This window comes from Bradyrhizobium sp. CCBAU 51627, from assembly GCF_028128765.1.
Taxonomy (GTDB): Bacteria; Pseudomonadota; Alphaproteobacteria; order Rhizobiales; family Xanthobacteraceae; genus Bradyrhizobium.
The window spans coordinates 449905-507575 of record NZ_LBJG01000023.1 but is presented as its reverse complement, the minus strand read 5'-3'; the positions used below and the strand labels follow the sequence as shown (position 1 = coordinate 507575).

The 57671-nt window shown below is 64.6% G+C and carries 50 protein-coding genes and 1 pseudogene (2 of these 51 only partly in view); 19 read left to right on the top strand and 32 right to left on the bottom strand.

All coding sequences use genetic code 11. From position 1 onward, the window contains the following. Both XH88_RS14245 and XH88_RS14240 read right to left on the bottom strand, forming a co-directional pair. Window positions 1-1687 carry the 5' portion of an ABC transporter permease gene (locus XH88_RS14245; protein WP_271668919.1) on the bottom strand. Its footprint begins 776 nt before the window's first position, so only the first 1687 of its 2463 coding nucleotides appear in the window; its start codon is at window positions 1685-1687; its stop codon lies off the left edge, out of view. Next, entirely contained in the window at window positions 1684-2337 is a 654-nt protein-coding gene (locus XH88_RS14240) for an ABC transporter ATP-binding protein (protein ID WP_271668918.1), read from the bottom strand. The genes XH88_RS14245 and XH88_RS14240 overlap by 4 nt, the downstream gene beginning before the upstream one ends. Before the next feature lie 144 nt (window positions 2338-2481). Here XH88_RS14240 and XH88_RS14235 point away from each other — a divergent pair, with 144 nt between their 5' ends. After that, complete coding sequence (locus XH88_RS14235) at window positions 2482-3828, top strand: MFS transporter (protein WP_271668917.1); 1347 nt, start codon at window positions 2482-2484, stop codon at window positions 3826-3828. A 192-nt stretch (window positions 3829-4020) separates the two neighbouring features. Here the strand turns inward: XH88_RS14235 and XH88_RS14230 are convergent, their stop codons facing one another. From XH88_RS14230 to soxX, 11 genes are all read right to left on the bottom strand, one after another. After that, complete coding sequence (locus tag XH88_RS14230) at window positions 4021-5736, bottom strand: N-acyl-D-amino-acid deacylase family protein (protein WP_271668916.1); 1716 nt, start codon at window positions 5734-5736, stop codon at window positions 4021-4023. A 72-nt stretch (window positions 5737-5808) separates the two neighbouring features. Then, complete coding sequence (locus XH88_RS14225; protein ID WP_271668915.1) at window positions 5809-7017, bottom strand: MFS transporter; 1209 nt, start codon at window positions 7015-7017, stop codon at window positions 5809-5811. 157 nt (window positions 7018-7174) lie between these two features. Beyond that, window positions 7175-7342, bottom strand: coding sequence for a hypothetical protein (locus tag XH88_RS14220; protein WP_271668914.1), 168 nt, complete (start codon window positions 7340-7342; stop codon window positions 7175-7177). Window positions 7343-7429: 87 nt separating this feature from the next. Further along, complete coding sequence (locus XH88_RS14215; protein ID WP_271668913.1) at window positions 7430-8470, bottom strand: MBL fold metallo-hydrolase; 1041 nt, start codon at window positions 8468-8470, stop codon at window positions 7430-7432. 273 nt (window positions 8471-8743) lie between these two features. Next, complete coding sequence (locus XH88_RS14210) at window positions 8744-9202, bottom strand: DsrE family protein (protein ID WP_271668912.1); 459 nt, start codon at window positions 9200-9202, stop codon at window positions 8744-8746. Window positions 9203-9204: 2 nt separating this feature from the next. Continuing rightward, a complete protein-coding gene (gene soxB / locus XH88_RS14205; protein WP_271668911.1) occupies window positions 9205-10950 on the bottom strand; it encodes a thiosulfohydrolase SoxB in 1746 nt (581 codons plus the stop codon). Between the two features lie 44 nt (window positions 10951-10994). Next, the gene (locus XH88_RS14200) at window positions 10995-11300 is read right to left on the bottom strand and encodes a hypothetical protein (protein ID WP_271668910.1); all 306 of its coding nucleotides are present in this window, start codon (window positions 11298-11300) and stop codon (window positions 10995-10997) included. Further along, on the bottom strand, window positions 11297-12160 hold the full coding sequence (gene soxA / locus XH88_RS14195; RefSeq protein ID WP_271668909.1) for a sulfur oxidation c-type cytochrome SoxA: 864 nt from the start codon (window positions 12158-12160) through the stop codon (window positions 11297-11299). Before soxA ends, XH88_RS14200 begins: the two co-directional genes overlap by 4 nt. Further along, on the bottom strand, window positions 12160-12471 hold the full coding sequence (gene soxZ, locus XH88_RS14190; RefSeq protein WP_271668908.1) for a thiosulfate oxidation carrier complex protein SoxZ: 312 nt from the start codon (window positions 12469-12471) through the stop codon (window positions 12160-12162). Before soxZ ends, soxA begins: the two co-directional genes overlap by 1 nt. Before the next feature lie 20 nt (window positions 12472-12491). Then, window positions 12492-12977: a thiosulfate oxidation carrier protein SoxY gene (gene soxY / locus XH88_RS14185; RefSeq protein WP_271668907.1), complete on the bottom strand. Its 486-nt coding sequence runs from the start codon at window positions 12975-12977 to the stop codon at window positions 12492-12494. 22 nt (window positions 12978-12999) lie between these two features. Then, on the bottom strand, window positions 13000-13356 hold the full coding sequence (soxX, locus tag XH88_RS14180) for a sulfur oxidation c-type cytochrome SoxX (protein WP_271668906.1): 357 nt from the start codon (window positions 13354-13356) through the stop codon (window positions 13000-13002). 233 nt (window positions 13357-13589) lie between these two features. On the opposite strand from soxX, the gene XH88_RS14175 reads away from it, so the two are divergent. After that, window positions 13590-14264 carry a DUF938 domain-containing protein gene (locus tag XH88_RS14175; RefSeq protein WP_271668905.1) on the top strand — a complete coding sequence of 225 codons (675 nt, stop codon included), beginning with the start codon at window positions 13590-13592 and terminating at the stop codon, window positions 14262-14264. A 12-nt stretch (window positions 14265-14276) separates the two neighbouring features. On the opposite strand, the gene XH88_RS14170 is transcribed toward XH88_RS14175, so the two are convergent. Then, window positions 14277-16346, bottom strand: coding sequence for a prolyl oligopeptidase family serine peptidase (locus XH88_RS14170; protein ID WP_271668904.1), 2070 nt, complete (start codon window positions 16344-16346; stop codon window positions 14277-14279). A gap of 188 nt (window positions 16347-16534) precedes the next feature. Here XH88_RS14170 and XH88_RS14165 point away from each other — a divergent pair, with 188 nt between their 5' ends. Then, complete coding sequence (locus tag XH88_RS14165; RefSeq protein ID WP_271668903.1) at window positions 16535-17782, top strand: MFS transporter; 1248 nt, start codon at window positions 16535-16537, stop codon at window positions 17780-17782. Between the two features lie 140 nt (window positions 17783-17922). Beyond that, a complete protein-coding gene (locus XH88_RS14160) occupies window positions 17923-19155 on the top strand; it encodes an MFS transporter (RefSeq protein WP_271668902.1) in 1233 nt (410 codons plus the stop codon). A 126-nt stretch (window positions 19156-19281) separates the two neighbouring features. Here the strand turns inward: XH88_RS14160 and XH88_RS14155 are convergent, their stop codons facing one another. Next, a complete protein-coding gene (locus tag XH88_RS14155) occupies window positions 19282-19776 on the bottom strand; it encodes a VOC family protein (protein WP_271668901.1) in 495 nt (164 codons plus the stop codon). Between the two features lie 90 nt (window positions 19777-19866). After that, entirely contained in the window at window positions 19867-20412 is a 546-nt protein-coding gene (locus XH88_RS14150; protein ID WP_271668900.1) for a carboxymuconolactone decarboxylase family protein, read from the bottom strand. Between the two features lie 138 nt (window positions 20413-20550). On the opposite strand from XH88_RS14150, the gene XH88_RS14145 reads away from it, so the two are divergent. Further along, window positions 20551-21750, top strand: coding sequence for an acyl-CoA dehydrogenase family protein (locus XH88_RS14145; RefSeq protein ID WP_271668899.1), 1200 nt, complete (start codon window positions 20551-20553; stop codon window positions 21748-21750). 149 nt (window positions 21751-21899) lie between these two features. Further along, window positions 21900-23039: an acyl-CoA dehydrogenase family protein gene (locus XH88_RS14140; protein ID WP_271668898.1), complete on the top strand. Its 1140-nt coding sequence runs from the start codon at window positions 21900-21902 to the stop codon at window positions 23037-23039. Window positions 23040-23349: 310 nt separating this feature from the next. Here the strand turns inward: XH88_RS14140 and XH88_RS14135 are convergent, their stop codons facing one another. From XH88_RS14135 to XH88_RS14080, 12 genes are all read right to left on the bottom strand, one after another. Further along, complete coding sequence (locus XH88_RS14135; RefSeq protein WP_271669063.1) at window positions 23350-24387, bottom strand: amino acid ABC transporter substrate-binding protein; 1038 nt, start codon at window positions 24385-24387, stop codon at window positions 23350-23352. Window positions 24388-24472: 85 nt separating this feature from the next. Beyond that, a complete protein-coding gene (locus XH88_RS14130; RefSeq protein WP_271668897.1) occupies window positions 24473-25066 on the bottom strand; it encodes a L,D-transpeptidase in 594 nt (197 codons plus the stop codon). 657 nt (window positions 25067-25723) lie between these two features. Then, a complete protein-coding gene (gene mctP, locus XH88_RS14125) occupies window positions 25724-27277 on the bottom strand; it encodes a monocarboxylate uptake permease MctP (protein WP_271668896.1) in 1554 nt (517 codons plus the stop codon). Window positions 27278-27344: 67 nt separating this feature from the next. Further along, on the bottom strand, window positions 27345-27596 hold the full coding sequence (locus XH88_RS39225) for a DUF3311 domain-containing protein (protein ID WP_442868439.1): 252 nt from the start codon (window positions 27594-27596) through the stop codon (window positions 27345-27347). Between the two features lie 240 nt (window positions 27597-27836). Next, the gene (locus XH88_RS14115) at window positions 27837-28811 is read right to left on the bottom strand and encodes a hypothetical protein (RefSeq protein WP_271668895.1); all 975 of its coding nucleotides are present in this window, start codon (window positions 28809-28811) and stop codon (window positions 27837-27839) included. An 84-nt stretch (window positions 28812-28895) separates the two neighbouring features. Further along, a complete protein-coding gene (locus XH88_RS14110; RefSeq protein ID WP_271668894.1) occupies window positions 28896-29459 on the bottom strand; it encodes a thioredoxin family protein in 564 nt (187 codons plus the stop codon). Window positions 29460-29486: 27 nt separating this feature from the next. Continuing rightward, the gene (locus XH88_RS14105; protein ID WP_271668893.1) at window positions 29487-30182 is read right to left on the bottom strand and encodes a cytochrome c biogenesis CcdA family protein; all 696 of its coding nucleotides are present in this window, start codon (window positions 30180-30182) and stop codon (window positions 29487-29489) included. Between the two features lie 304 nt (window positions 30183-30486). Further along, entirely contained in the window at window positions 30487-31098 is a 612-nt protein-coding gene (locus tag XH88_RS14100; RefSeq protein ID WP_271668892.1) for a sigma-70 family RNA polymerase sigma factor, read from the bottom strand. A gap of 307 nt (window positions 31099-31405) precedes the next feature. Then, the gene (locus XH88_RS14095; protein ID WP_271668891.1) at window positions 31406-32143 is read right to left on the bottom strand and encodes a response regulator; all 738 of its coding nucleotides are present in this window, start codon (window positions 32141-32143) and stop codon (window positions 31406-31408) included. A gap of 13 nt (window positions 32144-32156) precedes the next feature. Further along, a complete protein-coding gene (locus XH88_RS14090; RefSeq protein WP_271668890.1) occupies window positions 32157-33902 on the bottom strand; it encodes an ATP-binding response regulator in 1746 nt (581 codons plus the stop codon). Further along, window positions 33872-35902 (bottom strand): ATP-binding protein, encoded by a 2031-nt coding sequence (locus XH88_RS14085; protein ID WP_442868443.1) that lies wholly within the window; start codon window positions 35900-35902, stop codon window positions 33872-33874. The genes XH88_RS14090 and XH88_RS14085 overlap by 31 nt, the downstream gene beginning before the upstream one ends. A 54-nt stretch (window positions 35903-35956) precedes the next feature. Beyond that, window positions 35957-36952 carry a TRAP transporter substrate-binding protein gene (locus XH88_RS14080; protein WP_271668888.1) on the bottom strand — a complete coding sequence of 332 codons (996 nt, stop codon included), beginning with the start codon at window positions 36950-36952 and terminating at the stop codon, window positions 35957-35959. Between the two features lie 203 nt (window positions 36953-37155). Between XH88_RS14080 and ugpB the strand changes: the two genes are divergently transcribed. From ugpB to XH88_RS14030, 10 genes and pseudogenes are all read left to right on the top strand, one after another. After that, window positions 37156-38481: a sn-glycerol-3-phosphate ABC transporter substrate-binding protein UgpB gene (ugpB, locus tag XH88_RS14075; protein ID WP_442868438.1), complete on the top strand. Its 1326-nt coding sequence runs from the start codon at window positions 37156-37158 to the stop codon at window positions 38479-38481. A gap of 47 nt (window positions 38482-38528) precedes the next feature. Beyond that, a pseudogene (locus XH88_RS14070) lies at window positions 38529-39481 on the top strand (aminoglycoside phosphotransferase family protein). Window positions 39482-39815: 334 nt separating this feature from the next. Next, window positions 39816-41438 carry an ABC transporter substrate-binding protein gene (locus tag XH88_RS14065; RefSeq protein ID WP_271668887.1) on the top strand — a complete coding sequence of 541 codons (1623 nt, stop codon included), beginning with the start codon at window positions 39816-39818 and terminating at the stop codon, window positions 41436-41438. A 195-nt stretch (window positions 41439-41633) separates the two neighbouring features. Beyond that, entirely contained in the window at window positions 41634-42647 is a 1014-nt protein-coding gene (locus XH88_RS14060) for an ABC transporter permease (protein WP_271668886.1), read from the top strand. 9 nt (window positions 42648-42656) lie between these two features. Continuing rightward, entirely contained in the window at window positions 42657-43556 is a 900-nt protein-coding gene (locus XH88_RS14055; protein WP_271668885.1) for an ABC transporter permease, read from the top strand. 274 nt (window positions 43557-43830) lie between these two features. Beyond that, a complete protein-coding gene (locus XH88_RS14050) occupies window positions 43831-45558 on the top strand; it encodes a dipeptide ABC transporter ATP-binding protein (protein ID WP_271668884.1) in 1728 nt (575 codons plus the stop codon). Between the two features lie 18 nt (window positions 45559-45576). Further along, window positions 45577-45756 carry a DUF4089 domain-containing protein gene (locus tag XH88_RS14045; protein WP_271668883.1) on the top strand — a complete coding sequence of 60 codons (180 nt, stop codon included), beginning with the start codon at window positions 45577-45579 and terminating at the stop codon, window positions 45754-45756. 7 nt (window positions 45757-45763) lie between these two features. Then, window positions 45764-47158: an AtzE family amidohydrolase gene (locus XH88_RS14040; protein WP_271668882.1), complete on the top strand. Its 1395-nt coding sequence runs from the start codon at window positions 45764-45766 to the stop codon at window positions 47156-47158. Window position 47159: 1 nt separating this feature from the next. Next, on the top strand, window positions 47160-47552 hold the full coding sequence (hpxZ, locus tag XH88_RS14035; protein ID WP_271668881.1) for an oxalurate catabolism protein HpxZ: 393 nt from the start codon (window positions 47160-47162) through the stop codon (window positions 47550-47552). A gap of 4 nt (window positions 47553-47556) precedes the next feature. Next, a complete protein-coding gene (locus tag XH88_RS14030; RefSeq protein ID WP_271668880.1) occupies window positions 47557-48279 on the top strand; it encodes a GntR family transcriptional regulator in 723 nt (240 codons plus the stop codon). Window positions 48280-48286: 7 nt separating this feature from the next. On the opposite strand, the gene atzF is transcribed toward XH88_RS14030, so the two are convergent. Next, on the bottom strand, window positions 48287-50092 hold the full coding sequence (atzF, locus tag XH88_RS14025; protein WP_271668879.1) for an allophanate hydrolase: 1806 nt from the start codon (window positions 50090-50092) through the stop codon (window positions 48287-48289). A 193-nt stretch (window positions 50093-50285) separates the two neighbouring features. Further along, window positions 50286-50780 (bottom strand): MarR family winged helix-turn-helix transcriptional regulator, encoded by a 495-nt coding sequence (locus XH88_RS14020; RefSeq protein WP_271668878.1) that lies wholly within the window; start codon window positions 50778-50780, stop codon window positions 50286-50288. Between the two features lie 154 nt (window positions 50781-50934). Between XH88_RS14020 and XH88_RS14015 the strand changes: the two genes are divergently transcribed. Together XH88_RS14015 and XH88_RS14010 are read left to right on the top strand one after the other, a co-directional pair. Further along, entirely contained in the window at window positions 50935-52788 is a 1854-nt protein-coding gene (locus tag XH88_RS14015) for a feruloyl-CoA synthase (protein ID WP_271668877.1), read from the top strand. A 149-nt stretch (window positions 52789-52937) separates the two neighbouring features. After that, window positions 52938-54620 carry a tannase/feruloyl esterase family alpha/beta hydrolase gene (locus XH88_RS14010; protein WP_271668876.1) on the top strand — a complete coding sequence of 561 codons (1683 nt, stop codon included), beginning with the start codon at window positions 52938-52940 and terminating at the stop codon, window positions 54618-54620. An 85-nt stretch (window positions 54621-54705) separates the two neighbouring features. On the opposite strand, the gene XH88_RS14005 is transcribed toward XH88_RS14010, so the two are convergent. After that, entirely contained in the window at window positions 54706-55968 is a 1263-nt protein-coding gene (locus tag XH88_RS14005) for an NAD(P)/FAD-dependent oxidoreductase (protein ID WP_271668875.1), read from the bottom strand. A gap of 320 nt (window positions 55969-56288) precedes the next feature. Between XH88_RS14005 and XH88_RS14000 the strand changes: the two genes are divergently transcribed. Continuing rightward, on the top strand, window positions 56289-57461 hold the full coding sequence (locus XH88_RS14000; RefSeq protein ID WP_271668874.1) for an ABC transporter substrate-binding protein: 1173 nt from the start codon (window positions 56289-56291) through the stop codon (window positions 57459-57461). Window positions 57462-57579: 118 nt separating this feature from the next. Here the strand turns inward: XH88_RS14000 and XH88_RS13995 are convergent, their stop codons facing one another. Further along, a protein-coding gene (locus tag XH88_RS13995; protein WP_271668873.1) for a bifunctional sugar phosphate isomerase/epimerase/4-hydroxyphenylpyruvate dioxygenase family protein crosses the window boundary here: on the bottom strand, window positions 57580-57671 show its 3' end. 1780 nt of this gene lie beyond the right edge of the window; 92 of the gene's 1872 nt are visible here — the last part of the coding sequence; its start codon lies beyond the right edge, outside the window — the gene reads right to left on this strand; its stop codon occupies window positions 57580-57582.

The following is a 57671-nucleotide window of genomic DNA, read 5'->3' as shown; positions in this document are numbered from 1 at the left end:
GCGCTGTCTCCAGCAGCGGCCAGCGCTCGCGATAAAGCGGGTGATCGGGCAGGCCGAGCAGTTCCACCGGCTGGCCCGCAACCTGCGTCTCCGCCCGTCCGCCCGACAGGATCGCCTGCACCTCGCTACGGTCCTTCAGCCAATCGCGGATCGCGGCGCCCTGCGCGTTGTCGGCGGCGCTGATGTAGACGTCGGCGGCGAGCCGCCCGTCGAGCCAGCCGACAAAGGTGCGGCTGAACGTTTCCACCATGGTGGAGACCCCGACATTGACGGCGAGCGCGAGCAGCAGCGCCATCAGCGCCAGCGACAGGCCGGAGAGCTGCTGCCGGCTGTCGGCCCAGAACCACAGCGCCAGCGGTCCGCGCGCCAGACGCTGGCCCGCGAGCAAGAGAATCTCGAGGAATGCGGGCAGGATCAGCGCCGCGCCGAGCATCAGCGCCGCCAGCACGCCAAACCCTGCGATCAGCGATTGCCCGTAGTGTAGCAGGAGCAACGCGACCGCGAGCACGGCGCAGGCCGCACAGCTCTGCAGGACGAGCCAGCGGAGCTGTCGCTGTTGCCAGGCGCGCGGCTGCGCCGTCGCCAGCACGGGCATTCTGATAGCCTTGATCAGGCTAGTCGCCGCAGCAACAAGTGCGCCCGCGACGCTGATGCCGATGCCGGCGAGCCACCATTCGGGCCGCAAGCTGAGCTGTCCCGGAATCTGCGCGCCATAGAGTCCGCGCAGCGATGCTGCCACATCTGGCAGCAGCGCCGCCGCGATGACATAGCCGCAGACGAGCCCGATCAAGCCCGCGACCAGCGCCAGCGCGACCAGCTCGACGACCAGCACGCTGTTGACCAGCCGCGCCGAGGCGCCACAGGAGCGCAAGGTGCGCAGCATCGGCAGCCGCTGCTCGAAGGCAAGGCCGACGGCGGAGTTGACGATGAACAGGCCGACGAAGAACGACAGCAGGCCGAAGGCGGTGAGGTTGAGATGGAAACTGTCGGTGAGACGTTCCAGCTCCGTCTCGGCGGTCGGCTGCATCAGCTGCAACCGCTCGCCGACGACGCTCTGCAGTGGCGCGGGCTTGCCCTTCGCCTTTCCGATCAAAAGGCGCGAGACCTGATCCGGCTTGTTGAGCAGCCGCTGTGCCACGCCGATGTCGACCACCAGCACATCAGGCACGAGCTGCGGCAGCACATGCAGCGGCGGCAGCCTGGCGCCGCTGCTGATCGACGGCATCGCGCCTTCGTCCTCCTGCAAATCGGCCAGCGTCTCCCGCGCCACCAGCGTCTGGCCGGGCGCAGCGACGAAGCTGCTGAGGTCCGCGGCGCCGAGGCGGGGTGCGTTGCCGACATCGGCCGGCAGCGTCACCGGCTCGATGCCGAGCAGCCGCATCGATCGCCCGTTGATCTGGACCCGCCCTTCGAGCATCGGCGAAACCGGCCAGCCAGCGCGGCGCAGCTTGACGAACAGGTCTTGCGGGAAGGTCGCCGCATCAGGCGCGACCAGCGTGGCCGTGCGCACGCCGCCGAACGTAGCCGCCGCGCGGTCATAGGCCGTACGGGCCTGCTGGTTGATCGCCTGCACGCCGCTCCACAGCGCGGTCGCCGCGATCAGCCCGATCAGCAGTGTTGCAAACTGCATCCCGTGTCGCCGCCAATGGCTGAGCAGCACCGCCAGCACCCACAGCGCGCGCCTCATGCGATCCGCCCCGCGTGCAGCACGATGTGACGGTCGAGCGTGCCGGCCAGATGCAGGCTGTGCGTCACCATCAGGAAGCCGCACCCGGTGCGCGCGACGAGGTCGCGCGTCAGCGCCAGCACGTCGTCGGCGGTGGCCTCGTCGAGATTACCGGTCGGCTCGTCCGCGAGCAGCAGCAACGGCTTGGTCGCCAGCGCCCGCCCGATCGCGACGCGCTGCTGCTGGCCGCCCGATATTTGCTCTGGATAACGCTTGAGCAGGCTGCCGAGCCCGAGCCGCTCGACCAGCTCCCTGGTCCAGGCCGCATCGTGCCGTCCGGCGATCCGCGCCTGGAAGGCGAGATTGTCGGCGATCGACAGGCTCGGGATCAGGTTGAATTGCTGGAACACCAGGCCGATCCGGTCGCGGCGCAACGCGGCGCGGCCCGCATCCGGCAGCTCGGTGATCTCCGTATCTTCGAGCCGGATCGAGCCGCCATCGGCGGCGTCTAATCCCGCGATCAGATGCAGCAGCGTGCTCTTGCCGCTGCCGGATTCGCCTGTCAGCGCGACGCGCTCGCCGGCCCTGAGGTCGAGGTCGACGCCGCGCAGCACATGGACCGGCTCGCCGGCCGTGGTGAAGGTCTTTGAAAGATTTCGGATGCTGAGCAAGATCAGTGCGCCACACGGAATTAAATCAATGCTGCGTAGCACACTTGGCGTGGAAATGCCGGGGTTGCGTTGCCGATCAAGCCGTTGTTAGCTCGCGGGACGGCCAAATCAAAAGTGCCGACAAAAGAACATACGGGGAGAATGATGAGTGCTCAGCGAACGCCCAATGCGGCGGGCAGGACGGCAGGGGTGTCCCAGGGGACGACGGCGACGCCGAAGGGCGCTTGGACCGTTACCTTTCTCCTCTTTCTCTTCATGGTCGTGAACTTCGCCGACAAGATCGTCGTCGGTCTCGCCGGCGTGCCGATCATGAACGATCTGAAACTCCAGCCGGAGCAGTTCGGGCTTCTTGGCTCCTCGTTCTTCTTCCTGTTCTCGATCTCGGCGATCGTGGTCGGCTTCATCGTCAACAAGGTCGCGACGCGCTATGTGCTGCTGACCTTGGCGGTGATCTGGGCACTGGCCCAGTTTCCGATGGTCGGCACCGTCTCCTTCACCACGCTGCTGATCTGCCGCATCGTGCTGGGCGCGGGCGAAGGCCCGGCCTTCTCGGTTGCGGCGCATGCGATCTACAAATGGTTCCCGGACGAGAAGCGCACGCTGCCGACCGCAATCCTGTCGCAGGGCTCGGCGTTCGGCGTGATCCTGGCCGTGCCGGCGCTGAACTGGGTCATCGTCAATCACTCCTGGCACTATGCCTTCGGCGCGCTCGGTGTCGTCGGCCTGATCTGGGTCTGTGCCTGGCTCGCGCTCGGCATCGAAGGACCGCTCGAGGACACGCCGGCGCTCGCCGCCAATGAGCCGAAGATTCCCTATCTCCAGCTTCTGACCTCGCGCACCTTCCTCGGCTGCGTGATCGCGACCTTCGGCGCCTATTGGGCGCTGTCGCTGGGCCTCACCTGGTTCACGCCATTCATCGTCAAGGGCCTCGGTTTCTCGCAGAGCCAGGCCGGCTTCATCTCGATCCTGCCCTGGGTGTTCGGCGCCACCATCGTCATCCTGACGGGCTGGATCTCGCAGCTGATGATGGCGCGCGGCTACACCACGCGCATTTCGCGCGGTGTGCTCGGCTCGGTGCCGCTGATCGTCGGCGGTCTGATCCTGGCGATGATGCCGCATGTCGCGGGGGCGGGCTTCCAGATCGCGCTGCTCGTGGTCGGCTCCGGCCTGTGCGGCGCGATCTATGTGGTCTGCCCGCCGATGCTCGGCGAGTTCACGCCGGCGTCGCAGCGCGGCGCCGTCATCGCGATCTACGGCGCGCTCTATACGCTCTCCGGCATCATCGCGCCGATGGCGATGGGCACCGTGATCCAGCGCGCCGGCAGCATGCTCGACGGCTACATGACCGGCTTCACCATCAACGCGGTGGTGATGGTCGGCTCCGGCGTGGTCGGCCTGCTGCTGTTGTGGCCGAATACGGAAAAGGCGAGGCTGACGCGTGGTGTGGCTCCGCAGACAGCGGCGCTGAAGCGTGCGGTGTCGCCGACGTAAGGTTTGGTCTAAAGCCCCACCACAAACGCGATTATCGTCCCGGCGAAGGCCGGGACCCAGAACCACAAAAGGGAGTTGGGACGCAGAGCGCCCACTCCGAGTCTTCGCCAAGCCCCTCTCTGGGGGTCGGGTCCCGGCCTTCGCCGGGACGACACTGAATGTGAGGCGCGGTCGTCCCGTCACATACGCAGCTCAGTTTGCCGCCTGCGCACCCCGGATCAACTTCCCCGGACGGCGTCCCGTTGCCTCGCCGCGCCGCCGCGTCACCACGCCTGACACGATTGTCGCGTCATAGCCATCGACATCCTGCAACAGCCTGCGACCGCCGACGGGCAGATCGTAATGCACCTTCGGCGGATGCAGGTGCAGCCTGTCATAGTCGATCACATTGACGTCGGCCTTATAGCCCGGCGCGATCAGCCCGCGGTCGGTCAGTCCCACCGACAGAGCCGTCTTGCGCGACTGCGCGGCGACCACGAACGGGATCGTCAGCTTTTCGCCGCGCGTGCGATCGCGGGTCCAGTGCGTCAGCAGATAGGTCGGGAAGCTGGCATCGCAGATGATGCCGCAATGCGCGCCGCCGTCGGAGAGGCCCGGCACCGATTGCGGGTCGATCAGCATCTCGCGCGTCGCATCGAGATTGCCGTCGGAATAGTTGAGGAACGGCACGTAGAGCATGCCGCGGCCTTCGTCCGACAGCATGGCGTCGTAAGCAAGCTCCTCCGGCTGGCGTCCTTGCCTGCGCGCCTGCGCGCCCAGCGCGTTCTCCGGCGGCTGCTCGTAGTCGGGGGGATCGCCGAGCAGGAACATCTTGTCGTAGTTGGGACGGAAGAACAGCGGGTCGTCGGTGGATGTCGCCGTCTCGCTCAGGATCGCCTTGCGTACCTCGCTCTGACGCAGCCGCGCGAGTCGCTCTTTCAGCGGGAGATGCGCGATCGCCTTGTAGCTTGGATGCGTCTGGAAGGGATTGCGCGACAGCTCGAGCCCGAGCAGGAGGCCGACCGGGCGCGCCGCGATTTGCGCCGTGATGGAGAGGCCGCGCCTCGCGGCCGCATTGATCTCGTCCAGTGTCTGGCGCCAGCGGTTGGGCGACCTGTCATTCTGCGTGATCGAGAACGAGATCGGGCACCTTGTGGAGTCCGCCACCCGCAGCATCATCGGCAGGTCTTCGTGGATGGTGGAGAGGTCCAGCACGAATTGCAGCACGCTGCGGCCCTCGCGATGCATCGCACCCGCAATCGCGGTGAGCTCGTCTTCGCCTGCCTTCAAGGTCGGGGTGAAATCGCCGGTCGAGGTGCGGTGGTTGAGCGTGCGCGAGGTCGAGAAGCCGAGCGCGCCTGATCGCACCGCTTCGCCCGCAAGCTTTGCCATCGCCGCGTTGTCCTCGGCGGTCGAAGGATCCCGACGCGCGCCGCGCTCGCCCATGACATAGACCCGCAGCGCGGCGTGCGGCAGCTGCGCGCCGACATCGATGTCGAAGTCGCGCTTCGACAGCCAGTCCATATAGTCCGGAAAGCTCTCCCAGGCCCAGGGAATGCCGGCGCTCAGGACCGGCTCGGGAATGTCCTCGACGCCTTCCATCAACTGGATCAGACGGGTGTGGTCGGCTGGTCTGCAGGGTGCAAAGCCGACGCCGCAATTGCCCATGATCGCCGTGGTGACGCCGTTCTGCGAGGACGGCGTGATGTCCTGGCTCCAGGTGACCTGTCCGTCGTAATGGGTGTGCACGTCGACGAAGCCTGGCGTCACCAGCTTGCCGCGCGCATCGATCTCTTCGCGGCCCTTGGCCGAGACTTTGCCCACCTCGCTGATTCTGCCACCGGTGATGGCGACGTCAGCCTCGAGCAGCTCGCCGCCATGGCCGTCCGCGACGGTGCCGCCGCGGATCACGAGATCGGGGGTGCTCATGGTGTCTCTTCCCGTTTTGTTTTGTGCTTTTGTCGTCCCGGCCTTCGCCGGGACGACAGTTAAGTTCGTCGCTCAAACATTGGCTTGCGCCTTCCGCTCCGTGAACGGCGACAGCACCACGGTTGCAACCATGAAGATCACGGAGGCGCCGAACACCCAGTGCGGCGCGCTTTGGTCCATGATCCAGCCGAACAGCAGCGGTGAGACGATGCCGCCGAGATTGAAGCCGGTGGAGACGATGCCGAAGGCGCGGCCTGCGGCACCGGGAGGCGCCGCATTGCGCACCAGCATGTCCCGCGACGGCGCGATCACGCCGGAGAGGAAGCCCGCACTCGCCATCGTGGCGGTGAGCGCCCAGCCGGGCAACGCGACCAGCGCGATCAGCAACACGATGGCGGCATTGGCGGCAAAGCAGGCGGCGGCGACATAGCCGTGGCGCTCGGTGTGATCGGCGAGGAAGCCACCCGCGAGCACGCCCGCGGCGCTTGCGCCAAGGAACGCGGTCAGCATGACGTTGGCCGAGGAATAGGAGGCGCCGTAGCCACTCATCAGCGCGACCACGCCGAAATTGTTGATGCCCGCGACCGACAGGCTGAGCAGCATGAACAGCACGGTGAGCGCGATCAGCGCCGGCGTGATGACGGCCTGTCTCGGTACATTCTCGGCGCCGGGCTTTGCCTTGTGAGCGCCGGCATCAGGAATGCTCATGATCACCAGCAACAGCGCCACCGCCACGCCGATCGCGCCCGAAGCCATCAGCGCGCCGGCGCCGCCGGAGACGGTCACGAGCGCGGCGACGATCGCCGGTGCCACGGCTCCGCCAAGAAAGCCGGCAAAGGTATGGATCGAGAAGGCGCGGCCCATCCGCGCCTCGTCCATGTGCTCGGCCAGGATCGCGTAGTCGGCGGGATGATAGACGCTGTTGGCGAGGCCGAGCAGCACGGCGCAGGCGATCAGCGAAGCATAGCTCAGATGCAGGCCGAGCATGATCAGCGCGAGCCCGCCGAGGCTCAATCCTCCGAGCAGGATTTTGCGCGCGCCAAAATGGTCGACGAGATAGCCGGTCGGCGCCTGCGTCAGCCCGGAGACGACCGCCGACACGGTCAGGGCAAAGCCGAGTTCGACATAGCCGACGCCGAGCTGGCTCTTGAGGAAGGGGAACAGCATCGGCAGGACCAGCAGATGGAAATGGCTGACCCAATGGGCGATCGAAATCCCGCTCAGCGTGCGCAGCGCGCTGTCCGCCTTGCCTTGTTGCGGTGCGGCGAGAACGTCGACCATTGCAGTTCCGTTTCACGTCCTGGAAGCGCGCAAACTATCGAGGACGGCGGTTATTTGTCCATGAACGCAGGCGCATAGCAGGTAGCGCGGGTGAAGGCGTGAGCTCATTGATCGGCAGGTGCTGCAGTGGGGCACATCGCTGCGGCATGATTATGCCTCACAACGGCTCGTCGTCCGTCCCGTAACGGTCACGCTTCGGGGTGGCGATGTCGCCGTCTTCGTAATCGTCGTCGCTGTCGGGTGGCGGCTTAAGGTTGCTGGCCTTCTTGTCCAAGGGTTTCGACGATTCACTCGGCATTGCGGACTTTTTTCCGATCTTGGCCATGGCTGGTCCCGAATGGTGATGCTTCATCTGCTTGTGGCCGCAAAATCCAGCCGGTTCCTGACCTATCGCAAGGCTGCGACGATGGACTCAGGCGTGCACCACCGGCCCGCCCGCCTTCTTCCAGGCATCGATACCACCGGCGATGTGGGCCGTGTTGGCAAGGCCTGCTTCCTTGGCAGCGGCGACAGCCATCGCCGAGCGCTCGCCGAAGGCGCAGAAGAACACGACGCGGCGCCCCGTGGCAGCGGCGACCTCGCGCAGCATGCCGCCGGGCTTGAGGCTCTCCTCGACGCTCGGATAGGGCGTATGCAGCGCGCCTTCGAGCATGCCGTGCTTCACCCGCTCACTGGTCTCACGCAGATCGACCAGCAGGATGTCGGGCCGGTGCAGGGAGCGGATCGCTTCGATGGCGCTGAGCGCGCGGCCCTCTTTCTCCAGCTCTTCCTGGTGCAGGCCGACATGCATGTTGGCCGGCACCGCCACGTCCATCATCTTCGGATTGGGCAGCTTCAAATTCGCCATCAGCTCGATATATTCGTCGACTGAGCGCACCTGCAGCCGCGGATTGTAGCGCTTCTCCTCGCCGATGGTGGAGACGGTGTCGCCCTTATAGTCATGCGCCGGGAAGACCATCGTCTCGTCAGGCAGCTTGAGCAGGCGGTTGAAGATCGAATCGTATTGCGCGCGCGACGAGCCATTCTGGAAATCGGTGCGGCCGGTGCCGCGGATCAGAAGCGTGTCGCCGGTGAAGACGCGGTCCCCCATCAGGTACGAGTAGGAATCGTCGGTGTGGCCCGGCGTGTACATCACGTCGAGCGAGAGGCCCTCGATCGTCACCTTGTCGCCGTCGGCAACACGCATCGCCACCACGTCGGCCTTGGTCTGGTCGCCCATCACGGTCATGCAATGGGTGCGGTCGCGCAGCTCGCCCAGTCCAGTGACGTGGTCGGCATGCAGATGCGTGTCGACCGCCTTGACCAGCTTGAGGTCGAGCTCGCGCAGCAGCTGGCAATACCGGTCGACCTTTTCCAGCACGGGATCGAGGATCAGCGCCTCGCCGCCGGGGCGGCTGGCGAGGACGTAGCTGTAGGTGCCCGAAACGCTGTCGAAGAGCTGGCGGAAGATCATGGCAGGAACCCGGCGTGGCGTGTTTTGAGGATTCTACTACGCCGGAAGGTAGGAGGAGAAGTAATGTGCTGCTGAAATGAGAGAATTTGGAAGATTTTTGTTGCATGTGCGACCGCCTCATCCACCACTGTCATCGCCCGGCTCTCGACCGGGCGATCCAGTATTCCAGAGACGTTCGCCAGATACGGAGAGGCCGCGGCGTACTGGATTCCCCGCCTACGCGGGGAATGACACCGAGTGTGGCGCAGCGGAGTGCCACAAATTCGGACGCCCCTACGGCCGCACCACCGTGTACCCGTTCTCCGCCAGGAACAGGATCTGCCCCACGCCGACCTGTACCGGGGTCGCGGCCGGGATGAACTCCGGCCGCTTGCCGGTCTCCCGCTCGATCGTATCGACCGTGTTGAGGCAGATGTCGAAGCGCACGCCCTGCGCGATCAGGCTTTCGACCTGCTTGCGGCGCTCATTGCCTGACAGCAGGAGATCGATACCGGGCCCGAAGGTAACGACCTCGATGGCGATCTTGTCGGGGTCGTAGGCTTTCAGCAGATTGTTGGCGATGCTCAGCACCAGCGTCTGCTTCTTCGCATCGCCATCGGAGAGCTGGAGCACGATCTTGTGCTCGGCGAACGGCTTGTCCTGGAGTGGAACCTGCTGCGCAAAGGCGAGCGGCATCGCCGTCCATGCAAGCAGCGCCACCAGCATCGTGCCAAAGATCTGCGACCGCATCATTGCTATCCTGCAATGCCCGGATTGCCGTCGACACCTTTCAGCGTGACGCCGGTGCCGAGCCGCTCAGGCATCATCCGCCCCGAGCGCAGATATTTCGCCACCACGTCCCACACCGGCGCGCCCTGCTGGCCGTTGACCGAGGCCCAGCCCGCAACCTTGTAGCGCCTGGTCGCGCGGAGCGCCTTGCCATTGGCGAGCTTCAGTTCGGAGATGCGGCTGCCGATCGCATTCGTCGGGCTGCAAGCGTAGGTGAAACCGCCGGCGCGCACCATGTCGCCGCCTTGCTGGTAATAGGGATCGGCGTTGAAGAGATTGTCGCAGACGTCTTCCAGCACGTCCTTGATCTGCGCGCCGGTCATCTCCTGCACATAGGTCTCCGGATAGGTGATCGCGGTCTCCGCGAGCACGTCCTCCATCGTCAGCGGCTGGCCCGACAGAGCGGTGAGGCCCCAGCGGAAGCCCGGCGATAGCGCGATCTCGGCATTGAGCTCGGTCCGCAGCGCGGTACAGATCAGATCGTCGACGGGGCCGGCGAAATTGTCGCGGCGATAGAGCAGGCGATCGGGCGTGGCGATCTTCTCGGACCAGTCGGTCACATGCTGTGCGCGCAGCTTTGCGATCAGATCTGCCATCGCAGGATCGGGCTTCAGCAGCTCCGAATAGACCGGCAGCAAATGATACCTGATATCGCCGACCTTGCCCTTGTCGAGCGCGAGATCGAGCACGCCCAGGAATTTCCCGTTGGAGCCGGCGTTGGTGACGAGCGTCGTGCCACCCGCGTTCTTCACCGGGATCGGCTGCGGCACGGCGTCATGGGTGTGGCCGCCGAGGATGACGTTGATGCCGGTGACGCGGCTTGCAAGCTTGAGGTCGACGTCCATGCCGTTGTGCGACAGCAGGATTACCGCATCGACCTTGTCATTATGGCGCAACGCGTCGACATGCTTTTGCAGCTCTTCCTCGCGGATGCCAAAGCTCCAGTTCGGCGTGAACCGCTTGGGATGCGCGATCGGCACGTAAGGAAAGGCCTGGCCGATGATCGCGACGCGATGGCCACCCAGCTCTTTGATGAGCGACGGCTTGAATACGCGCCCCGTCGCCTTGTCGAAGGCGGGCGCGTCGTTGAACGCGGCTTCCTCGGTCAGGAAGACGTTCTGCGCCAGAAACTCGCCCTTGAAATGCTCGAGATTCTCACGCAGCACCTGCTCGCCATAGGTGAACTCCCAATGGCCTGTCATCGCCTCGATGCCGAGCAGATTGGCGACCTCCACCATGTCGCGGCCTTGCATGACGTTGGCGAGCCCGGTGCCCTGCCAGAGATCGCCGCCATCGACCAGCATGGCATGCTTCTCGCCGACATCGTTGCGCAGCCGGCCGATCAGCGTCTTCAGATGGGCGAAGCCGCCGAGCCTGCCGAAACGGCCGGCGGACTTTTCGAAATCGACGGAGGTGAAGGCATAGGCGTCCGCGCTGTCGGGCCGGATGCCGAATCGCTCCAGGAAGGCGTGAGCGACCAGATGTGGCGGTCGACCCGCCATCTCGCCAACGCCGATATTGACGCTGGGCTCGCGGAAATAGACCGGGTTGAGCTGCGCGTGCGTGTCGGTGAGGTGCAGGATCCGCGCGTTGCCGAAGCGCTCGATATCGTAGATGCTCGCGGCTTCAGCACCGCGCGCGAGCCGCGGCAGGCCGAGCGATGCGGCAGCAATGGCTGAGCCCTTCAGGAAGTCGCGGCGGCGGATCGCCATCACACTTTCTCCGCGCCGGTTCTCGGCAGTTTCACTGGTTCAGTTTAGCGGATTTCCATCGCCTTCCAGGCGTTTTTTTCCGACGTTGCCTGGACAATCGACCCCTTCGCCAGCGCTTCAGCTTCCTTGGCAGCCGTCACGGCGCGGTCGAAGTCGCCGCCATCGCCAGCCTTCTTGGCGGCCGCCAGCGTCGAGAGCGTCGTAGTCCACTGGTTGCGCATGCCGGCTGCCTCTTTGGACGCAGCCTCCGCGGCAGCATAGGCCACCTTGTAGTCCGCTTCATTTGCCGCGCGCGCTGCCGGCGCGAAGCTCGATGCGAGCAGCATGACAAGGGCAAGTGACCGCTTCATGGCCGCGCTCCCGGGCCCGATATCGGCAGGCCGTTGGCGACATAGGACAGGAAATATTCGACGTCGCGATATTCGTCCGCCTGCGGCTCCAGCGGAACCGCGCGGGTCTGGCTGTTGCAGGTCATGAGGCGGCGGGTGGTGGTGCCCATGCCGCTCCATTCGGAGCGATAGATCGGCATCGCGTTCAGGATGCCGAGCGCCGGCGCCAGGATCTCGGCGCGGATGCGCTGGCCCGGGCTCTGCACATGGCAGCTCGCGCAGGAGAAGTTCAGCTGGCCACGGCGCGTGTAGAAATAGCGCTTGCCGTTCTCGAAGGCCTCGAACGCGCGCGGATCATCGGGGATCTTGATGTCCATCGGCTTGCCGCGCGAGGTGAAAGCCATGTAGGCCGTGAGCGAGGCCATCTCGTCCTTGACGTAGGAATAGGGCGCTTCGCCATTGGCCTCGCGGCAGCGGTTGAGCGCGAGCTCGAGCGTGACGACCTTGCCTTCCTTGGTGTCGAAATAAGGATAGTTCTGCCGGATGCCGATGCCGCCGTTCGGGAAGCAGTCGGCATACGTCTTGCCGTTCTTGAACGGCGTCGAGAACATCTCCTTGCCGGCGTCGAGCGCGAATTCGTAAGGCGGGAATTCTTCCTTCTCCTGCCATTGCCGCTTCATGTCCTCGTTCATGGAATAAGGACCGTTGACGAAATCCTCATGTTTCACGTTTGGAAACTTCTGGAAGAAGAAGTTCTGGAACGCCTTGGCATCGGCAGCGGGATCGACCTTGTCGGCCGCGACCACGCGCGGCGAAGTAAGCGCGAACGCCACGAGCGCGGCGCTCAACGAGCCAAGCAGGAGCGAGGAGCCGGCCTTCATCACGCGATCTTCGCGGTGGTCTCGTCGGACGCGCCCTTGTTGTCGGTCCAGGAGATCTTGAGATCGTCGCCCTTCTTGGCGCCCTTGAAGCTGAATTTGATATAGGGGTCCTTGGAGACGGCCGGTCCCCAATCGGCGACGAATACCTCCTTGCCGTTACAGGCGAACTTCAGCTCCTGGATGAAATGCGGCGGGATCAGCCCGCCCTTGGCGTCCTTGACGAAGCCGGAATCCATGGGGTGCTGGATCAGCGCCTGCACTTCGGTGATGTCGCCGTTGGCGATGGCGCGGACGCGAATGCTGGATGCCATGTTTGATCTCCTTTCGCGCCTCAGCCGCCGCAGCCGCCGACCGTGACCTTGACTTCCTTGGTCGCGCTGAAAAGCTTGCCGTCGGCTTCCACGATCGCGACCACATTGGTGGTCTTGGCCATCTTCAGGCGGTTGGCGACGACAGGCATGGTGCCGTCGGGAATCTTGTAGGACGCCGCGAGCGCGTTCGGGTTCTCGGCGACGAAGAACGAGATCGAGGTGACCTTGTCCAGCGTCGTCGTCACGGAGACCGGCACCACCGCGCCGTTCTCGGCGATCTCGGGCGCATCGAGCTTGACCTTGTCGGAGGGCTCGGCGGTCTTGCCGTAGAGCGCCTTGATCGCGTCGGCCTCGCTCTTCTGCTTGAACGCCTCTTCCGGATATTTGTCGTTGGCCGCGGCGCGCGCGGGCGCGAACGGCAAATTGCCGAGGCCGATCAGCGCGACCGTCACAGCGCCCTGAAGGATCAGGCGCCGGGTCGGATGAGGGCCGATGTGCGTAGTCATGTCGGGTCTCCTTGGCCCGCCGTTACAGCGTCTGCAGGAAATCAACGATCGCGTTGATCTCCTGTTCAGTCAGAATTCGGTTGCGGCCGAACGGCGGCATCATGGTCTGCGGGTTGCGCCGGGTCTCGTCGAACAGGATCGCGACCAGCTCGTTGCGATCGGGGTACCTGGCCTTGAGGTCCTTCAGCTCCGGCCCGATCGTGCCCGGCAGATCGCCGCCCTTGATGACGTGGCAGGTCAGGCAATTGCCCTTGCCGCGGTCGAAGGCGAGCTTTTGGCCCTCGGCGACGGTCGATTGCGCCCATGCCGGGCGCGCGGCGAGGCCGATGAGGACGACCAGCGCGAGGAGCAGGGCGGGCTTGCGAGGACAGGCGGTCAAGGCGTCGTTCCGAGGCGTGATGTCGGGGTCTCGTAGCAGAAATATGGTGCTCAAAGCACAAACGACATGCCCTGACAATCAAGACTATGCAGGCCGCAAAATGGCGTTAATATCTCCCGCATTGCAACTGAAGAGATAGATCGTTCATCAAGCCGGCTTTGTCAGGCTTTGTTTTGGGGCTTTTGGTCCTTGCTGGCGTTTTGGTCTGCCTTCTCGATTTTCGGGGACGTGAATTGGCTGAATATGTCGTTGAATTTGGCAGGGACGGCGGCAGGGTCGAGCCTGACGGTCGCCTCGATGCGCCGGCCTTCCATCGCAATCACGAACCGCTCTGGGCCGCGCTCGGAAAGCATCTCGCCGGATGGTCCGGCGACGTGGTCGAGGTCGGCAGTGGAACCGGCCAGCATGTGGTTCATTTCGCCCGCCACACGCCCGATCTGGTCTGGTGGCCGAGCGACCTCAACCAGCGCCACCTGAAGAGCATCGAGGCCTGGCGGGTGCATTCGGGCCTGACAAACATCCGCAGCCCCTTGCGGATCGATCTGTCCGATCCCGACTGGTGCCCGGAGATGAAGAGCGGGCAGGGGCCGACCGATCTCGCGGCCGTGTTCTGCGCCAATGTCATTCATATTGCGCCCTGGGCGGTGGCGGAGGGACTGTTCGCCGGCGCCGGCCGCTACTTGCGGTCCGACGGCGAATTGTTCCTCTACGGTCCGTTCAAGCGCGACGGCAAGCACACCGCGCTGAGCAACGCCGTGTTCGACACCTCGCTGCGTGAAGGAAATCCCGAATGGGGTGTGCGCGACCTCGCCGACGTCGAGACGCTCGCACGCGGTGTGGGATTGCGTCTCATCGACACGATCGACATGCCCGCGAACAATCTGACGCTGGTGTTCGCGCGCGGGTGAGGCGCGAGGCCGTTAGGGCTCGCCATCCGCCCATCCGATCTTCTCCTTCAAGAACTGGAAGCCCAGCACCTGGAAGCCGGCGCGCTCCTTGTTGTCCTTGCCGTAGCCATGGCCACCGGCGGCCGGCTCGTAAAACCAGGCTTCATAGCCCATCGCCTGGAGCTTTGCGGCCATCTTGCGCGCGTGGCCGGGATGAACGCGATCGTCGCGCCGCGTCGTGGCGATCAGGATCGGCGGATAGGCCTGGCCGGGCGTTGCGTTGTGATAGGCCGAGTAGGTCTTCAGCCATTCCCACTCCTCCGGCTTGTCGGGGTCGCCATATTCGGCGATCCAACTCGCGCCCGCGAGCAGCTTGGTGTAGCGGCGCATGTCGATCAGCGGGATGGTGCAGAACAGCGCGCCGAAGCGTTCGGGATAACGCACCAGCATGTTGGTGATGAGGATGCCGCCGTTCGATCCGCCCTGCGCGGCGATGCGTTTCGGTGTCGTGACGCCGCGGCGGACGAGATCGGCGGCCACGGCCGCGAAATCGTCGTGTGACAGCTTCTTGCCGGCATAGCGGCCGGCATCGTGCCAGCGCGTGCCGAACTCGCCGCCGCCGCGCAAATTGGCCTGCACCGTGGTGCCGCCGCGCTCCAGCCAGAGCTTGCCGAGCGAGGAATTGTATTGCGGCCTGACCGCGAGCCCGAAGCCGCCATAGGCGCTCATATAGACCGGCGCATCGCCTGACACGCCGGCCGGGCCGGTCTGCACATACGGAATGCGCTCGCCGTCGACCGAGATCGCCTCGTGCTGTGTCACTATGAGGCCGTCTGCGTTGAACGTCTTCGGCGCCTGCTTCAGAACGGACGAGCTCCCGACGTCGCGCTCGATCAGCATCAGCGAGGGCGGCGTGAGCGGATCCTGCACATTGGCGAGCAGGTCGCCATTGCTCTCGGATTCGTGGTGATCGAGGCTCCAGACATCGACCACGCCGATGCCGGGAAGTCCTTGCAGCTTCTGTCGGCTCCAGCCCGACGCCGACGGCGTGCAGAGCTCGAACACCGGCCGCAACTCGTCGAGGATGGAGAGCAGGAGCTTGCCGCCGCTCCAGGAGAAGCCCTGCAGGGCCCGCCGGGGGCCAGGCTCGAACAGCACCGTGAAATCGCGGCTGCCGGCCAGGAATGCGGGCAGCGAAATGCCGAGCATCGCGTCGGCTTCATAGGTGTGGCCGGCAACAGACCATGTCTCGCGCGGCTTGACAGACAGCCAATCGCCGTGGGTCTGCATCCAGACATTGCTGGGCAGGTCGAGCGTCGTCGTTGCGCCGGCCATGGTGCCGAGCGAGGTGCGGAAATTGAAGAAGTCGGACTGGTCGACGAACCAGATGCGTTGTGCCGCCACAGTGTCATCGACGTGGCTGTACACGCGCATATGGTCGGCCGTCGTCTCGAACACCACCACCGCCTGCTCGATGCTGGTCCCGCGCCGCCACAGCCGCACGGTCCTTGCGTAGCCCGAGCTTGTCGCCATGCCGTTGCCGAGCGCGCTGGACAGCAGCAGCGTGTCGGCATCGACCCACTCGGCGCTGCTCTTCGCCTCCGGCAGCAAGAAGCCGTCGGCCACGAAGCTCCTGGTGTCGGTGTCGAACTCGCGCAAGGTCACGGCATCGCTGCCGCCACGCGACAGGGCCATGATGACCCGCGCGCTTCCGGGCCGCGAGGCGACGCCGCCGAACAGCCAGTCCTTGCCCTCCCTCGCCGCGAGCTGGTCGATGTCGAGCAGGATCTCCCAGGACGGGGTGGCCTTGCGAAATTCCGCAAGCGTGGTACGCCGCCACACGCCGCGTGGATGCTCTGCGTCCTGCCAGAGATTGTAGAGATAGCCGTCGCGCCGCCGCACATAGGGAATATTGTCCGGCCGATCGTAGATCGCCGCGAGAATATCGCGGTCGTGTTCGAACTGCGCGCCGCCGAATTTTTCCAGCGTCAGGTGGTTCTGCCGCTCGACGAATTCGAGCGCCCGCGGCCCCTCGATCTCCTCCAACCACAGCCATGGATCGTCGTCGGGAGCGCTGAGCGTGGGCCTGCTGTCGACGGACATGAGCGAAACTCCGTGAAAATGCGGCGGGATAGGATTTGATCGAACGCAAGCCGTCAAGAGCGCGGGCCTGATATCGTCCGCCCGATTGCGTCAGAGGCATGGCTTGCGCCCCTTAGCGCCGGTTGTCTGGTCGTTTCGGCCCCTCCATAGTGCCGGGAATCAACGAGGTCCTTCGGGCGGGAATGCCGATGATTGACGTGACTGCCACCAACGAGATCGCCGATGATGTCCGCGCGCGCGGCAATGTGGTGCGCCTTGCCGCCGCGCAGGCGCTGACCGGCGCCAACTCGGCGGTGATCTTCGCCACCGGCTCGATCGTCGGCGCCACGCTTGCACCTGATATGTCGCTCGCGACCGTTCCGCTGTCGATGTACGTCGTGGGTCTCGCCGCCGGCACGCTGCCGACCGGCGCGATCTCGCGCCGCTTCGGCCGTCGCGCGGCCTTCGTGATCGGCACCGGCCTCGGCACGCTCACCGGCCTGCTGGGCTCGTTCGCGATCCTGCATGGTTCGTTCGCGTTGTTCTGTCTGGCGACCTTCCTCGGCGGCCTCTACGGCTCGGTGGCGCAATCCTATCGCTTCGCCGCCGCCGACGGCGCCAGCGCCGTCTATCGACCGAAAGCCGTGTCCTGGGTGATGGTGGGCGGCGTGTTCGCCGGCGTGCTCGGTCCGCAGCTCGTGCAATGGACCATGGATGTGTGGTCGCCCTATCTGTTCGCCTTCAGCTTCCTGGTCCAGGCCGCGGTCGCGCTTGTCGCGATGGGCATCGTCGCCGGCGTCGACATACCCAAGCCGGCGCCGGCCGATCTGCATGGCGGCCGGCCGCTGCTGACGATCGTGACCCAGCCGCGCTTCATCGCGGCCGCGCTGTGCGGCGTCATCTCCTATCCCATGATGAATCTGGTGATGACCTCGGCGCCGCTCGCCATGAAGATGTGCGGCTTAAGCGTATCCGATTCCAATTTCGGCATTCAGTGGCACATCGTCGCGATGTACGGGCCGAGCTTCTTCACCGGCTCGTTGATCTCTCGCTTCAACGCACCGAAGGTCGTGGCCGCGGGTTTGCTGCTGGAAGCCGGTGCTGCCACCATCGGTCTTTCCGGCATTACCGCGATGCACTTCTGGGCGACGCTGATCGTGCTGGGCGTCGGCTGGAATTTCTCCTTCATCGGCGCCTCCGCGCTGGTGTTGGAGACGCACCGCCCGCAGGAGCGCAACAAGGTGCAGGCCTTCAACGATTTCCTGGTGTTCGGCTTGATGGCGATCGGCTCGTTCTCCTCCGGACAGCTGCTTGCGAATTACGGCTGGTCCGCGGTGAACATGGTGGTGTTCCCGCCCGTGGTGCTCGGCCTCATCGCGCTCTCGCTGGCGTCCTGGGCCCGCCGCCGCAAGGCCCGGCTCGAGGCGGCCATGGGCGAGTTCCCGGACGCGATTTGACTGGCAGGAGGTTGTCAGTAGTCTTGATACTTCGATCGCTGTCGAAGTGATTTTCGGCAGTTGGATCGTTACATGATGTTCGTCATCGACAGACGGGCGTAAAGCAAAGCGCTCGTGGGGGAGCTCAAGGACAAGCGCAAATGCTCGACAATCCCCGCTCCATCACCGCGATCGACGAATCCTCGCTCCGCTACCAGGGCTGGCGCATCGTTGCCGTCTGCTTCCTGCTCGCGACCTTCGGCTGGGGGCTCGGGTTCTACGGCCAGAGCGTCTATGTCGCCGAGCTGCAGCGTGCGCGGGGCTGGCCGACCTCGCTGATCTCTTCCGGCACCACGTTCTTCTATTTGTTCGGCGCGCTGCTGGTCGTCTTCGTCGGCGAAGCCGTTCGAACCTATGGCCCGCGGATCTGTCTGACCTCCGGCACGCTGGCGATGGCGGCCGCAGCCGTCGCGATCGGCGCGGTGCGGGAGCCCTGGCAGCTCTATCTGGCCGACGCGGTGCTCGCCTTCGGCTGGGCCGGTACCAGCCTCGCCATGATCACCAACACCATCAGTCTGTGGTTCGACCACAAGCGCGGCATGGCCATCAGCCTGGCGCTGAACGGTGCCAGCTTCGGCGGCATCGTCGGCGTGCCGCTGCTGGTGACCCTGATCAGCCACATCGGTTTCGCCGGCGCGATGTACGCTGCCGCCGGCGCCATGCTGGTGCTGCTCGTGCCGGTGATCCTGCTCGTCGTCGGCCGGCCGCCCGATCTTCACGGCTGGCGCGGAGCCGCGAAAGCAAAGCCGCAATCCTCGACCGAGGTTCGCAAGCGCGCGCTTCGCGACTTCGGCTTCCTCACCGTCACGATCGCGTTCGCGCTGGTGCTGTTCGCGCAGGTCGGCTTCATCGTGCACCTGATCTCGTTCCTCGATCCCGTGATCGGCCGCGAGCGGGCCGCCGTGGCGGTCGCGGTCCTCACCGCGATGGCGGTGGTCGGCCGCGTGCTGTTCTCGATCGTGATCGATCGCCTCAATCAGCGCCTTGCGTCCGCATTGTCGTTCCTCAGCCAGGCGGCCGCGCTCTGCGTCGTCATCATCATGCACAATGATTACGTGCTGATCGCGGCCTGCGCCGTGTTCGGCTTCTCGGTCGGCAATCTCATCACGCTGCCCTCGCTGATCGTGCAGCAGGAATTCGATTCGGGCTCGTTCGGCGTGCTGATCAGCCTGAACACCGCGATCAATCAGGTGACGTATGCCTTTGGCCCGGGCGTGGTCGGGGCGTTGCGCGACTGGTCCGGCGGCTATGCGCTGCCATTCTATCTCTGCATCGTGCTGGAGGTGGCGGCCGCGGCACTGATCATGGTGCGGGGGCGCCGCGGACGAGGATAGCGTGATAGCGCGACGTCGCCTCCACACACTCCGTCATTGCGAGCGCAGCGAAGCAATCCAGAATCTCTCCAGACAGTCTGGATTGCTTCGTCGCAAGGGCCCCTCGCAATGGCGGGGGAGCGGAGTTCACGCCTCCCGCTGCTTCAACAACGCCTCCACATCCAGCCGCTTCGTCACCATCGCGAGCTTGCCGTCCGGCCCGAACGGCCATTGCTCCCGCGGCTTGTCCCAATACAGCTCCACGCCGTTCTCGTCAGGGTCGCGCAAATACAGCGCCTCGCTGACGCCGTGGTCGCTGGCCCCATCCAGCGCAATGCCGGCCGAGAGCACGCGATGCAGCGCATCCGCGAGCGATGCGCGCGTCGGATAGAGGATCGCGGTGTGAAACAGCCCGGTGGTGCCGGGCGGCGGTGGCGAGCCGCCCTTGCTCTCCCAGGTGTTGAGCCCGATGTGGTGATGATAGCCGCCGGCGGAGATGAAGGCCGCGCCGGAGCCCATCCGCTGCATCAGTTCGAAGCCGAGCACGCCGCAATAAAAGCCGAGCGCGCGATCGAGATCGGCGACCTTGAGATGGACGTGGCCGATGCGGGTGCCGGCGGCAATGGCGGGGGCTTGCGACATGGTGTGGCTCCGTTGATCAACTCCACATAAGGCGCGCTTGGCGATGCTGCTACCGGCCCATCCCGAAACCCATCGTTTCCGGATACGAAACTATGACAGCTCCGGTACCTCACCCTCTGGCAGCTCGAACTCGAACGTGTTCAGCGTCATCGAGACCATCGTGTAATAGCCGCACAGCCCGATCACCTCGACGACGCCGCGTTCGCTGAGCAGTTTCACCGCCGCATCATAGAGCCCCTGTTCGACGCCGTGGCCCTCATGCAGCGACTTCGCGAGATCGTAGATCATCTTCCCCTTGGGTTCATCGAAATCGGGTGTGCGGCGGTCGCGGATCGCGTCGATAATGTCCGGCTTCATGCCGCCGGCCAGGGCGAGGCGTTTATGCGCGTACCATTCGTAATGCGCAGTCCAGTGCCGCGCCGTCACCAGGATTGCGATCTCCGAGAGCTTTGCCGGAAAGATCGTGTCGTAGCGCAGCATTTCGCCGAGCCGCGTGGCGTGACGGGCCATGTCGGGGCTGTTGAGCCAGGCCATCATCGGCGCCGGCGGCTTGCCGCGCTTGCCGGCAATCGACTCGTCGTAGGTCTGCCGCTGACTCTCGTTCATTTCGCCAGGCGAAAGAAGTTTCAGGCGCATTGGCGTTTCCTCTTTGTTTTCAAGCACTGTCGTGGTGGCGACTATAGCCGATGACGGATTGCGGAAGTGGTTGAATTCCGCGAGAGCTTGGCCCAGAGTCGCGCCCAACAAAATCCGACGTGATTGATGGAAACGACGATGAGCGAGACTGAGAGCGCCGAACTCGAACAATTCCGCAACGAGACGCGGGCCTGGCTGGAAGCCAATTGCCCGCCGGAGATGCGCAAGCCCGCGACGTCGGATGCCGACGTGTTCTGGGGCGGACGCAACGCAAAGTTCTCATCCGAACCGCAACGCATCTGGTTCGAGCGCATGCGCGACAAGGGCTGGACCGTGCCGGATTGGCCGAAGGAATATGGCGGCGGGGGCCTCAGCGCGGCCGAGCACAAGGTGCTGCGCTCCGAGATGGCGAGAATCGGCGCGCGCCCGCCGCTGTCGAGCTTCGGCATCTGGATGCTCGGGCCGGCATTGCTGAAATACGGCAACGAAGCGCAGAAGAAGGAGCATCTGCCCAAGATCGCCGCGGGCGAGATCCGCTGGTGCCAGGGCTATTCCGAGCCGAACGCCGGCTCCGATCTCGCCTCGCTGCAGACCCGCGCGGAGAGCGACGGCGACGATTTCGTCATCACCGGATCGAAGATCTGGACGTCCTACGCCAACTACGCCGACTGGATCTTCTGCCTGGTGCGCACCGACCCCGCGGCGAAGAAGCACGATGGCATCAGCTTCATCCTGTTCGACATGACCTCGAAAGGCGTCACCACCAAGCCGATCCTGCTGATCTCGGGTTATTCGCCTTTCTGCGAGACCTTCTTCGATGGCGTCCGCGTGCCGAAGTCGCACGTGGTCGGCACCGTCAACCGCGGCTGGGACGTCGCAAAATATCTGCTCCAGCACGAGCGTGCGATGATCTCAGGGATGGGCGAGCGCGGCGTCGGCCGTCCGCTGGGCCAGATTGCGGCTGATTCCGTCGGCACGGATGCGCAGGGGCGGCTTGACGATTCCATGCTGCGCGGCCGGATCGCGACGTTCGACGTCGATGAAGCCGCCCTTGCCGCCTGTGCCGAGCGCGCGGTCGATCTCGCCAAGGCCGGGCAGGCGCATCCGGCGTTCTCCTCGGCGATGAAATATTACGGCACCGAGCTCAACAAGCGCCGCTACGAGATCCTGATGTCGGCCGGCGGCGTCGATGCGCTGGAATGGGAGAGCGAGCGCTCGAAGCAGGGAGCCCGTCCGCGCGCCTGGCTGCGCACCAAGGCCAACTCGATCGAAGGCGGCACGTCCGAGGTCATGCTCGGCATCGTCGCCAAGCGCATCCTGGATCTGCCGGGGGCTTAAGGCTTTCCGTCGTTCCGGGGCGATGCGCAGCATCGAACTACGGTGCGCAATTGCGCACCTGAGAACCTCGAGATTCCGGGTTCACGCTTCGCGTGCCCCGGAATGACATCAACAACATGTATTTTCGCCAGACGTTAGAGACTTTGCACATGGCCCTCATCCTCACCGAAGAACAATCGATGCTCCGCGACAGCGCGCGCGGGCTGATCAGCGACAAGGCGCCGGTGTCGCATCTGCGTCACTTGCGCGACAGCAAGGATCCCACCGGTTTCTCCAAGGAGCTGTGGCACTCCTTTGCCGAGATGGGCTTTGCCGGCCTTCTGGTGCCGGAAGAATTCGGCGGCTCCGGTCTCGGCTTCATGGAAGCCGGTGTCGTCATGGAGGAGATCGGCCGCACCCTGATGCCGTCGCCCTTCCTTGCCACCTCCGTGGTCGCGGCATCGGCTCTGAATCGCGGCGGCAATGCCGCGCAGAAAACGGAGTACCTGCCGAAGATCGCGAGCGGCTCGCTGCTGGCGACGCTCGCGATCGACGAAGGCGCCAAGCATCGCCCGCTCCGAACCAACCTGCAGGCTGTGCGCGCCGGCAACGGTTTCAAACTGTCCGGCGCCAAGGCGCTGGTGGTGGACGGCCATGTCGCCGATCTCTTCATCGTCGCTGCGCGCACCGCAGGCTCCGCCGGCGAGCGCGATGGCTTGACCCTGTTTCTGGTCAACCCTGCGGCCAAGGGCGTTTCGGTCGAGCGCACCATCATGGTCGACGCTCACAATGCGGCGCGGATCGAGCTTGCAAATGTCGAGGTCACCGCGGACAGCGTGCTCGGCGAAATCGACCAGGGCGCTGCTTTGCTGGACGGCGTACTCGACATCGGCCGCGGCGCGGTCGCCGCCGAAATGGTCGGCCTCAGCGACGAGGTCTTTGGCCGTACCGTCGAGTATCTCAAGAACAGAAAGCAGTTCGGCAAGCTGATCGGCGAATTCCAGGCGCTGCAGCACCGCGCCGCCGAGCTCTATGTCGACATCGAGATCAGCCGCGCCGCGACAATGAAGGCGCTGCAGGCGCTGGATGCCGACGTCGCCAAGGCCGCATCAAGCGTCGCGGTCGCCAAGGCCCGCGCCGGCACCACCGCGACGCGCGCGGTGCAGGAAGGCGTGCAGATGCACGGCGGCATGGGCATGACCGACCAGTTCGACATCGGCTTCTTCATGAAGCGCGCCCGGGTGTGCGAGGAGCTGTTCGGCGACGCCAACTACCACACCGAGCAGCTCGCGCGGGCGCGAGGGTATTGAGGCTGACTGCGGAACGCGAGCGCGTGCCCCATCCTCGGTGTCGTCGCCCGGCTTGACCGGGCGACCCAGTACGCCGCGGCCTCTCCGTACCCGATTGACGTCTCTGGAATACTGGATCGCCCGTCAAGTGATCGGGCGATGACAGTCGAGGTTGTGGAAGGCGCCTACCTCAAGCTCGTCATTGCGAGCGAAGCGAAGCAATCCAGAGTCTTTCCGCGGAGGCAGTCTGGATTGCTTCGTCGCACCAGCGCAAAATTGCTTCGCAATTTTGTCGCGGGCTCCTCGCAATGACGGCGGTTAGAGCTGCCCGTCACCTCATCGGCGGCGCATACTGCACGCCGCCGGCATTCCACAGCTGGTTCATGCCGCGCGGGATCTTCAGCTGCGACTTCTCGCCGATATTGCGCTCGTACATCTCGCCATAATTTCCGACGTGGCGGATGATGCGCACGGCCCAGTCCTTGGTGAGGCCGAGCTGCTCGCCGTAATTGCCCTCGGTGCCGACCAGGCGCATCACCTCGGGCTTCTTCGACTTCAGCGCCTCGTCGATATTCTCCGAGGTGACCCCTAACTCCTCGGCATTGATCATCGCGTAGAGCGTCCACTTCACGATCATCATCCAGTCGTCGTCGCGCTGGCGCACGACGGGCGCGAGCGGCTCCTTTGAGATCACGTCAGGCAGGATCATGTGGTCGCCGGGCTTGGACAGGTTCAGCCTGAGCGCATAGAGCTGGGAGACGTCGGCGGTGAGCGTATCGCATTTTCCGGTATCGTAAGCCTTCACCACGTCTTCGAGCTTGTCGAACTTCACCAGCTCGTACTTCATGTTGTTGGCTTTGAAGTAATCGGCGAGGTTGAGCAGCGTCGTGGTGCCTGATTGCACGCAGACCTTGCTGTCGGCGAGATCCAGCGAGGTTTCCTTGTTGCGCGACCGCGGCACCATGAAACCTTCGCCGTCGTAATAGGCCACGGCAGGGAAATAGAGATCGTAGTCGAGCTCGCGCTTCATGCTCCAGGTCGAGTTGCGCGAGAGGATGTCGACTTTCCGGCTCTGCAATTCCTTGAAGCGCTCGCTGGCGTCGAGCGGAACGAACTTGGCCTTGTTCGGATCGTCGAAGATCGCCGACGCCACCGCGCGGCAGAAATCGACGTCAAAACCGGTCCAGTTGCCCTTGTCATCGGGGATCGAGAAGCCCGGCAGGCCCTTGTTGACGCCGCACAGCACTTCACCGCGACGCACGGTGCGCTTCAGGGTCCGGGTGTCGTAGAACTCGTAGGTGATGGCCAAGGCAGCGACCAGCACGGCGACCGCGAGCCCGATCAGCAGGCCGCCACGAAATGTGCGCATCATGTTGCTCTCTCGAAAAATCGGGGAATGAAATTCTGGAAGGGCGGGAAGCACGATCCCGAGGGATCGTGCTGGAATGATAATCTTACAGTTCAGGCTTCTGCCGGATCACCACCTTGGTCCCAATAGGCACGCGATCATAGAGATCGGCGACGTCGTTGTTGACGAGGCGGAAGCAGCCCGAGGACACCTTGGTGCCGATCGTATCAGGACGATTGGTGCCGTGGATGCGGTAGACCGTGGTGCCCAGATACATGGCGCGCGCGCCGAGCGGATTGCCGGGGCCGCCGGCCATGAAGCGCGGCAGATAGGGCTGGCGCTGGATCATCTCCGGCGGCGGAGTCCAGTCCGGCCACTCCTTCTTATTGGTGATGTTGACCAGCCCCTGCCACTGGAAGCCGTCGCGGCCGACGCCGATGCCGTAGCGGATCGCGCGTCCGCCGGGCTGGACCAGATAGAGGTGACGCTCGGCGGTCGAGATGATGATCGTGCCCGGCGCTTCGGTCGTGCGGTAGTACACGACCTGCTTCTGCCATTCCGGATCGAGCTGGTAGCTGTCGTCGGCGATCAAGCCCGGCTCGTCGCCGCGGTCGGGCTGCTGGGCGAAGGCTTGCGGTGCGGACAGGATCAGGCCCATCGCAGCCAACAATGTCCCGGTCAGGCGACGAAAATCCGTCATTTCAAGCTCTCCCCGCTGCCACAGCGCAAATCGTTCGGTTGCATCTGAACTCAGGGGCAGCTTCGTGGCAAGTTCAAGGCGCGCCCATTTGGTATGTCACGAGAAAGCTTTGGTTTTTTGACGGGACCGGCAATGCCACATCCAAGGGATGGCGCGAAAAGCAGCGCCCGGGACATCCTCGCCTGGCGGTGGAATGGTCGAATCTGCATGCATGAGTGATTTGACACGTTTTCTGACGCGAACCGGTATCTACGTTTCCCGTGGCAAGGGATTTATCTTGCCGGCACCTGCATTGTTGGCCAATTGATTGCGGTCAGTCCTCACAACCCAGCCAGTATTGATTGCCGCTCTGCGCGAGCAGCCGTAGCGGGACTACAGTCATTTGCGTCAGACGATCTGCCGGCAGAGCTCGATGAGCAAACGCGCTTTTCACAATGGCGGGATCTGTACGCCAGCGTCGTTGCCCCGGCAGATGTGGTCCGGTTTCCCAATCGGCCGTTTTCGGCTCATTATGAAGCCCTGCCGTTGGCCTCTACGGCAATAACGAGATTCCGGGGCTCGATCTCAAGTTCGCCCGTAACGTGACGTTCGGCTTCGCCTATGCCGGTCAGCTCGCGAAGCGCTTCCAGGACAACGGCGTCAAAACGGATCTCACGCTCAGGTTCGCAGCGGTGCCTGATATTCGGCCGCGAGAGTCTCGTCGGCCGAGGTGCTGCTCACGTGATTGAATAGCGGCGTCAGGACGAGTGTCAGAACGAGATTGAGCACCACGGCGTACAGCGCCGAATAGCCGGGGAAGGTGAAGGCGCCGACAGCAAGGGCATAGGTCGGCGTGAGGTTCGCTGCGACGAACATCGCGCTGCCGGCGACAATTCCCGCGGCCCATCCGATCAGGAGCGCCCACTCGTTGAACCAGCGCGTGTAGACGCCAAGCATCACGGCGGGCAGCGTCTGGATGATCCAGATTCCGCCGAGGAGCTGCAGGTAGATCGCAAATTTCGATGGCACGAAGACGATGAAGGCCAGCGCGCCGAACTTGACGATGAGCGACACCCATTTTGCCATCTGCGCTTCCTGCTTGTCGGTGGGCGCGCCGTTGATGAACTCGCGGTGAATGTTGCGCGTGTAAAGATTGGCGGCCGCGATCGACATGATCGCAGCCGGCACCAGCGCGCCGATGCCGACGGCCGCGAAGGCGATGCCGACAAACCATGACGGGAAGCTGTGGAGGAAGAGGGCGGGCACAGCAAAGTTGTTGCCGAACTGTTTGAAGCCGAAGGCATATTCGGGAAGCTTGCCGACGCCCGCGGCGATCGCGAAGAAGCCGACCAGCGCAAGCAGGCCGAGCATCAATGAATAGGCCGGTAGAAGTGCCGCGTTGCGCCTGACCGCGTGTCCGCTGCTGGCGCTCAGGATACCCGTGATTGAGTGGGGGTAGAGGAAGAGCGCAAGCGCCGAGCCGAGCGCCAGCGTCGCGTAGGCTCCGTAGGCCCCGGTCGTGTCGTCGCCTGGAGCCGTCAGCAGGAGTTTTTCGGCCGGTACGGCTGCGAAGATATTTCCAAAACCGCCGAGCTGGATGGGAACGACGATGATTGCGGCGAACGCCGTGATGTAGATCAGGATGTCCTTGACGATAGCGATGGACGCGGGGGCCCGCAGTCCGCTCGAATAGGTGAAGGCGGCGAGAATGACGAACGCGAACAGCAGCGGCAGGTCGCCGATGTAGCCTTCGCCGGAAACGCCCATCCCGCCGATCACGACCTGAAGCCCGACAAGCTGGAGCGCAATATAGGGCAACGTTGCGACGATGCCGGTGACCGCAATCGCCAGTGCGAGCCAGCGATTGCCGAAGCGCCCGCGGACGAAGTCGGCGGCCGTGATGTAGTTGTGCCGGTGGCAGACGTACCAAAGCCGCGGGAAAACCAGGAAGAGAATGGGATAAACGACGATCGTATACGGGACCGCGAAGAAGGCGACCGCGCCGGCCCCGAAAGCCAGCGCCGGAACGGCAATGAAGGTGTAGGCCGTGTAGAGGTCGCCGCCGATCAAGAACCAGGTGACGATCGTGCCGAAGCGACGTCCGCCAAGTCCCCATTCGTGCAACAGGTCGAGGTCCCCCTTGCGCCACCGCGCCGCGGCGAAACCGAGCCACGTGATCAGGGCAAATAGCACCAGGAAGATGATCAAGGCAGTCCAGTTGACGTCCTGCACGGCATTCCTCCCGATTGGCCTCCCTCGTTATCGTCTCCCCTCTTGCATGATCGTGCCCGCGGGTGGGCTAATCCTCCGTCGCGAAATAGACGATCGCGGTCAGGATGGCTCCAAGGATGACCCAGAGCAGCTGGTACCAGTAGAAGAATGGGATGCCGATGAGCTCGGGTTCGGCCGCGTTGTAGAAGGGGGGCCAGAGCACGGCGACGAATTGAATGAGGAAGAGCAGGTACCACCAGCTCCATCCGGCGTGTTTTTCCCCTCTCGGGCCGGTGGCTGCTTCCTGGACGTCGTATCTCGAACCGGTGCCATTTGACATGGGACCTCCTTCGCCGAGGTGCGCCGATGCCGGTCGATGATGCGGACGGGTGACGAGCTACTCTCGATGATCCCGGGCGGCGAAAGCTGGAGTTCGCACGCAGCTTTCTGATCCGCGGTCGTTGTCGTAACGCGCCACCTGTTCCCGGGTTCCATCCGCCTTTCGGCTATGGCGGGCCTTCAGCGCGCGGAGCGCGAGAAGCGATTGATCCCATCACATCGGCCAGCTCAAGCGTCGACGTCAGATCTCGTTATTCTCCGGCGCGATTGCGAGGCGCCGGACGATTTCGGCCCCCACGGCGCGCGCCTCAGGCCTCGAACCGATGCGGGGGCTGCGAAACTTCCGTCCGGACCGTAAGCGGATCGTGACGATGCAGTGCTCGTCCTCGGACCGGCCGCGGCGCTCGACCGTGATCGCCTTGACGTCGTGCCCAGCGATATGGTCCTCGCGCGGCGTGCCGTCGCCCCATAGGCGTTCGACGCGAATATCCTCCCGCCGGATGATCCAGCGGGCACCGGTGACGAGATTGGCAAATCGATAGACGCCGAACGCTGCGATCACGCCAAGCGGCAGCAGCATGACGTCGATCCATTGGGGCTGCAGGCCGCGCCAAAGCCTGTAGGCGTACGGCGCAACACTCAGTGCGACGACGATCAGCGCCGCGATCCGGATGTCTCGCTGCGAAAACGGCTCGACGGGGTCGCCAAGACGCATCTCGGGATTGCTGGCATCGAGCGGATTGACGGGCGCCTCGACATCAGGAACGTCGAACTGCGCAGCGATCCGCGCCACGGTGTCATGAACATGGGTGACGTCGGAGAGCGGCGGGGAGATCAGGCGTTCGCCCGAGGCCAGCGTAAAGGCCAGCTGGAAGCGGGCTTTCGCGGTTTTGCTGCCGGGAACCTGTAATCCGAGGATGTCATCTTTCGCGATGACCCGTGTCTGGAGCTTCCCGAACGGACGCTGCCGTCCGATCAGGATCTCCTCCGGCGTGATGATCCACACCACCGCCGGCGTCAGCATCACCACGCCGACGAACGCTGTGCCCGCCAGCAGCGCGACGACGGAGATGACGATCTCCAGCGCATCATGCGTGAACAGGCCCGGCGTGAAGCACAGCGCGACGGCCGCCGCCGAGCCGGCCACGACCAGCCGCTGCGCGATCGAGGAGCCTTCGCGAAGGCGGATGTCGTTGCTGGCGGTCGCGTCGTCCATTGCGGCGGCTGAGTTCGAGGCTCGCGAACCTCCACGGACGGGTCCGTGGAGTCAAGCAGCATCACAAAGCCGCCGCATCCGGCATCAGCTGCTGGCGTTCAGCAGCTTGGCCACAGTGCGGTCGATCTCGTCATAGCGGCCTTCGCCCGCATGCTGGAACACGATCTTGCCGCTCTGGTCGATGACGTATTGCGCCGGCCAATATTGATTGCGGTAGGCATCCCAGGTTTTGGAATCATTGTCCTGCGCCACCGGATAGGTGATGCCGTGGCGCTTCAGCGCGGCCTGCACATTGGAGGCTGAGCGCTCGAACGGGAATTCCGGCGTGTGCACGCCGACCACGACGAGGCCCTTGTCCTTGTATTTGGCATAGAGGTCGGTGACGTGCGGCAGCGTGTTGACGCAGTTGACGCAGCCATAGGTCCAGAAGTCGACCAGCACGACCTTGCCGCGGAGGTCGGCGATGCTGAGCGGCTTCGAATTGAACCAGTTGCTGATCCCGGCGAAGTCGGGCGCCGTCGCCGCCTGGGTCGCGGCCGCGATCTTGACCGGCGCGGGCGTCGCCTCGTCGCAGATGCCGGGGATGACGGCGCCGGTGACAGAGACGCCGACCAGCGCGGCGGCCACGGTAAGCAGTTTGAAAGTCATGGTCGTATCTCCGTTGAGGTGAAGCCATCACAGGCCGATCTGGCCGGTGGGATAGAAGCCGGTGAGCCACGCCACGATCAGCGTGTCGTATTGAAAGTAGGCGGCGAGCGCGAAGGCGATCACGACCACGCCAAAACCCTGCTGCAGCCGCGGCGAGATGCGCACCAGGCTGCGCACGCGCGTGGTCGCGGCCTGGCCGCCATAGGCGATCGCCAGCATCGGGATCGCAGCGCCGATCGCGTAGGCGATCAAAAGCGTGCCGGCCCAGGCGAGATTCGTCGAGGTCGCCACCAGCGTCAGGATCGAGCCGAGCACGGGGCCGGCGCAGGGCGTCCAGACCAGGCCGAGCGTGGTGCCCAGCACGAGCCCGCCCAGCGCGCCTTCGCGCGGCGCGCCGGCGGTGCTCAGGTTGAGCCAGCCATTGAGCCGGATCGACAACCATTCGAACGGCGCCGGCCACAGCATCAACAGGCCGAAGCCGAGCAGCAGGATCGCGGCCGCCTCGCGCAGCACGTTCGGATCGATATCGAATGCCCGCGTCACTGCGCCGAGCAGCAGCGCCACCGCGGAAAAGGAAACGACGAAGCCGAGCGCGATCATCGCAGGCCGCAGCTGCGACGTGCGTCCGATCGAGGCGCCGAGCAGGATCGGCAGCACCGGCAACGTGCAGGGCGCGGCGATGGTGAGGATGCCGGCGAGGATAGCGAAGAGAAGCTCGAGCATGGGGCACTCGTGATCGATGTCACGAGAGCAGTTCGGGATCGAGGTGCCGGCCGTTACGCGCTGTCACGCGCTCGTGACGGGGCGGCCGCACCCGGCCCCAAATACAAAACGACCCGGAGGGGGGCATCCCGTCCGGGTCGTTGGAGGTCCTTGGGAGGTTTAAGCAAAACCGTATGGGAGCCTTATAGGGACGAAGTTTTTCCGCCTGATGTTGTGCTTTGTTTCATTTGTTTCGTCGGCGGTAACGCTTTCGTGTCCCGGGATCGAGCCGGGAAACGAGCTCTATCCGCTTGAAATCATTGACTTAAGCCGCGAAGCGGTCGACCCCGCAACCCTTAAGCAGATCAGCCAGCTGCTTGCGGGCATAGAACATTCGCGTCTTCACCGTGCTCTGGGGGATGCCGATGATCTGCCCGACCTCCTCCACCGACTTCTCGTGGTAGTAGACGAGGGTGATGATCTCCCGATGCGCCGGTGACAGTTTTGCGACGCAGGCGCGCAGGATGGCGCTGGTGTCGCTGCGGTCGAGCGAGCTCTCCGGGGTGTCGCAGCTGTCCGGGATCTGACGCACGTCTTCCTGGTCGATGTCCTCGAACCGACGCTGGCGCATCGCGGTCAGCGCCTTGAAGCGGGCGATCGAGAGCAGCCAGGTCGATACCTGCGAGCGGCCCTGAAACTGGCCGGCGGTCCGCCACACGTCCAGAAACACCTGGCTGACCAGGTCTTCCGCGGTGGTGGCATCGCGCACCACGCGCAGGATGAAGCGGTAGACCCGCACATTGTGCCGGCAATAGAGGATGTGCATGGACGTCCGGTTGCCGTCGGCAATGCTTTCCAGAAGCATGTCGTCCGAAGTCGCCTGAGCGGCAATGATGCTCTGACTGGCCTGGGCGTTGATGGCGATGACGTTCCGCATTGACTTGGCTCCCCGGTGCGCCGCAACCGAGCGGCGTTTCCCTGGACCAAAGTGTTAATGAGCCAACGTTTCGGGACGTCTGCACGAAAAGGAGAAAATGGTTTCGTGCGCCGATAAATTGTTTCGTCGCTCAAATCGCGACGAAACATTCGGAGCAAAAAAGCGTGGAATTTCAAGGGTTGGAAAATACGGTACTGCGGAATTGGACTGGGAGGAACGAATTTCCGGGGCTTGCGTTACGTCGCGCCATACCCATTGCCGTCGTCCTGGCGAATCCGCGACCCGCTACAGCACCCCCGTGTTGTGCCTACGCCTTCTCGCCCTGGGGCGAGAACAGATAGCCGCCGCCGCGAATGGTGCGGATCACGGCGGGCTTGGTCGGGTCCGGTTCGATCTTGCGGCGGATGCGCATGATGCGCAGGTCGACGGCGCGGTCGAAGGCTTCGGCGTCGCGCGCATTGGCGAGCTCGAGCAGGCGCTCGCGCGACAGCACGCGCTTCGGATTGGCGGCGAACACTTTCAGCAGCCCGAACTCGGACGCCGTCAGCGGATGCTCATTGCCTTCGTCGTCGCGCAGCGCCTGGGCTTCGAGATCGAGCCATTTGGTGCCGAAGCGCACCAGTTGATCCTTGTCCGATTTCGCCGGCGCTGCATCAGACGCGGCGGCCCTTGCCGGCGCGCTCCGCCGCAGCACCGAGCGGATGCGCGCCATCAGCTCGCGCAGCTCGCACGGCTTTGCGACATAATCGTCGGCGCCGAGCTCGAGGCCGACCACGCGGTCGATCGGGCTCGCGGTCGCCGTGAGCATGATGACGGGAACGTTGGTGCGGCTCTTGAGGTCGCGAATGATCGAGAGGCCGTCTTCCTCGGGCATGTTGAGGTCGAGCACGACGAGGTCGGGCATGCCGCCGTCGATCGCGGCGCGGAGCGACTTGCCGCCGTCGCACAGCGTCACGGTGAAGCCGTGCATCCTGAGGTAATCGCCGACCATCTCTCGGGCCGGCGCCTCGTCGTCGACGATCATGATGTGCTGGCTTTGGGTCATGTCGATACTCGAATTACGGCATATCGGTCGCGGGCAGGGTGATGGTGAAGGTCGAGCCCTTGCCCGGGCCGTCGCTGTCGGCCGTCACCTCGCCGCCATGCATGTCGATAATACGCTTGACGATGGACAACCCAAGCCCCGTTGAGCTCTCGCCCGCGGTCGGCTTTGCGGACAGCCGCTGGAACCGGCCGAACAGGCGGCCGAGATCTTCCGGCGACAGGCCGGCGCCTTCGTCGCTGACACGAATGATGGTGTCGTTGCCCTCATGGCTGACCGCGACGCTGATCTTGCCTGCGATCGGTGAGTATTTGATGGCGTTGCTGATCAAATTATCGATCGCCTCGCGGATGCGATCCGTGTCGCACATGGTGACGATATTGGCCGGCGCGCTGACGCTGATCGCCTGCTGCTTGTTGACCGCGAGCGGCTGGTTGGCCTCGGCGACCTCCTTCACCAGGGCTGCGACGTCGACCGGCTCGCGGCGGATGGTGATGTCGAAGGCATCGGCCATCGCGTCCGAGATCAGATGGTCGACCATCGTGGTCAGGCGCTTGGTGGCGTCTCTGATATGATCGACCTGGGAGACGACGCCTGCGGCCGAGGCGCCGGTCGAGATCAGCTCCTTCAGCATCTCGGTGCGGCCGAGGATGACGCCGAGCGGGTTCTTCAGATCGTGCGCGACGGTGCCGAGGATTTCGTTCTTGAAGCCGTTGGCGCGCTGCAGCCGCAGCCATTGCGCCGAGAGCCGGCGATTGGCCTGCATCAGCGCGCGGGTGCGCTGGGCGACGCGGTCTTCCAGCTGCGTGTTGGCGTCCTGGAGCTGCTGGTAGAGGATGACATTGTCGAACGCGATCGACAGCCGGCTGGAGAAGATCTCGACCAGCGAGCGATCGGTCTCGGACAGCTCGCGCTCGGCCTGCAGCAGCACCACGACCTCGCGGCCCGAGCCGGTACGCAAGTAGATCACGCTGCGGTGGTCGGCGAATTCGTTCTTGCGGCGCTGGAAGGCGTCCTCCACCAGCTGGCGCAGATCGGGGTCGAGCGCCTTCGACGAGGTGGTGCCGATGAAGCGGCTGTAGCAGCCGCTGCCGGCGAGCACCGAGAGTTCGGCGTCCATGCCGCCGTTGTCGCGCAGCACCAGGATGCCGGCGCAGTCGACATTGAGCAGCGAGGCGAGCTGGGTCAGCACGCCCTCGGCCAGCCGCTGCATCGACTTGAAGTCGTACAGCGTCGAGGCGGCGTCGATGATGATCTCGAGCCCGCGCCTGGTCTGCACCATGCGCTCGAGCTGCTGGTAGGAGCGCAGCGCCGCGGTCAGCGAGGTGAACAGCTTGTCGGCGGTGAGCTCGGTCTTGGCCTTGTAGTCGTTGATGTCGTACTGCACGATCACGCGCCGCTCCGGCGCCTGGCCGGGCTGGCCGGTGCGCAGGATGATGCGCACCGTTTCGTTCTTGAGCACGTTGCGGATGTATTCGACCAGCTCGAGGCCGGCGACGTCGGTCTCCATGATGACGTCGAGCAGCACCGCGGCGATGTCGTCGTGCTCGGCCATCAGCTTGCGACCTTCCGCCGCGGAATGGGCGGAGAGGATTTCCAGGCCGAGGCCGTTGAGGCTGTAGTCGGACAGCGCGAAGCGGGTGCCGTCATGCACGGCCGGATCGTCGTCGATGACGGCGATCTTCCATTTCCGGGCGTCCATATCCTCCGACGCGGTACCGGTGTCGTCGATCAGGTGGAGGACATCGTCCTGTTCGGCCATTGAGAGGTCCCGTCACTTTCTGTGCTTTGCGCGCCGCCCTTGGCGATCCGCGGCATGATAATCCGGAAAGTCGTGCCTTGTCCCAGCTTGGATTCCAGCATCATCCGCCCGCCGAGCTGCTGGGTGACAAGGTTATAGACGATATGCAAGCCCAGTCCCGTCCCGCCTTCATTGCGCCGCGTGGTAAAGAATGGGTCAAAGGCCTGGCGCTGCACGTCGGGGGTCATGCCGGCCCCGTCATCGGCGAAGATGATTTCGATGTCCTCGGTGCCGCGCGGCCGGGCCGAGATCGTGATGGTGCCGGCGCGACCGTCGGCAAAGGCGTGGTTGGCGGCGTTGAGGAACAGGTTGGTCAGGATCTGGCCATAGGAGCCGGGATAGCCGTCGAGCAGGAGTCCCTCGGGCACGTCGACTTGAAGCGTGGTCGGCGAGCGCTTCAGCACGGGCCGGAGGCTCGCGATGATCTGGTCGGTGGCTTCGCTCAATGAGAATTGCCGCCGCTCGGCATGGGAGCGGTCGACGGCGACCTGCTTGAACGACTGGATCAGCTCGCCGGCGCGGTGCAGGTTGGCGACCAGCTGCTGCGAGGCGTCGCGCGAGGACTGCACGAACTCCTCCAGTTGCGAGCGGCGCAGTCCGCCGTCGCCCTTGAGCTGGGCCTCGAAGATCTCGCTGCGCCTCGCAAGGCTCGAGGCCACCGTCAGGCTGATACCGATGGGGTTGTTGACCTCATGCGCCACCCCCGCGACGAGGCCGCCGAGCGCGGCGAGCCGTTCGGCGTCGATCAGGTTCTGCTGCGCTGTGTTGAGCTCGAGCAGCGCGCTCTCGGCCTTTTCCTTCGACGCGCGCAGCTCGCCTTCGGTCTGGCGCTTGGCGATCGCGTTCTCGCGGAACACCTCCACCGCGCGCGCCATGGCGCCGACCTCGTCGCGGGCTTTGGTGCCCTGCACCTCGCGGTCGAGATCGCCGAGCGTGATCGCCCGCATCGCGGTCATGATCTGCTGCAGCGGCAGCCGGATCGAGAGCGCGATCAAGACGCCGGCGGAGAGGATGATGCCGAGGAAGATCACTGCTATCGAGAGAACACGACGAGAAATATCCGCCAGCGTGCGGTCGAACGTCTCCTGCGCCTTCTGCTCGCGCTGGCGCATCTTGGTCGAGAGATCGTCGATGGCCCCGATCGCCTCGGCCTGGCTGGCGTCGATGGTGTTGCGCAACAGTTCGGTGCGGTTCGTCAGCTGCTCGGAAAGTTTGGCAAAGCCCTCGCGCAGCGCCGCAGTGCGGGCCCCGAGCTTTTGCAGCGCCATCTTCTGGAGATCGTTGTCGGCAAGATCGATCATCACGGGAATGGTCTTCTCGATCGTCTCGGTGTTGCGGCGCGCATCGTCGGCCGCGCCAGGCGACAGCGACAGATAGTAGGAATTGGCCGCGACCAGCATCGCGGTGAAGGCTTCGCGCGACTTGCCGAGCGAAGGCCAGATCAGCGCGTCGCGATGGCCGGTGGCGCCCTCGATGATGGAATAGAGGCCCGCCATGTCCTTGGCTGGGCCCTGCACCTGCTCCTCATAGGTCTTGGCGATGGTTGCCTGCACGGTGCGCAGCTCGCCGAAGCCGTTGAGGAAGCGGTCGGTGGTGCGCTCCAGCTCCTCGACCGAGCCTGACAGCATCGGGTCCTTGGCGGCGCGGTCGGTCAGCGTGCCCAGCACGGCCTCGCGCAGCAAGAGGATCTCGGCGAACAGGTCCGGGCTTGGCTGGTTGATGTAGCGGTGGATCAGGTTCTGCAGCCGCCCGGTCTCGCTTTCGAGCAGCGCCAGGATCCGGTCGGATTCGCGCACCTGCCGCACGTCGTCCCAGGCGGAGCCCAGCACCTGCGCGCCGTTCCAGATCATCGCCACCAGCACGATCACCACGGCGGAGTTCAGCGCCGCGATCGACAGGATGCGCCAGCGGATCGGCACCGCCCGCAGCACGCCCACGAGCCGCGCGCGCAGCCGCCCGATCGGGCCGGGTGGCCGCTCTGCGATCTCGCTGGTGCCGGGCGCGATCACGCAGCGTCACTCCACCTTGCGAATGCGTTCGATCAGCGCCGCCGCGGCGGGATCCCTCGCCGCCTTGGCGTAGATCGGCGCCATTGCGTCCTCGAACGGCTTGCGGTCGATGTCCTTGATCACGGTGATGCCGGCGGCTTCCGCCTTGTGCTGCGACTGCTCGTCGAGGTCGCGCCATTTCTCGCGCATGAACCGGCTGGAGCGCTGCGCGGCCTCCCTGAAGATGGTCTGGTCCTCGGCGGACAGGCTGCGCCAGGCCTTGAGCGAGATCACCAGCACCTCCGGGCTCACCGTGTGCTCGGTGAGCGTGTAGTAGCCGGCATATTTGTAATGGTCTGTCGTCACGAAGGATGGCCAGTTGTTTTCCGCGCCGTCGATCAGATGGGTCGCGAGCCCCGTGAGCACCTGCCCATAGGGCAGTTCGACCGGCTCGGCGCCGAGCGCGCGGATCATCTCGCTCATCAACTCCGATTGCTGGACCCGGATCCGCAATCCCCTGAGGTCGGCAAGGCTCTTCACGGGACGAACGCCGTTGTAGATCGAGCGGGCGCCGGAATCGTAGAAGCACAGCCCGACGAAGCCGTAGGGCTCGAAGCTGTCGAGGATCTCCTTGCCAATAGGCCCGTCCAGCACCTTCTGCATGTGCTCGATGGACCGGAACAGGAACGGCATGGCGAGCACATTCATCGCCGGGACGAAATTGCCGATCAGGGCGACATTGGTCCGGTTGAGGTCGATCGCGCCGGCGCGGGTCTGCTCGATCGTCTCTTTCTCCTCGCCGAGCTGGCGGGAGTGAAACACCTTGATCTCGTGCCGGCCTTTGGTGCGCTCGGCGATCAGCGCGCCCATGTAGCGCAGCGCCTGGACGGTCGGGTAGTCCTCGGTCTGGGTGTCGGCGGCGCGGAATTCGCGCGCAGCAGCATTCGTCGCGCAAATGGCGAGCAGAAGCGCAACGAAAATCACCCCGGTCCGTGAGAGTTCGGCACGGTTTAGCACTGGCACACTCAACCCCTCAGTGATGGAGTCTATGGCGGGACCAAAAGGTTCAATGCAATCTAGCAGATGGTAAAGGGAAGGCCATCCCGGCGCTGGCCGGCCGAGCGATTGTGCGGCGTGGCCCACCTTCATTCCCGGTTGAAACCGCAGGTCGCGCGCCTTAAGCAGGGTATCGTCGTCTTTTACCGCTTGATCCGGGGCGCGCCATCGTGACTTCAGCAATCCGCCTCTTGCAGGTCGCCGCCGCCACGCTGGCCCTCGCCTTGAGCTGCGAGGCACGCGCGACAACCGATATCGCCTGGTGGCACGCCATGTCGGGCGAACTCGGCAAGCAGCTCGAGAAGCTCGCCGCCGACTTCAACGCCTCGCAGTCCGATTACCGCATCGTGCCGGCCTACAAGGGCAACTACACCGAGACGGTGACGGCTGCGATCTTCGCCTTCCGCTCGCGCAGCCAGCCCGCGATCGTTCAGGTCAACGAGGTCGCCACCGCCACCATGACCGCGGCGAAGGGGGCGATCTATCCGGTCTACAGCATGATGCGCGACATGGGAGAGCCATTCTCGCTCAACGATTATCTCCCGGCGGTCTCCGGCTATTACACCGACGCATCGGGCAATCTGCTGTCGTTTCCATTCAATTCCTCGACGCCGATCCTCTATTACAACAAGACCATGTTCCGCGCCGCCGGCCTCGATGCCGAGACGGCGCCGAAGACCTGGCCCGAGCTTGGGCAGGCGGCAAAACGCCTGCGCGAGCACGGCGCGGTCTGCGGCTTCACCACCTCTTGGCCATCCTGGATCCATGTCGAGAATTTTTCGGCGTTTCACAACCTGCCGCTGGCCACCCGCGGCAACGGCTTTGCCGGCCTCGATGCCGAGCTGACCATCAACAATCCGGTCGTGGTCAAGCACGTCGCCCAGCTCGCCGAATGGCAGAAGACGAAACTGTTCGACTATAGCGGCCGGGGACAGGCGGCCGAGCCGCGCTTCCAGAACGGCGAATGCGGCATCTTCATCGGCTCCTCGGCGACGCGCGCCGACATCAAGGCCTTCTCGAAATTCGAGGTTGGCTACGGCATGATGCCGTACTGGCCTGACATTGCGGGCGCGCCGCAGAATTCCATCATCGGCGGCGCCACGCTGTGGGTGCTGCGCGACCGGCCGCGCGAGGAATACAAGGGTGTGGCGCGGTTTTTCGCCTATCTGTCGCAGCCCGGCGTGCAGGCCGCCTGGCACCAGAACACCGGCTATCTGCCTGTGACCCGCGCCGCCTTCGAGCTGACGCGCGCGCAAGGATTCTACGAGCACAATCCGGGCTCTTCGATCTCGTTCGAACAGATCACGCTGCATCCGCCGACCGAGAATTCGAAGGGCATCCGGCTCGGCTCCTTCGTGCTGATCCGCGGCGCGATCGAGGACGAGCTCGAGCAGGCCTTTGCCGGCCACAAGAGCGCCCAAGCCGCGCTCGATTCCGCGGTGGAGCGCGGCAACAAGCTGCTCCGCCAGTTCGAGCGCGCCAGTCCGGAACGGTAATGTTGCGGATGAGCTTGGCTGGCGCTGAAGCCAGAAAAAGTACGCGAATGACCTCAGCGCACGCGTTGCCTCACTTCGCCGACGCCCAAAGCTTTCGCGCCTTTCGCGCCGATCCGGCGCAATGGCTGGGAAGCGCCCTCGACATCGCCCGCAGCCATGGTCTCGACGTCACCTCCCCGCATGTGTTCTCGACCGGCACCAATCTCGTGGTCGGGCTCGGCGACAAGCTGATCCTGAAAATCTTCCCGCCGCTGCTGCGTGCGCAATTCGTCTCCGAGCGCGGCTCGTTGATGCAGCTTGCCGGCCGGCTTCATCTACCGATCCCGGAGATCGTCGCGGAGGGGGAGCGCGACGGCTGGCCCTATCTCGTCATCACGCGGCTATCAGGCACGCTTGGCGCGGAGGTCTGGCCGCAGCTCGCCGAAGCGCAGAAGGAGCGCGTGCTGCGCCAGATCGGCGAAACCATCGCCGCCGTGCAACGCGCGCCGCTCGGCCCGCTCGCACGGATCGAGCCGCGCTGGGATGCCTTCATGCGCGCGCAGATGCAGGGCTGCCGTGACAGGCACACCCGTCTCGGCCTCGCGCCGAAATTCCTTGAAGGCCTGACGACCTTCTGCGCGACGCCGCGACGTTGATCCCGATGGAAGCGCCGCCGGTGATCCTGATCGGCGAATACATTCCGGAAAACTTCCTGCTCGCCTGCAACGACGATCGATGGTCGCTCGCCGGCCTGTTCGACTTCGGCGACGTGCGCGCAGGCTGGCGCGATTACGACCTGCTCGGCCCGAGCGCCTTCATGGCGGCGGGTCGGCCGGGGAGGGTGCGCGGCCTGCTGGAAGGCTTCGGCTACGCCAAGTCCGATTTTGCGCTGAAGCGCCGCCTGATGGCGCTGATGCTGCTGCACCACGCCAGCGATCTCAACAGCCACATCTGCATCGAGGGCTGGCAGGAGCAGGTGGACGATTTGGTCGAATTGCTGGAGCTGATCTGGCCGGCGTGAGGGCTCCATCAACACCGTCATTGCGATGAGCCCTTGCGACGAAGCAATGACGAGTTTGCCGCACGAGCGCCGATCCTCTCAAGCACCACAGCCCGTGAATGAGAGGCCTGACCGAGGTGACGACAGATTAGGCTTCAAATTTATCTGCTTATTCTTTCATCAATATCGCCGCTTTGTATGCAACGGCGAGGTTTGCGTGCGGTTATCCGCGATCAAGATTGTCAGCATATCCTTTTTTATCAATGGCTTAGCTGACTCTTAAGTCTCGACTAAGCCTTGGCACGAACCTTGCGAACTCAGTTCCAACCAGAAACTTCCGAGTTGGAGCATCCGCATGAAGCGTCGCGATTTCCTCAAGTCCGTATCTGGCTTGGCCGCTGGCGCGGCGCTTCCGGCGGTGCCGCAGGTGGTCTCCTCGGCCTATGCCGATGCGCGTTCGGAGACGCTGTTGATCGTCTCGGAAGGCGGCCCCAACAATCTCGACATCCACGGCGTCGGCACCAACGTGCCCGGCTATGAAGTGTCCTGGAATTGCTACGACCGCCTGATCAGCCACGAGATGAAGTCCGGGCCCGGCGGCGTGCCTTATTACGACCGCGACAAGTTCAAGGGCGAGCTCGCCGAGGAGTTCAAGATCGACGACGTCTCCGTCACCTTCAAGCTGCGCAAGAACGCCAAATTCCATGACGGCACGCCTGTCACCGCCAAGGACGTGAAATGGTCGCTCGACCGCGCCGTCAGCGTCGGCGGCTTCCCCACCTTCCAGATGAGCGCGGGTTCGCTGACCAAGCCGGAGCAGTTCGTCGTGATCGACGACCATACCGTGCGCGTCGACTTCCTCAGGAAGGACCGGCTGACGATTCCCGATCTCGCCGTCATCGTGCCCTGCATCGTCAACTCCGAACTGGTGAAGAAGAATGCCAGCGAGAAGGACCCCTGGGGTCTGGAATTCACCAAGCAGCAGACCGCAGGCTCCGGCGCCTACAAGGTGACGAAATGGACCGCCGGCACCGAAGTCATCATGGAGCGCAACGACGATTGGGCTTGCGGTCCGCTGCCGAAGATCAAGCGCGTGATCTGGCGCATGGTGCCGCAGGCCGGCAACCGCCGCGCGCTGCTGGAGCGCGGTGATGCCGACATCTCCTACGAACTTCCGAACAAGGATTTTCAGGAGATGAAGGCTAACGGCAAGCTCAACGTGGTGTCGCTGCCGTTCTCCAACGGCATCCAATATATCGGCATGAACGTCACCAAGCCGCCGTTCGACAATCCCAAAGTGCGCCAGGCGGTGGCCTATGCGCTGCCCTATCAGAAGATCATGGACGCCGTGATGTTCGGTCTCGCCAACCCGATGTTCGGGGCGCCGAAGGACAAGCCGACGGAAGTCGTCTGGCCGCAGCCACACAAATACAACACCGACATGGACAAGGCGAAGGCGCTGATGGCGGAGGCCGGTTATGCCAGCGGCTTCGAGACCACGATCTCGTTCGACCTGAATTTCGCCGGCGTCAACGAGCCGCTCTGCGTGCTGGTGCAGGAGTCTCTGGCGCAGATCGGCATCAAGACCACCATCAACAAGGTGCCGGGCGCCAACTGGCGCACCGAATTGAACAAGAAGGAGATGCCGCTCTTCACCAACGTGTTCTCGGGTTGGCTCGATTACCCCGAATACTTCTTCTACTGGTGCTATCACGGCAACAATTCCGTCTTCAACACCATGAGCTACAAGTCGGCGGAGATGGACAAGTTCATCGACGGCGCGCGCACCGCGGCGGCCGCCGGCGACACTGCGGCCTACGAGTCGGACGTGAAGGGCTTCATCGATCTCGCCTACACCGACATCCCGCGTATCCCGCTGTACCAGCCCTTCGTCAACGTCGCGATGCAGAAGAACGTCAGCGGCTATCAGTACTGGTTCCACCGCAGGCTCGACTATCGCGCGATGGCGAAGGGATAAGGGCATGGGTGAGGTGGGCACGCTCTTCAGGCTCCCTCCCCCCTTGTGGGGGAGGGTTGGGGAGAGGGGTAGCCACAAACTCCGGCCTCTCCCGGAGCCACCCCCCTCCCTAGCCCTCCCCCACAAGGGGGGAGGGAACGCAGCGGAGTGGGTTGCGCGATCTCATTTCAAAGCAAAGCGCGAGAGGACGTCATCATGCTCACCATGATCGGCAAGCGCCTGATGTTCGCGATTCCCTCGCTGATCGGCGTCGTCATCGTCACCTTCCTACTGACGCGCGCGCTACCGGGCGACCCCGCTGCGTATTTCGCAGGGCCCGCCGCGACCAAGGAAGCCGTCGAGCAGATCCGCAAGAAGCTCGGGCTCGACAAGCCGCTGATCGAGCAATTCTTCCGCTACACCAACGATCTCGCCCATGGCGATTTCGGCAATTCGCTGACGACAGGCCAGCCGGTCGCGACCGAAATCCGCAACCGCTTGCCGGCCTCGGCGGAGCTGACGCTGCTCGGCCTGATCGTCTCGATCGCCATCGCCATTCCACTGGGCGTGCTGGCCGCAACACGACCGGGGTCATGGATCGATCATCTCTGCCGCGTCACGACCACGGCCGGCGTCTCGCTGCCTGTGTTCTTCACAGGACTTGTGCTGGTCTATGTCTTCTATTTCCGGCTCGGATGGTCGCCGGCGCCGCTCGGTCGATTGGACGTGTTCTACAGCGCGCCGCCGACGGTGACCGGCTTTTATCTGATCGACACGCTGCTTGCGCACGACGTCGAGGCCTTCCGCTCGGCGCTCAGCCAGCTCATTTTGCCCGCGACGACGCTGGCGATCTTCTCGCTGGCGCCGATCGCGCGCATGACGCGCGCCTCGATGCTGGCGGTGCTGGCGTCCGAATTCGTCCGCACCGCGCGCGCCAGCGGCCTGTCGCCGACGACCGTGATCGTCACCTACGCGTTCCGCAATGCGATGTTGCCCGTGATCACCACGCTGAGCATGGTGTTCTCGTTCCTGTTAGGGGCCAACGTGCTGGTGGAGAAAGTGTTCGCCTGGCCCGGCATCGGCTCCTATGCGGTGGAAGCGCTGATCTCCTCGGACTTCGCGCCGGTGCAAGGTTTTGTCCTCACCATGGCCGTGATGTACGTGCTGCTCAATCTCGTGATCGACATTTTGTACGGCGTGATCGATCCGCGCGTGCGGCTGGAAGGGTAGGGGGACGCAATGAGCTCCGTCGCGCCTGCTGTTGAACCCGTGGGTCCCGCGCGAACGTCGGGACTGGCTGCAATCCTCGAACAAGCCCGCTACGTCCTCGGCGAGAACAAAGTCACCGGCTTTGCCTTCGCATTGCTGATCCTGATCCTCATCGCTGCGATCTTCGGTCCCTATGTTGTGCCTTATGATCCGCTCGCCTCCGATACCGCCGCGGCGCTGAAGCCGCCGTCGGCGGCGCATTGGTTCGGCACCGATCAGCTCGGCCGCGACATCTTCAGCCGCGTCGTGGTGGCGACGCGACTCGATACGTTCATCGCGGTCGCCTCCGTCGTGCTGGTGTTCCTGATGGGCGGCCTTGCCGGCATCGCGGCGGGCTATTTCGGCGGCTGGACCGACCGCATCGTCGGCCGCATCGCCGACACCATCATGGCTTTTCCGCTGTTCGTGCTCGCCATGGGCATCGTCGCAGCGCTCGGCAACACCGTGCAGAACATCATCCTCGCAACGGCCATCGTGAACTTCCCGCTCTACGCCCGCGTCGCGCGTGCGGAAGCCAATGTCCGGCGCAATGCCGGCTTCGTGCAGGCCGCGCGCCTCTCCGGCAATGGCGAATTCCGCATCCTGCTGGTGCACATTTTGCCGAACATCATGCCGATCATGATCGTGCAGATGTCGCTGACCATGGGCTACGCCATTTTGAATGCCGCCGGCCTCTCCTTCATCGGCCTCGGGGTCCGTCCGCCCACCGCGGAGTGGGGCATCATGGTCGCCGAGGGCGCCGGCTTCATGGTGTCAGGCGAATGGTGGATCGCGCTCTTCCCCGGCCTCGCGCTGATGATCGCCGTGTTCTGCTTCAACCTCCTCGGGGATGGCCTGCGCGACATCGTCGATCCCCAGCGGAGGACGTGATGGCTGTCGATGTCAAATGCGGGCAGGGGAAGCTCACATATGAGGCGGGCACTGCTCTCTCATTCCCTCCCCCCTTGTGGTGGAGGGGAAGGGAGGGGGGTAGCCACAAACTCCGACCTCGCTTGGGGCTACCCCCCTCCCCAACCCTCCCCCACAAGGGGGGAGGGAGCGAGAGAGGGGTGCCTCCCTCACACGCCAAATCTCTCAATGAATCCAATGCCGCTCCTACTGTGCATGGGGTTGTTTTCGACCTCTTGAGCGACGGGAGGCATTTGTGACCGCCCAGCCGCTGCTCGAAGTCCAGGACCTCACCGTCGAATTCACCACCCGCCGCGGCATCGTCAAAGCCGTGCAACACGTCAACATCTCTGTCGCCAAGGGCGAGACGCTGGCCATCGTCGGCGAGTCCGGCTCGGGCAAGTCGGTGACCTCCTATGCGGTGATGCGCATCCTCGACCGCGCAGGGCGGATAGCCGAGGGCTCGGTGATGTTCTCCGGCATCGACGTGAAGGCCGCGACGGAGGACCAGATGCGCGATCTGCGCGGTCGCGAAGTCTCGATGATCTTCCAGAACCCGCGCGCGGCGCTCAATCCGATCCGCAAGGTCGGTCATCAGATCGAGGACGTGCTGCGCACCCACGTGCAGCAGGCGATGGTTTCGGACCATGGAGAAAAGGCGATCGAGGCGATCGAGCAGGTCAAGATCGCCCGCCCGCGCGAGCGCTATCATGCCTATCCGTTCGAGCTCTCGGGCGGCATGTGCCAGCGCGTCGTCATCGCGCTGGCGCTCGCCTGCAATCCGCAGCTTCTGATCGCGGACGAGCCGACCACCGGTCTCGACGTCACCACCCAGAAGGCGGTGATGGATTTGATCGTCGAGCTGACCAGGCGGCGCGCGATGTCCACCATCCTGATCACCCACGATCTGGGTTTGGCCGCCGCCTATTGCGACCGCGTGGTGGTGATGGAGAAGGGCCGCGTGGTCGAGACCGCCAAGGCTGCCGACATCTTCGCGAGCCCGCAGCACCTCTACACCAGGAAACTGATGCGCGCGACGCCGCGGCTGGGTGTAAGTTTGCGGGATCTATTGCCGGAGGAAGAGGGCGCCGTGCCCGCCGCGCCTGCCGAACCAACTCCGCCTGCCGCGGCAAACGCGCAGGAGCAGATGCCCCTCCTGCTCATCGAAAAGCTGGTCAAGGAATATCCGCGCCAGGGTGCCACCGCCACGCTCGGAAAACTGTTCGGCCGCAAGCCGCCCGTGGAGCCGGACGTGTTCCGCGCCGTCGACGGCATCAGCTTCTCGATCGGCCATGGCGAAAGCGTCGGCCTCGTCGGCGAATCCGGCTGCGGCAAATCGACGACGTCGATGATGGTGATGCGGCTCTTGGACCAGACCTCCGGCCTGATCCAGTTCGATGGCGAAGACATCGGCGGCATCGCGCCTGCGGCCTTCGCCCGACTGCCGCAGCGCAGCCGCATCCAGATGGTGTTCCAGGATCCGACCGACAGCCTGAACCCGCGCTTCACCGCCGCGCGCGCCATCGCCGACCCGATCATGCAATTGGGTGACATCAAGGGACGCGACGCGCTCCGCGCCCGCTGTGAGGAGCTCGCCACGATGGTCGGCCTGCCGCACAATCTCTTGGATCGTTTTCCGCATCAGCTCTCCGGCGGCCAGAAGGCTCGAATCGGCATCGCCCGCGCGATCGCGCTGCATCCCAAGCTGGTCATCCTTGACGAGCCGACCGCGGCGCTCGACGTGTCGGTGCAGGCGGTCGTGCTGAACCTGCTTCAGGACCTCAAGGCGCGCTTGGGTATGAGCTATCTGTTCGTCTCGCATGATTTGAATGTAGTGCGCTTGTTGTGCGATCGTGTCATTGTGATGCGGACGGGGCGGATCGTCGAAGAAGGCTCGTCCGAGAAAGTCCTGGGCGATCCGCAGGACGACTACACCAAGGAGCTGCTGACGGCGATCCCGCATCCGCCGTTGCCGGTGCACTAAGAGATTGTTGGGAGCGTGATGGCCGAACCGCTGGACGACTATATCGACGCCGTATCGAAAGCGCTGGCGCTGCCGGTCGAGGAGGGCTGGCGGCCCGCGGTGCGCGCCAATCTCGAAGTGTCGCTGCGGCTCGCCCGCCTCGTCGACGAATTCGCGCTGCCGGACGAGGCCGAGCCGGCGCCGATCTTCACAGCCTGATGCTGCCATGACCACCAAGCCAGAGATGACGGCCGCCGACATCGCGAAAGCGGTTGCGGGCCGCAAGATGACCGCGCGCGATGCCACGGAAGCCGCGCTTGCGCGCATCAAGCAGCACGACGGCATCCTCAATTCCTTCACCGACGTCACCGCCGATCGCGCCCGCGGTAAGGCCCGCGCCATTGACGCTGACGTCGCAGCCGGCAAAGAGGTCGGTCCGCTCGCCGGCGTTCCCTTTGCGGTGAAGAACCTGTTCGACGTCGCGGGGCTTCCGACTCGTGCCGGCTCGAAGATCAATCGCGACCTCGCGCCCGTCAAGCGCGACGCCACGTTGATCGAGCGGCTGGAAGCGGCCGGAGCCGTCCTCGTCGGCGCGCTCAACATGGGCGAATATGCTTACGACTTCACCGGCGAGAACGTTCACGACGGTCCCTCGCGCAATCCGCATGACACCACGCGGATGACTGGCGGCTCCTCCGGCGGTTCGGGCAGCGCCGTCGGCGGCGGGCTGGTGCCGATCGCGCTCGGCTCGGACACCAACGGCTCGATCCGCGTGCCGTCCTCGTTTTGCGGCATCTTTGGCCTGAAGCCGACCTATGGCCGGCTGTCGCGGGCGCGCTCGTTTCCGTTCGTGGCGAGCCTCGATCACCTCGGCCCGTTCGCGCGCTCGGTCACCGATCTCGCGCTCGCCTATGACGCGATGCAGGGACCGGATGCGGACGATGCCGCCTGCACGAAACGCGATCTTGAGCCGACGCTGCCGCTGATCGCCAATCCGGTGTCGGACCTGCGCATCGCGGTCGCAGGCGGACACTTTCAGAAGAACGTGTTTCCGGAAGCCGTCGAAGCCGTCAGCCGTGTTGCCAAGGCGCTCGGCGCCACGAAGGTGGTAGACGTGCCAGAAGCCTCGCGCGCCCGCGCCGCGGCCTATGTCATCACCACCACCGAAGGCGCCTCGCTGCATCTCGATCGCCTGCGCAAGCGGCCCAACGATTTCGATCCCGCGGTGCGCGACCGGTTGATCGCCGGGGCCATGGTGCCGGCGCTGCTGGTCGACCGCGCGCAAAAATTTCGTCGCTGGTATCGCGCGCAGCTCGCCGAGATCTTCAAATCCGTCGACGTGCTGATCGCGCCGGCAACACCCTGCACCGCGCCGAAACTCGGCCAAGTGATGTTCAATCTCGACGGCGTCGAGCTGCCGGTGCGCGCCAATATCGGCATCCACACCCAGCCGATCTCGTTCATCGGCCTGCCCGTGGTCGCGGTGCCGGTGCCGCTCGAGCCGCTGCCGATTGGCGTGCAGATCATCGCGGCGCCCTGGCGCGAGGCCGTCGCGCTCCGCGTCGCCTACGCATTGGAAAAGATGGGCGTAGCCGCCGCGCCGGCCCCGAGAGGATTTTGAGATGGAGATCGATCTCCCCGACGTGATCGTCGAAGTCAAGGCTGCGTTTGAGCGCTATGAACAGGCCCTCGTCAGCAACGACGTCGCCGTGCTCGGCGAGCTGTTCCGCAACGATCCCCGTACCTTGCGCTACGGCATCGGCGAGAATCTCTACGGCTATCAGGCGATCTCCGGCTTCCGCGCCGGCCGCTCGCCGGTCGGTCTCAACCGCCGCACGGCCAAGACGGTGATCTCGAGCTACGGCCGCGATACGGCCGTGGCCTCCACGCTGTTCTATCGCGACACGGCGCCGGGCAAGGTCGGCCGGCAGATGCAGACCTGGATTCGCTTCCCGGAGGGCTGGCGCGTCGTCGCCGCCCATGTCAGCATCATCGACGAGTCGAAAGAGACCTGACCGCATGGCGCTTGATGATTTTCCGCAGGAGATACTACCGGCCGAGCCGGTGGTGCCCCGCGTCGATCGTGCTTCACCGTCGGTACAGAAGGTCACCCGTGCCGAGGAATTGCGTCTCCAGCTGGCCGACGAGATCGTGCGTGGAATTCTCGCGCCGGGCGCGCCGCTCGACGAGACCGATATCGCGCGGCGCTTCAGCGTCTCGCGAACGCCGGTGCGCGAAGCGCTGCGGCAACTGGTCGCGAGCGGCCTGGTCCAGGCGCGGCCCCATCGCGGCGCGGTGGTGGCGCGGCCGTCGGTCGAGCGGCTGACAAGCATGTTCGAAGCGATGGCCGAGCTCGAGGCGCTCTGCGCGGGCCTTGCTGCCGAGCGCATGTCGGCTGCCGAGCGCCACGGCCTGGAAGCTATCCACGAAGAGCTGCGCGTTCTCAGCTACGCCGGCAATCCCGATCGCTTCCACGAGGTCAACGAGCGCTTCCACAACGCCATCTATGCGGGATCGCAGAACGGCTACATCGCCGAGATCACGCTGGCGACGCGCGTGCGCGTGCAGCCGTTCCGCCGCGCCCAGTTCCGCAATCTCGGTCGCCTCGCCAAGTCGCAAGCCGAGCACGACCGCGTCGTGGTCGCCATCATGCGCGGCGACAAGCAGGGCGCCGCCGCCGCCATGCGCGCGCATATCGAGCTGGTGCGCGGGGAGTATGAGATCTACGCGGTGTCGGTGTAGGTCCCGCCTACGCCGTGGCAGCTTCCGCCATATACTTCCGCCATCCCCCATACGCCGTAATGTCGTGCGCCTGGCCCAGGACTTCGGGCTCGACGAGAAAGCCCTTCAGGCAGCGGCCGTCGGCCAATCGAATTGTGCCGATCGCCATCGGCGCGGGAATCGCATTGACGAACTTGCCGAACGCCGCCGCCGACAACGACCAGATTTCCAGCTCGATCGATGCGCCCTGGCCCGCTTCAACGCGCAGCAGGCCCGGCTTCGGCGGCGTGGTTTTCAGAGCGTAGAGCTTGTAGTCCGGCGCAGTCCTCGTTGCCTCGATCAGCCTTGCGTTCAGCGCCTCCAATTCGCCGTTCAACGCCATGCCTGAGAGATGTGCGCCGACCACGGCGATCGGGATGTCGTCACTGCTGGTTACGGGAAGTGTCGGGAGCGGCGCCTGCGTCACGCCTTTCGCACCAAGCGTCAGCCTGGTATCCGCATGGAACACGCGGCCGATGCTTGCGAGCATCGCGTCGCGTCCGGCAGGCGCCAGCAGCGTGATGCCGAACGGAATGCCGTCGGCACGCATGGAAGCCGGCACCGCGAGACCGCAGAGATCGAGCAGATTCACAAAGTTGGTGTAGGTGCCGAGCCGACTGTTGAGCTCGATCGGATTGGCCAGCACCTGCGCGGTGGTATAGGCCGTCGGTGCGGTCGGCAACGCCAATGCGTCGATAGTCGCAAACGTGCGCTCGGCGATCTTGCGCAGCCCCTGCAAGCGGTAGAGCGCGGAGAAGGTCTCGGCGGCCGTCAGCCGGGCTCCGGCCACGGTGATCTCGCGCGTCACCGGATGGATCGAATCGGGCGCCGAGGCGAGCAGATTCTTGATCACGAGATAGCGCTCGGCGACCCACGGCCCCTCATAGAGCAGCCGCGCTGTCTCATAGAACGGCTCGAGGTCGAATTCGACCAGCGTGGCGCCAAGCGCGGCCCAGCGCTTCAAGGCTTCGCCGTAAGCGGTTTCCGCCTTCTTGTCGCCGAAGAAGATCAGCTGTCCATTGCGCGGCACGCCGAGGCGCAAATTTGTCGGGAACGGCATGATCCCACCCAGCGGCCGGTTGCGCGAGAATGGATCCGCCTGGTCGGGGCCGGCCATCACGGACAGCGCGAGCGCGGCGTCGTCCACCGTCAGCGCAAACACCGAGATGCAGTCCAGCGTGCGGCAGGCCGGCACGAGGCCCGCCGTCGAGATCATGCCAAGGCTCGGCTTCAGCCCGACGATGTTGTTGAGCATCGCCGGCACGCGGCCTGAGCCGGCGGTGTCGGTGCCGAGCGACAGCGGCACCAGGCCCGCGCCGACCGCAACCGCGGAGCCCGAACTGGAGCCGCCGGGAACGAGATCCTCGCGGATCGAATTCCTGGGAATGCCGTAGGGTGACCGCACGCCGACGAGACCGGTTGCGAACTGGTCGAGATTGGTCTTGCCGATAATGATCGCGCCGGCCGCGCGCAGCCGCTCGACTGCGGTCGAGTCGTGCGTCGGCGTGTAGGAGAAGGCCGGGCAGGCGGCCGTGGTCGGAAAACCGAGCGCATCGATATTGTCCTTCACCGCGACCGGCACGCCATACAGCGGCAGGCTCGCCGCATCCTTTGCGGCGAGCTTCTCGGCTTCCGCGATCGCGTCCTTCTCGTCGCGCAGGGTGATGAAGACGGCGCGATCGTTGTGGTCGCGGATGCGCTGATAGGTCCGCGCGACCGTCTGCGCCGGCGTCAGCGTGCCCGCGCGATGCGCGGCCACGATCGCGGCAATCGTTTCAGGCTGCTCAGCCCCCATGGCGACAAAACTCCGGCAACATGTCTTCCCCCCGATGAAGCAAGCGATGTGCCATTGTGTACATTATCCGGGCAGGCGCGGCACCGCGGATACTATCGCAAGGTCAATGCCTTGGACGATGCGCTGACCAGCGAGGAGGCGGCCGGACCAGCACGCAGTCCTGAGCATCTGCCCAAATCATGGGCAGCTCGGATCAGGTGAAGCCAGCAAGGATCTGAAGCAGCCGCTCCCGGTTCGCCTTACCGATCTTGTCTTCGACATGCCGCTCGTGCTCGGCAGCAAGCCGCTTGAACTTGGCGAGCGCCGTCTCGCCTTGCACGGTGAGGTGCAACGCATGGGAGCGCCGGTCGGCCTTCGATTTGATCCGCTTCACCAGCTTGCGCTGCTCGAGGCCGTCGAGCAGATGCACCAGCCGGGCGCGCTCGATGCCGAGGCGTTTTGCCACCGCCATCTGCGAGAGGCCCGGATTGGCGCCGATCACCGTCAGCACCGAATATTGCGTCGGCCTGATATCGACCTGGCCGAGCGTCTTGATGAAGTCCTGGAAGATCCAGATCTGGAAGCGCCGCACCGCATAGCCGGCGTGCCCGACCAGCGCATCGAGGCCGATCTCGTCGGCGCTATCGCGCCGGCCTGCGCCGTTCGCTGCCCGCTTGCGGGGGGCAGTCCGGGTCGTGGTGGTCGTCACGTCGCATCTCCCATCATCTCCCCTTGTAGAGCCTGGAACGCGCGAGCGGAAGATTGTTGTTGACGACAACAATTGCCGTGCACGACATTATGGCCAAAGCGGCCCGGAACGAGGCTGCGACCGATCCGGGACATCCGGGGGGAGGAGGAAAACCATGATGACCGCCATCCGCGGTGACGCTTCTAGCCTGTTCGCAACGCCCAATACCGTGGCGGAGCATCGCGCCGATGGCAGCATCGTGCTGCGTTCTCCCGAGCCTCTGCGCGACAGCGCGCGCTGCATCGGCGACTGGCTGGAGCAATGGGCACGGCAAACACCGGACAAGGTCTTCCTTGCCGAGCGCGATAGCGCCGATACGCCATGGGCGACCGTGACTTACGCGGGTGCCCTGCGGCGGGTACGTGCCGCGGCGTCCTGGATTCTGGCGCAAGGGCTCAGCGCAGAACATCCGGTTGTCATCCTCTCGGACAACAGCATCGATCATGCGCTGCTCGCGCTTGCCGCACAGCATGTCGGCGTACCCTCAGCCGCGATCTCACCGGCCTATTCGCTAATGTCCAGGGATTTCGACAAGCTGAAAAGCATGATCGCGTTGCTTGAACCCGGTGCGATCTATGTCTCAGGCACCAAGCTGTTCGCTGCGGCGCTCGCAGCGATCAAGCCGCTGCACGGGGCGCAGATCATCAGTGGCAACGCTGGCGACGCCGATGCGCTTGCGTTCCGCGCCATTGCCGCAACGCCTGAAACGCCGGAAGTCGCATCAGCCTTTGCCACGGTCACGCCCGACACCGTTGCAAAATTCCTGTTCACCTCGGGCTCGACCGGCACGCCGAAGGCCGTGATCAACACCCAGCGCATGCTGACCTCGAGCCAGCAGGCCAAGGCGCAGACCTGGACTTTCCTTGAACGGGGTGACGATCTCGTCATCCTCGACTGGTTGCCCTGGAGCCATACCTTCGGCGCCAACCACAATTTCAACCTCGTGCTGCGCAACGGCGGCTCGCTCTATATCGACGGTGGCAAGCCGGCGCCCGGCCTGTTCGCGACCTCTCTCGCCAATCTGAAAAGCGTGATGCCGACAGTCTACTTCAACGTGCCGCGCGGCTTCGACATGCTGATCGCGGCGCTGCGCGCTGACGAGGAACTGCGCCACCGCTTCTTCAGCGACGTGAAGTTCGCCTTCTATGCCGGCGCCGCACTGCCGCAGAATCTGTGGGACGCGCTCGAGCAGCTCTCCGTTGAGACCGTCGGCCGCGCTTTGCCGATGGTGTCGGCCTGGGGCTCAACCGAGACCTCGCCGCTGGCGACTGACTGTCATTTCCTCGCCGAACGGTCCGGCAATATCGGCGTGCCGATTCCCGGTACCGAGCTGAAGCTCGTGACCTCCGGTGACAAGCTGGAGGTGCGCGTGCGCGGCCCCAACGTCACGCCGGGCTATTGGAAGGCGGCGGAGCTGACCAGGCAGGCGTTCGACGACGAGGGTTTCTATCTGATCGGCGACGCGGTAAAACTCGCCGATGTCGAGCGGCCCGAGCGCGGCCTGTTCTTTGACGGGCGGGTCGCCGAAGACTTCAAGCTCAATTCCGGCACCTGGGTCAGCGTCGGCACGCTGCGTGTCGCCGGCATCGCCGCGCTGGCGCCGCTCGCGCAGGACATCGTCGTGTCCGGCCATGGCGGCGACGAGGTGCGCTTCCTGGTATTTCCGAACATGGCCGCGTGCCGCGCTCACGCCGGTCTGTCCGAAACGGCAGGTGTGAATGACGTGCTGGCGCATGACAAGATCCGGACCGCGATTGCGCAGGGTCTGGCAAAGCTGAAGCAGCATGGACCCAATTCCTCCGGCCACGCCACGCGCGCGCTGCTGCTCGCCGAACCGCCGTCGGTCGACGGCGGCGAGATCACCGACAAGGGCTACATCAACCAGCGCTCGGTGCTGACGCGCCGTGCCGACGCTGTGGCGCGCCTCAACGACGATGCATCGGCGGAGTGGATCGCCTGCGCAGGGTAAATTGAAAAACCGACATGATCGCATGCACCGGCTCAGCGTCGCATCGCCCGGATATGCTGCGGCGCGTCCGCGGTAAGAGCGCCGGCCCTTGTCAAAATAAGAAATGGAGGTAATGATTATGGGATATAATTAAATGAGGGAGGTCCGCCGTGAGGGTTGGCTTGATATCAGCCGCGTCGTTGGCCGTGCTTCTGGGATCCACCGCGCTGGTTCGCGCCGACGGGGAGTCCTGCTCGCCGGTCACCACCGCTTCGCTCGGCATCTCCGGCGTCGAGATCAGCGGGTCCAAAACGCAGGATGCGGCCAACGGTCTCCCCAAGCATTGCATCGTGACGGGCCTTGCCAACCAGCGCACGGGCGTCGACGGGAAATCCTATGCCATACGGTTCGAACTGCGGCTGCCGGCCGAGTGGAACGGGCGCTTCCTGCATCAGGTGAATGGCGGTAATGACGGCGTGGTCGTCCCCGCTCTTGGCAGCCTGCCCGACGGCTTGTCTTCCGGCGGCACTGTGCCACTGGCGCGCGGCTTTGCGGTGCTGTCGTCAGACAGTGGCCATTCCGGCTCAGACCCTGCGAACAAGTCGCTGGGTCTGACGGCGGGCGCGGCGTTCGGCCTCGATCCGCAGGCGCGGCGGGACTATGGCTATGCCGCCGACATGACGCTGTCGCCGGTCGCAAAGCAAATCATTGCCCTGCATTACGGGCGCAAGCCGGATCGCTCCTATATGGCGGGATGCTCGAACGGCGGGCGTCACGCCATGGTCGCGGCGTCGCGCATGCCGGAGAATTACGACGGCTTCCTCGTCGGCAATCCCGGCTTCGACCTCCCGCGCGCTGCGATCCAGCACGCCTGGGACGTGCAGGCCTTCCTGAAAGTTGATCCAGATCTGCGCAAGTCCATCACCAGGGAAGACGCGCAGCTCGTTTCCTCGCGCATTACGGAGGCCTGCGATCGGCTCGATGGCGTCAAGGATGGGCTGACGGCCAATCTCGCTGCCTGTCAGAAGGCGTTCGATCTCAAGAGCCTGGTCTGCGCGCCTGGCCAGAACAGTGCCTGTTTGTCCGAAGCCAAGGTCGATGCCCTGAAGATGAGTCTTGCCGGACCGAAGAATTCGAAGGGTGCGGCGCTCTATTCCAGCTGGCCCCTCGATGGCGGCATCGGCACGGGCAATTGGCGCACCTGGAAGATCGAGAGCCCCGTCGCACCCTGGAACAATTATCCGATCATCGCCACCATGGGCGCAGCGTCGCTGAACTACATCTTCTCGACACCGCCCGTCGTGGTCGAAGGCAGCAACGAGAAGCTGGTTGAGGCGCTGAAGGCCTATGATTTCGACAAGGACGCGCCGAAGATTTTCGCCAAGGACGCGACCTTCACGGAATCGGCCATGGACTTCATGACGCCACCCGACATCGATGATCCCAAGCTCGCACCGCTCCGGAAGTCCGGAGGCAAGATGCTGATCTATCATGGCCAGGCCGATCCGGTGTTCTCGGTGAACGACACCATCCGCTGGTACGATCGGCTGAACATGAATCTGCAAGGGCACGCCGACACCGTCGCGCGCCTGTTCACGATTCCGGGCGAAACGCATTGCGGCGGCGGCGTCACCCTCGACAAGTTCGATGCACTGACCGCGCTCACCGACTGGGTGGAGAACGGCAAGGCGCCCGAGCGCATCATCGCGTCCGCCAGTCCCGCCAACAAGGAAGTCCCCGCGTCCTGGAGCCCGGCCCGCACGCGGCCGCTGTGTCCCCATCCGAGTTACGCCGCGTATTCCGGGCAGGGCGACAGCGAGGACGCCGCGAACTTCGTCTGTAAGACGCCTTAGCTCGTCGTGGTGTCGGCAATCTCGTGCCCCGGACGCTGCGTCGCGTCGTTTCATGCCGCGCCGCGTCCGGGACACGAGCGTACCGCTACGCCACCTTGCTGCTTCCCTGCGTGATCAGCCGCGCTGCCCGCTGGTCCCGCGCGTAGATCCACAGCCAGCTCAGCGCCACGCTCAGGCGGTGGCGGAGGCCGATCAGGAAGTAGATGTGGGCGATGCCCCAGATCCACCATGCAATCGTTCCGCGCAGCTTGACCTTGCCGAAATCGATCACCGCAAGGCGCTTGCCGATCTGGGCGAGGCTGCCGGCGTGCTTGTAGCGGAATGGGCCGGCCGGCGCGCCCTGCAGCCGCGCCTTGATGGTCGCGGCGACATGCTTGCCCTGCTGCTTCGCCGCAGGTGCGATGCCTGGCACGGGCTTGCCATTCCAGGCGTTGATGTTGACGGTGTCGCCGATCGCGAAGATTTCGGGATGGCCGGGGATGGTGAGATCGTCGGCGACCTGCACGCGTCCGGCGCGATCGCTTGGTGCGCCCAGCCATTCGGCGGCGGGCGAGGCGCGCACGCCAGCGGCCCAGATCTTGGTTTTCGCATTCAGGCGCGTGCCGCCGAACACCACGCCATCACGGTCGATCTCGGTGACGGGCTGCCCGAGTACGACCTCGACGCCGATCTTTTCCAGGGAAGCCTGGGCGTAAGCCGAGAGATCGTCGGGAAAGCCCGCGAGCACGCGCGGGCCGGCCTCGATCAGCACGACGCGCGCCTTGTTGGTGTCAATGTTGCGGAAATCCGCCGGCAAGGTGTGATGCGCCATCTCGGCGATGGTGCCGGCGAGCTCGACGCCGGTCGGGCCGGCGCCGACGATCACGAAGGTCAACCGCGCCGCGCGCTTCGCCGGATCAGTCTCCCGTTCGGCGCGCTCGAATGCCACCAGGATGTGACGGCGCAGTGTGGTCGCGTCTTCCAGCGTTTTCAGTCCCGGCGCCCATGTCTCCCACTCGTCATGGCCGAAATAGGCGTGGCGTGCGCCGGTGGCGAGCACCAACGTGTCGTAGGGCACTTCGCTGCCGTCGTCGATCAGCACGCATCGTCTGTCGACATCGACGCCGCTCACCGTCGCGAACAGCGTCGTCACCTCGCGCCGGTCTCGCATGAGATGGCGGATCGGCCAGGCGATCTCGCTGGTGGCGAGGGAGGCGGTTGCGACCTGATAGAGCAGCGGCTGAAACAGATGATGGTTGCGGCGGTCGATCAGCGTGATCTCGACCGGCGCCCCCGCGAGCCGGTAGGTCGTCTCCAGCCCGCCGAAGCCGGCGCCGACGATGACGACGCGATGCCGTGTCGTGCTCATGATGTGCCCTCGAATCTTGCTGCTCACCTGCTCCATTTAAGTGCGGATTGTGCGCCGCAGTCCAATAGCCGTCATCAATCGCAGCATAGGCCTGACGTATTGACGCGGCGCGAAAAAGCGCCGCAGCCCCCGGACCGGCCCGGAGGCCGGCCTCGGCCAAGAAGTAGAATTATATTTCTTGCCATCACCGTTTGGGGCGAAATATGGTGCAGGGGCGGGTGCTGAGCCATTGGCGGCGCGACAGATTTTGCGTTCAATAGAGGCAGACCCGGGGCGGCGATCACCCCGCTTCCGGGATCGTAATAGGGAGGGGAGTTGTTATGAGGACGGCATATTGGCTGGCGGGCGCAGCGGCGCTGGTGCTGGCGAGCCCGGCATTCGCCGGCGACACCATCAAGATCGGCTTCGTCTCGACCTTCAGCGGCCCGACTGCCGTGATCGGCAACGACATGCGCAACTCGTTCGAGCTCGCGCTCGATCATCTCGGGCGCAAGATGGGCGGCAAGCCGGTCGAGGTGATTTACGAGGACGACGGCCAGAAGCCTGATGTCGGCAAGCAGAAGACCGAGAAGCTGGTGCAGTCCGACAAGGTCGATTTCCTCGTCGGCTACATCTGGTCGAACGTGCTGCTCGCCTCGCTCAAGACTGCAGTGGATTCGCAGACCTTCCTGATCTCGGCCAATGCCGGCCCGTCGCAGCTCGCGGGCGAGCTGTGTTCGAAATACGTTTTCTCGACCTCGTGGCAGAACGACCAGACGCCGGCGGCCATGGGCCTCTATATGAACGCGAACGGCGTCAAGAGCGTGTTCCTGATCGGCCCGAACTATGCCGCCGGCAAGGACATGCTTGCGGGCGTGAAGAGCACGTTCAAGGGCGAGATCAAGGGTGAGGAATACACGGTCTGGCCGAGCCAGCTCGACTTCTCGGCCGAACTGGCAAAAGCCCGCGCCTCCGGCGCCGAATCGATTTTCGTGTTCTATCCCGGTGCGGCCGGCGCACAGTTCCTCAATCAATATGTCCAGGCCGGCATGAAGAGCACCATGCCGCTCTACACCGCCTTCACCGTCGACGAGACGACGCTGCCTTTGCAGAAGGAGAATGCGCTGGGGGTGCCCGGCGCACAGGAGTGGGTGAACGACCTGCCGAACGAGCAGAACAAGAAGTTCGTGGCCGACTACCGCAAGAAATATCCCAACGCCCGCCCGAGCTATTATGGCGCGCAGGCCTATGACGCAGCGCAGCTCATCAACAGCGCGGTGGTCGCTGTCGGCGGCGACACGTCGAAGAAGGATGCGATGAAGACCGAGATGGAGAAGGCCAACTTCAAGTCGCTGCGCGGCGCGTTCAAGTACGGCAACAACCACATCCCGATCCAGAACTTCTATCTGCAGGACGTGGTGAAAGGTGCCGGAGGCGAGCTTTCGCTGAAGACCGTCGCGACCATCGTCACGAACGATCAGGACCGCTTCCACGACAAGTGCCCGATGAAGTGAGGCTTTGCTCTCTCCTTCCGTCATTGCGAGCGCAGCGAGGCAATCCAGAATCCCTCGGCGGGAAGAACCTGGATTGCTTCGTCGCTTCGCTCCTCGCAATGACGCAGTGGATAGAGCCCTACACCCTCGGCATGCTCGCAGGGCGCACCTCGCGGGCCTGCGCCGCGAGCCTGATGCCGGCATTAGCCGCGCCAAAGCCGTGGTAGGTTC

What these genes read in the sequence shown, in the direction of transcription:
- XH88_RS14235 (WP_271668917.1), top strand. Translation starts at nt 2,482, where the DNA reads ATGAGTGCTCAGCGAACGCCCAATGCGGCGGGCAGGACGGCAGGGGTG.
- XH88_RS14230 (WP_271668916.1), bottom strand. Translation starts at nt 5,736, where the DNA reads ATGAGCACCCCCGATCTCGTGATCCGCGGCGGCACCGTCGCGGACGGC.
- XH88_RS14225 (WP_271668915.1), bottom strand. Translation starts at nt 7,017, where the DNA reads ATGGTCGACGTTCTCGCCGCACCGCAACAAGGCAAGGCGGACAGCGCG.
- XH88_RS14220 (WP_271668914.1), bottom strand. Translation starts at nt 7,342, where the DNA reads ATGGCCAAGATCGGAAAAAAGTCCGCAATGCCGAGTGAATCGTCGAAA.
- XH88_RS14215 (WP_271668913.1), bottom strand. Translation starts at nt 8,470, where the DNA reads ATGATCTTCCGCCAGCTCTTCGACAGCGTTTCGGGCACCTACAGCTAC.
- XH88_RS14210 (WP_271668912.1), bottom strand. Translation starts at nt 9,202, where the DNA reads ATGATGCGGTCGCAGATCTTTGGCACGATGCTGGTGGCGCTGCTTGCA.
- soxB (WP_271668911.1), bottom strand. Translation starts at nt 10,950, where the DNA reads ATGGCGATCCGCCGCCGCGACTTCCTGAAGGGCTCAGCCATTGCTGCC.
- XH88_RS14200 (WP_271668910.1), bottom strand. Translation starts at nt 11,300, where the DNA reads ATGAAGCGGTCACTTGCCCTTGTCATGCTGCTCGCATCGAGCTTCGCG.
- soxA (WP_271668909.1), bottom strand. Translation starts at nt 12,160, where the DNA reads ATGAAGGCCGGCTCCTCGCTCCTGCTTGGCTCGTTGAGCGCCGCGCTC.
- soxZ (WP_271668908.1), bottom strand. Translation starts at nt 12,471, where the DNA reads ATGGCATCCAGCATTCGCGTCCGCGCCATCGCCAACGGCGACATCACC.
- soxY (WP_271668907.1), bottom strand. Translation starts at nt 12,977, where the DNA reads ATGACTACGCACATCGGCCCTCATCCGACCCGGCGCCTGATCCTTCAG.
- XH88_RS14170 (WP_271668904.1), bottom strand. Translation starts at nt 16,346, where the DNA reads ATGTCCGTCGACAGCAGGCCCACGCTCAGCGCTCCCGACGACGATCCA.
- XH88_RS14165 (WP_271668903.1), top strand. Translation starts at nt 16,535, where the DNA reads ATGATTGACGTGACTGCCACCAACGAGATCGCCGATGATGTCCGCGCG.
- XH88_RS14160 (WP_271668902.1), top strand. Translation starts at nt 17,923, where the DNA reads ATGCTCGACAATCCCCGCTCCATCACCGCGATCGACGAATCCTCGCTC.
- XH88_RS14155 (WP_271668901.1), bottom strand. Translation starts at nt 19,776, where the DNA reads ATGTCGCAAGCCCCCGCCATTGCCGCCGGCACCCGCATCGGCCACGTC.
- XH88_RS14150 (WP_271668900.1), bottom strand. Translation starts at nt 20,412, where the DNA reads ATGCGCCTGAAACTTCTTTCGCCTGGCGAAATGAACGAGAGTCAGCGG.
- XH88_RS14145 (WP_271668899.1), top strand. Translation starts at nt 20,551, where the DNA reads ATGAGCGAGACTGAGAGCGCCGAACTCGAACAATTCCGCAACGAGACG.
- XH88_RS14140 (WP_271668898.1), top strand. Translation starts at nt 21,900, where the DNA reads ATGGCCCTCATCCTCACCGAAGAACAATCGATGCTCCGCGACAGCGCG.
- XH88_RS14135 (WP_271669063.1), bottom strand. Translation starts at nt 24,387, where the DNA reads ATGCGCACATTTCGTGGCGGCCTGCTGATCGGGCTCGCGGTCGCCGTG.
- XH88_RS14130 (WP_271668897.1), bottom strand. Translation starts at nt 25,066, where the DNA reads ATGACGGATTTTCGTCGCCTGACCGGGACATTGTTGGCTGCGATGGGC.
- XH88_RS39225 (WP_442868439.1), bottom strand. Translation starts at nt 27,596, where the DNA reads ATGTCAAATGGCACCGGTTCGAGATACGACGTCCAGGAAGCAGCCACC.
- XH88_RS14115 (WP_271668895.1), bottom strand. Translation starts at nt 28,811, where the DNA reads ATGGACGACGCGACCGCCAGCAACGACATCCGCCTTCGCGAAGGCTCC.
- XH88_RS14110 (WP_271668894.1), bottom strand. Translation starts at nt 29,459, where the DNA reads ATGACTTTCAAACTGCTTACCGTGGCCGCCGCGCTGGTCGGCGTCTCT.
- XH88_RS14105 (WP_271668893.1), bottom strand. Translation starts at nt 30,182, where the DNA reads ATGCTCGAGCTTCTCTTCGCTATCCTCGCCGGCATCCTCACCATCGCC.
- XH88_RS14100 (WP_271668892.1), bottom strand. Translation starts at nt 31,098, where the DNA reads ATGCGGAACGTCATCGCCATCAACGCCCAGGCCAGTCAGAGCATCATT.
- XH88_RS14095 (WP_271668891.1), bottom strand. Translation starts at nt 32,143, where the DNA reads ATGACCCAAAGCCAGCACATCATGATCGTCGACGACGAGGCGCCGGCC.
- XH88_RS14090 (WP_271668890.1), bottom strand. Translation starts at nt 33,902, where the DNA reads ATGGCCGAACAGGACGATGTCCTCCACCTGATCGACGACACCGGTACC.
- XH88_RS14065 (WP_271668887.1), top strand. Translation starts at nt 39,816, where the DNA reads ATGAAGCGTCGCGATTTCCTCAAGTCCGTATCTGGCTTGGCCGCTGGC.
- XH88_RS14060 (WP_271668886.1), top strand. Translation starts at nt 41,634, where the DNA reads ATGCTCACCATGATCGGCAAGCGCCTGATGTTCGCGATTCCCTCGCTG.
- XH88_RS14055 (WP_271668885.1), top strand. Translation starts at nt 42,657, where the DNA reads ATGAGCTCCGTCGCGCCTGCTGTTGAACCCGTGGGTCCCGCGCGAACG.
- XH88_RS14045 (WP_271668883.1), top strand. Translation starts at nt 45,577, where the DNA reads ATGGCCGAACCGCTGGACGACTATATCGACGCCGTATCGAAAGCGCTG.
- XH88_RS14040 (WP_271668882.1), top strand. Translation starts at nt 45,764, where the DNA reads ATGACCACCAAGCCAGAGATGACGGCCGCCGACATCGCGAAAGCGGTT.
- hpxZ (WP_271668881.1), top strand. Translation starts at nt 47,160, where the DNA reads ATGGAGATCGATCTCCCCGACGTGATCGTCGAAGTCAAGGCTGCGTTT.
- XH88_RS14030 (WP_271668880.1), top strand. Translation starts at nt 47,557, where the DNA reads ATGGCGCTTGATGATTTTCCGCAGGAGATACTACCGGCCGAGCCGGTG.
- atzF (WP_271668879.1), bottom strand. Translation starts at nt 50,092, where the DNA reads ATGGGGGCTGAGCAGCCTGAAACGATTGCCGCGATCGTGGCCGCGCAT.
- XH88_RS14015 (WP_271668877.1), top strand. Translation starts at nt 50,935, where the DNA reads ATGATGACCGCCATCCGCGGTGACGCTTCTAGCCTGTTCGCAACGCCC.
- XH88_RS14005 (WP_271668875.1), bottom strand. Translation starts at nt 55,968, where the DNA reads ATGAGCACGACACGGCATCGCGTCGTCATCGTCGGCGCCGGCTTCGGC.
- XH88_RS14000 (WP_271668874.1), top strand. Translation starts at nt 56,289, where the DNA reads ATGAGGACGGCATATTGGCTGGCGGGCGCAGCGGCGCTGGTGCTGGCG.